Source organism: Thermodesulforhabdus norvegica (assembly GCF_900114975.1).
Lineage (GTDB): Bacteria > Desulfobacterota > Syntrophobacteria > Syntrophobacterales > Thermodesulforhabdaceae > Thermodesulforhabdus > Thermodesulforhabdus norvegica.
Genome location: NZ_FOUU01000010.1, coordinates 1 through 57671, shown reverse-complemented (window position 1 = coordinate 57671; position 57671 = coordinate 1). Strand labels below are relative to the sequence as shown.

50 protein-coding genes and 1 tRNA gene (1 of these 51 running past the window's edge) are annotated in these 57671 nt (G+C 50.4%); 23 read left to right on the top strand and 28 right to left on the bottom strand.

Translation table 11 applies throughout. The annotated features are described in order from the left end of the window. From pnp to BM091_RS11730, 11 genes are all read left to right on the top strand, one after another. Nucleotides 1–1845: the 3' portion of a polyribonucleotide nucleotidyltransferase gene (gene pnp, locus BM091_RS11780; protein ID WP_093396010.1), read on the top strand. 255 nt of this gene lie to the left of the window's left edge; 1845 of the gene's 2100 nt are visible here — the last part of the coding sequence; its start codon lies beyond the left edge, outside the window; it ends in the stop codon at nucleotides 1843–1845. Nucleotides 1846–1911: 66 nt separating this feature from the next. After that, complete coding sequence (locus tag BM091_RS11775) at nucleotides 1912–3165, top strand: M16 family metallopeptidase (protein WP_143083145.1); 1254 nt, start codon at nucleotides 1912–1914, stop codon at nucleotides 3163–3165. 18 nt (nucleotides 3166–3183) lie between these two features. After that, nucleotides 3184–3966: an MBL fold metallo-hydrolase gene (locus BM091_RS11770; protein WP_093396007.1), complete on the top strand. Its 783-nt coding sequence runs from the start codon at nucleotides 3184–3186 to the stop codon at nucleotides 3964–3966. 14 nt (nucleotides 3967–3980) lie between these two features. After that, nucleotides 3981–4919: a universal stress protein gene (locus BM091_RS11765; protein ID WP_093396006.1), complete on the top strand. Its 939-nt coding sequence runs from the start codon at nucleotides 3981–3983 to the stop codon at nucleotides 4917–4919. A gap of 16 nt (nucleotides 4920–4935) precedes the next feature. Next, the gene (gene larC, locus BM091_RS11760) at nucleotides 4936–6141 is read left to right on the top strand and encodes a nickel pincer cofactor biosynthesis protein LarC (RefSeq protein WP_093396004.1); all 1206 of its coding nucleotides are present in this window, start codon (nucleotides 4936–4938) and stop codon (nucleotides 6139–6141) included. Beyond that, complete coding sequence (locus BM091_RS11755; RefSeq protein ID WP_093396003.1) at nucleotides 6138–7397, top strand: nicotinamide-nucleotide amidohydrolase family protein; 1260 nt, start codon at nucleotides 6138–6140, stop codon at nucleotides 7395–7397. Before larC ends, BM091_RS11755 begins: the two co-directional genes overlap by 4 nt. Further along, nucleotides 7376–7963, top strand: coding sequence for an RNA 2',3'-cyclic phosphodiesterase (gene thpR / locus BM091_RS11750; protein WP_093396001.1), 588 nt, complete (start codon nucleotides 7376–7378; stop codon nucleotides 7961–7963). Before BM091_RS11755 ends, thpR begins: the two co-directional genes overlap by 22 nt. A gap of 39 nt (nucleotides 7964–8002) precedes the next feature. Further along, nucleotides 8003–9058, top strand: a complete 1056-nt coding sequence (gene recA, locus BM091_RS11745; RefSeq protein WP_093396000.1) for a recombinase RecA — start codon at nucleotides 8003–8005, stop codon at nucleotides 9056–9058. 27 nt (nucleotides 9059–9085) lie between these two features. Beyond that, nucleotides 9086–11758, top strand: a complete 2673-nt coding sequence (alaS, locus tag BM091_RS11740; RefSeq protein WP_093395998.1) for an alanine--tRNA ligase — start codon at nucleotides 9086–9088, stop codon at nucleotides 11756–11758. Nucleotides 11759–11776: 18 nt separating this feature from the next. Beyond that, a complete protein-coding gene (locus BM091_RS11735) occupies nucleotides 11777–13102 on the top strand; it encodes an HDOD domain-containing protein (protein WP_093395997.1) in 1326 nt (441 codons plus the stop codon). After that, the gene (locus tag BM091_RS11730) at nucleotides 13099–13743 is read left to right on the top strand and encodes an HAD family hydrolase (protein WP_093395996.1); all 645 of its coding nucleotides are present in this window, start codon (nucleotides 13099–13101) and stop codon (nucleotides 13741–13743) included. Before BM091_RS11735 ends, BM091_RS11730 begins: the two co-directional genes overlap by 4 nt. On the opposite strand, the gene mnmL is transcribed toward BM091_RS11730, so the two are convergent. After that, nucleotides 13704–14672, bottom strand: coding sequence for a tRNA modification radical SAM protein MnmL/YtqA (gene mnmL / locus BM091_RS11725; protein WP_093395994.1), 969 nt, complete (start codon nucleotides 14670–14672; stop codon nucleotides 13704–13706). The genes BM091_RS11730 and mnmL overlap by 40 nt on opposite strands. Before the next feature lie 119 nt (nucleotides 14673–14791). Here mnmL and BM091_RS11720 point away from each other — a divergent pair. Next, nucleotides 14792–14880 (top strand) — tRNA-Leu (locus BM091_RS11720). Nucleotides 14881–15082: 202 nt separating this feature from the next. Beyond that, a complete protein-coding gene (locus tag BM091_RS11715; RefSeq protein WP_093395993.1) occupies nucleotides 15083–16273 on the top strand; it encodes a tyrosine-type recombinase/integrase in 1191 nt (396 codons plus the stop codon). Nucleotides 16274–16344: 71 nt separating this feature from the next. On the opposite strand, the gene BM091_RS11710 is transcribed toward BM091_RS11715, so the two are convergent. The 3 genes from BM091_RS11710 to BM091_RS11700 are packed head-to-tail and all read right to left on the bottom strand — an operon-like array spanning nucleotide 16345 to nucleotide 19895. Continuing rightward, the gene (locus tag BM091_RS11710; protein WP_093395991.1) at nucleotides 16345–16863 is read right to left on the bottom strand and encodes a TubC N-terminal docking domain-related protein; all 519 of its coding nucleotides are present in this window, start codon (nucleotides 16861–16863) and stop codon (nucleotides 16345–16347) included. A gap of 2 nt (nucleotides 16864–16865) precedes the next feature. After that, the gene (locus BM091_RS11705) at nucleotides 16866–19652 is read right to left on the bottom strand and encodes a hypothetical protein (RefSeq protein ID WP_093395990.1); all 2787 of its coding nucleotides are present in this window, start codon (nucleotides 19650–19652) and stop codon (nucleotides 16866–16868) included. A gap of 51 nt (nucleotides 19653–19703) precedes the next feature. After that, the gene (locus BM091_RS11700) at nucleotides 19704–19895 is read right to left on the bottom strand and encodes a helix-turn-helix transcriptional regulator (RefSeq protein ID WP_093395988.1); all 192 of its coding nucleotides are present in this window, start codon (nucleotides 19893–19895) and stop codon (nucleotides 19704–19706) included. A 132-nt stretch (nucleotides 19896–20027) separates the two neighbouring features. Between BM091_RS11700 and BM091_RS11695 the strand changes: the two genes are divergently transcribed. From BM091_RS11695 to BM091_RS11650, 10 genes are all read left to right on the top strand, one after another. Continuing rightward, entirely contained in the window at nucleotides 20028–21116 is a 1089-nt protein-coding gene (locus BM091_RS11695; protein ID WP_093395987.1) for a hypothetical protein, read from the top strand. A gap of 400 nt (nucleotides 21117–21516) precedes the next feature. Then, complete coding sequence (locus BM091_RS11690; protein WP_093395985.1) at nucleotides 21517–23052, top strand: sigma-54 interaction domain-containing protein; 1536 nt, start codon at nucleotides 21517–21519, stop codon at nucleotides 23050–23052. A gap of 247 nt (nucleotides 23053–23299) precedes the next feature. Beyond that, nucleotides 23300–24430, top strand: a complete 1131-nt coding sequence (locus BM091_RS11685; protein ID WP_093395984.1) for a class II glutamine amidotransferase domain-containing protein — start codon at nucleotides 23300–23302, stop codon at nucleotides 24428–24430. Continuing rightward, nucleotides 24394–26028, top strand: a complete 1635-nt coding sequence (locus BM091_RS11680; protein ID WP_093395982.1) for a glutamate synthase-related protein — start codon at nucleotides 24394–24396, stop codon at nucleotides 26026–26028. Before BM091_RS11685 ends, BM091_RS11680 begins: the two co-directional genes overlap by 37 nt. A gap of 9 nt (nucleotides 26029–26037) precedes the next feature. Continuing rightward, nucleotides 26038–28425, top strand: a complete 2388-nt coding sequence (locus tag BM091_RS11675) for an FAD-dependent oxidoreductase (protein ID WP_093395981.1) — start codon at nucleotides 26038–26040, stop codon at nucleotides 28423–28425. Between the two features lie 279 nt (nucleotides 28426–28704). After that, nucleotides 28705–30117, top strand: a complete 1413-nt coding sequence (gene glnA / locus BM091_RS11670) for a type I glutamate--ammonia ligase (protein WP_093395979.1) — start codon at nucleotides 28705–28707, stop codon at nucleotides 30115–30117. Nucleotides 30118–30228: 111 nt separating this feature from the next. Further along, nucleotides 30229–30567 (top strand): P-II family nitrogen regulator, encoded by a 339-nt coding sequence (locus BM091_RS11665; protein ID WP_093395977.1) that lies wholly within the window; start codon nucleotides 30229–30231, stop codon nucleotides 30565–30567. 50 nt (nucleotides 30568–30617) lie between these two features. Beyond that, nucleotides 30618–31916 carry an ammonium transporter gene (locus tag BM091_RS11660; RefSeq protein ID WP_093395976.1) on the top strand — a complete coding sequence of 433 codons (1299 nt, stop codon included), beginning with the start codon at nucleotides 30618–30620 and terminating at the stop codon, nucleotides 31914–31916. A gap of 315 nt (nucleotides 31917–32231) precedes the next feature. Further along, nucleotides 32232–33218, top strand: a complete 987-nt coding sequence (locus tag BM091_RS11655; protein WP_093395974.1) for a TGS domain-containing protein — start codon at nucleotides 32232–32234, stop codon at nucleotides 33216–33218. 18 nt (nucleotides 33219–33236) lie between these two features. Further along, nucleotides 33237–35309 (top strand): molybdopterin-containing oxidoreductase family protein, encoded by a 2073-nt coding sequence (locus BM091_RS11650; RefSeq protein WP_093395973.1) that lies wholly within the window; start codon nucleotides 33237–33239, stop codon nucleotides 35307–35309. Between the two features lie 66 nt (nucleotides 35310–35375). On the opposite strand, the gene BM091_RS11645 is transcribed toward BM091_RS11650, so the two are convergent. The 24 genes from BM091_RS11645 to BM091_RS11540 all read right to left on the bottom strand — a co-directional run. Further along, nucleotides 35376–35588, bottom strand: a complete 213-nt coding sequence (locus BM091_RS11645; protein ID WP_093395971.1) for a cold-shock protein — start codon at nucleotides 35586–35588, stop codon at nucleotides 35376–35378. 22 nt (nucleotides 35589–35610) lie between these two features. Beyond that, nucleotides 35611–35769, bottom strand: a complete 159-nt coding sequence (locus BM091_RS14005; protein WP_177193642.1) for a hypothetical protein — start codon at nucleotides 35767–35769, stop codon at nucleotides 35611–35613. Nucleotides 35770–35862: 93 nt separating this feature from the next. Next, the gene (gene secG, locus BM091_RS11640) at nucleotides 35863–36270 is read right to left on the bottom strand and encodes a preprotein translocase subunit SecG (protein WP_093395970.1); all 408 of its coding nucleotides are present in this window, start codon (nucleotides 36268–36270) and stop codon (nucleotides 35863–35865) included. Nucleotides 36271–36277: 7 nt separating this feature from the next. After that, a complete protein-coding gene (gene tpiA / locus BM091_RS14345; protein ID WP_093395968.1) occupies nucleotides 36278–37045 on the bottom strand; it encodes a triose-phosphate isomerase in 768 nt (255 codons plus the stop codon). Nucleotides 37046–37103: 58 nt separating this feature from the next. Beyond that, nucleotides 37104–38291, bottom strand: coding sequence for a phosphoglycerate kinase (locus BM091_RS14340; protein ID WP_093395967.1), 1188 nt, complete (start codon nucleotides 38289–38291; stop codon nucleotides 37104–37106). A 29-nt stretch (nucleotides 38292–38320) separates the two neighbouring features. Next, nucleotides 38321–39331, bottom strand: a complete 1011-nt coding sequence (gene gap / locus BM091_RS11625) for a type I glyceraldehyde-3-phosphate dehydrogenase (protein WP_093395965.1) — start codon at nucleotides 39329–39331, stop codon at nucleotides 38321–38323. 30 nt (nucleotides 39332–39361) lie between these two features. Continuing rightward, complete coding sequence (locus tag BM091_RS11620) at nucleotides 39362–40684, bottom strand: type I glyceraldehyde-3-phosphate dehydrogenase (protein WP_093395964.1); 1323 nt, start codon at nucleotides 40682–40684, stop codon at nucleotides 39362–39364. Between the two features lie 15 nt (nucleotides 40685–40699). After that, nucleotides 40700–44980, bottom strand: a complete 4281-nt coding sequence (locus tag BM091_RS11615) for a PEP/pyruvate-binding domain-containing protein (RefSeq protein ID WP_093395962.1) — start codon at nucleotides 44978–44980, stop codon at nucleotides 40700–40702. A 140-nt stretch (nucleotides 44981–45120) separates the two neighbouring features. Further along, on the bottom strand, nucleotides 45121–45579 hold the full coding sequence (gene rimI / locus BM091_RS11610; RefSeq protein WP_177193641.1) for a ribosomal protein S18-alanine N-acetyltransferase: 459 nt from the start codon (nucleotides 45577–45579) through the stop codon (nucleotides 45121–45123). Beyond that, the gene (locus tag BM091_RS11605) at nucleotides 45569–46024 is read right to left on the bottom strand and encodes a PTS sugar transporter subunit IIA (RefSeq protein ID WP_177193640.1); all 456 of its coding nucleotides are present in this window, start codon (nucleotides 46022–46024) and stop codon (nucleotides 45569–45571) included. The genes rimI and BM091_RS11605 overlap by 11 nt, the downstream gene beginning before the upstream one ends. Continuing rightward, on the bottom strand, nucleotides 46017–46952 hold the full coding sequence (gene rapZ / locus BM091_RS11600) for an RNase adapter RapZ (RefSeq protein ID WP_093395958.1): 936 nt from the start codon (nucleotides 46950–46952) through the stop codon (nucleotides 46017–46019). The genes BM091_RS11605 and rapZ overlap by 8 nt, the downstream gene beginning before the upstream one ends. 3 nt (nucleotides 46953–46955) lie before the next feature. Then, the gene (locus BM091_RS11595; RefSeq protein ID WP_093395956.1) at nucleotides 46956–47417 is read right to left on the bottom strand and encodes a PTS sugar transporter subunit IIA; all 462 of its coding nucleotides are present in this window, start codon (nucleotides 47415–47417) and stop codon (nucleotides 46956–46958) included. A 20-nt stretch (nucleotides 47418–47437) separates the two neighbouring features. Then, the gene (gene hpf, locus BM091_RS11590) at nucleotides 47438–47980 is read right to left on the bottom strand and encodes a ribosome hibernation-promoting factor, HPF/YfiA family (RefSeq protein WP_093395955.1); all 543 of its coding nucleotides are present in this window, start codon (nucleotides 47978–47980) and stop codon (nucleotides 47438–47440) included. 14 nt (nucleotides 47981–47994) lie between these two features. Beyond that, nucleotides 47995–49443: an RNA polymerase factor sigma-54 gene (rpoN, locus tag BM091_RS11585; protein ID WP_093395953.1), complete on the bottom strand. Its 1449-nt coding sequence runs from the start codon at nucleotides 49441–49443 to the stop codon at nucleotides 47995–47997. Between the two features lie 9 nt (nucleotides 49444–49452). Next, entirely contained in the window at nucleotides 49453–50178 is a 726-nt protein-coding gene (lptB, locus tag BM091_RS11580; protein ID WP_093395952.1) for an LPS export ABC transporter ATP-binding protein, read from the bottom strand. A gap of 3 nt (nucleotides 50179–50181) precedes the next feature. Further along, nucleotides 50182–50757 carry an LptA/OstA family protein gene (locus tag BM091_RS11575; RefSeq protein WP_177193639.1) on the bottom strand — a complete coding sequence of 192 codons (576 nt, stop codon included), beginning with the start codon at nucleotides 50755–50757 and terminating at the stop codon, nucleotides 50182–50184. Continuing rightward, complete coding sequence (lptC, locus tag BM091_RS11570; RefSeq protein WP_093396070.1) at nucleotides 50745–51320, bottom strand: LPS export ABC transporter periplasmic protein LptC; 576 nt, start codon at nucleotides 51318–51320, stop codon at nucleotides 50745–50747. The genes BM091_RS11575 and lptC overlap by 13 nt, the downstream gene beginning before the upstream one ends. Then, nucleotides 51317–51913 carry a KdsC family phosphatase gene (locus BM091_RS11565; protein WP_093395949.1) on the bottom strand — a complete coding sequence of 199 codons (597 nt, stop codon included), beginning with the start codon at nucleotides 51911–51913 and terminating at the stop codon, nucleotides 51317–51319. Before BM091_RS11565 ends, lptC begins: the two co-directional genes overlap by 4 nt. Beyond that, nucleotides 51914–52741, bottom strand: coding sequence for a 3-deoxy-8-phosphooctulonate synthase (gene kdsA, locus BM091_RS11560; protein WP_093395947.1), 828 nt, complete (start codon nucleotides 52739–52741; stop codon nucleotides 51914–51916). It abuts the gene before it with no gap. Between the two features lie 42 nt (nucleotides 52742–52783). Next, nucleotides 52784–54424, bottom strand: a complete 1641-nt coding sequence (locus tag BM091_RS11555) for a CTP synthase (protein ID WP_093395946.1) — start codon at nucleotides 54422–54424, stop codon at nucleotides 52784–52786. Next, on the bottom strand, nucleotides 54411–54557 hold the full coding sequence (locus tag BM091_RS14000; protein ID WP_177193638.1) for a hypothetical protein: 147 nt from the start codon (nucleotides 54555–54557) through the stop codon (nucleotides 54411–54413). The genes BM091_RS11555 and BM091_RS14000 overlap by 14 nt, the downstream gene beginning before the upstream one ends. A 46-nt stretch (nucleotides 54558–54603) precedes the next feature. Then, complete coding sequence (locus tag BM091_RS11550; protein ID WP_093395944.1) at nucleotides 54604–55653, bottom strand: hypothetical protein; 1050 nt, start codon at nucleotides 55651–55653, stop codon at nucleotides 54604–54606. Next, the gene (locus tag BM091_RS11545) at nucleotides 55650–56738 is read right to left on the bottom strand and encodes a patatin-like phospholipase family protein (RefSeq protein WP_093395943.1); all 1089 of its coding nucleotides are present in this window, start codon (nucleotides 56736–56738) and stop codon (nucleotides 55650–55652) included. Before BM091_RS11545 ends, BM091_RS11550 begins: the two co-directional genes overlap by 4 nt. A 90-nt stretch (nucleotides 56739–56828) precedes the next feature. Further along, a partial coding sequence (locus BM091_RS11540; RefSeq protein ID WP_218148894.1) for an aldehyde ferredoxin oxidoreductase C-terminal domain-containing protein occupies nucleotides 56829–57671 on the bottom strand: 843 nt, incomplete at its 5' end.

Here is a 57671-nt window from a genome sequence, read left to right as displayed (position 1 = left end):
AAAGAGACTCTGACATCCCGGCTGATAGACCGTCCTATACGCCCGCTTTTTCCGAAGAAGTATAACCATGAAATCCAGGTGATTGCCACGGTTCTTTCGGTGGATCAGGAGAACGAACCCGATGTGCTTGCCATAACCGGTGCATCTGCGGCTCTCCACATTTCGCCTGTTCCCTTTCAGGGTCCCGTTGCGGCTGTGCGTGTGGGGAGGGTTGGGGGTGAGTTTATCATCAATCCCAGTGCTGCTCAGCTGGAACAGAGCGATATGAACGTCGTTGTTGCTGGGACCCGAGACGCCATCGTCATGGTTGAAGGAGGCGCTCTTTTCGTGCCCGAAGAAGATCTTCTGGAAGCTCTGGAGGTAGCCCATCGTGAAATCCGTCCGATTATAGAGGCTCAGGAGGAACTGCGCCGTCTTGTTGGCAGGGATAAGGAGGTGTGGGAAGCTCCGCCCATAGATGAGGCCCTTGTTAATGCAGTTCGTGAAAGAGCCCGGGACAGGCTCAGGGAAGCTGTCACGATTGCAGATAAGGTCGCCAGAAAGAACCGCAAAAAGGAGATTCTTGAAGAGCTTGTTGCCGAGCTTTCGGAGCAATTCCCGGGACAGGAAGCGGAGATAGCTGAGGTTTTCGGTGATCTCGAGCGCGAAGTCGTCCGAAAGATGATGCTTACAGAAAGGCGACGTATTGACGGACGCCGCTTTGATGAAATCCGGCCGATCGACATATCCGTTGGATTCCTTCCAAGAACCCATGGGTCTGCTTTGTTCAGACGGGGTGAAACCCAGGTTCTTGCTGTGACAACCTTGGGTTCTTCTGCAGATGAACAGAAGATCGAGGCTCTTACGGGCGAGACCTTCAAGTCTTTCATGCTTCATTATAATTTTCCACCCTACTGCGTCGGTGAGGTTAAGCCTCTGAGAGGTCCGAGCCGAAGAGAGATAGGACATGGGGCTCTTGCCGAGAGAGCCGTAAAGCCCATTTTGCCCGACTGCGAAACCTTTCCCTATACAATTCGTGTGGTGTCCGAGGTTCTGGAGTCCAACGGCTCAAGCTCCATGGCTACGGTTTGCGGCGCCACCCTGTCGCTGATGGATGCAGGCGTTCCGGTTAAAGACATGGTGGCCGGCATCGCTATGGGGCTTGTGAAGGAGGGCGACGAGGTCATAGTTTTGACCGACATCATCGGTGACGAGGATCATCTGGGAGACATGGACTTCAAAGTGACCGGTAACGAAAAGGGTGTAACGGCTCTCCAGATGGACATAAAGATTACGGGGATAAGCCGGGAGATCATGAGAAAGGCTCTTCAGCAGGCACGGGACGCAAGGCTTATCATCCTTGAAAAGATGAGGTCGGTGCTTTCTTCTCCAAGGCCTGCTCTTTCTCCCTATGCGCCGAGGATTAAGGTGATCTGCATTCCGCCTGAAAAAATCAGGGACGTTATCGGCCCTGGTGGTAAGGTAATTAAACAGATTATCGCCGAGACGAACACCAAGATAGACATTGAAGAAAACGGCAGGGTCATTATCATGGGCTCCACCGAAGAAGCCTGTGAAAAGGCAGCCGAGAAGATCAAGGAAGTAACGATGGAACCGGAGTTGGGGCAGATCTATCTGGCAAGAATCACCAGGGTAACGGACTTCGGTGCCTTTGCTGAAATAAGACCAAATCTCGAAGGGCTTATTCACATTTCTCAACTGGACAACAAGCGGGTAAAAAAGGTCAGTGACGTCGTGAAGGAAGGGGATGAGGTCCTCGTCAAGGTAATAGAAATCGACAAGGACGGTAGAGTCAAACTAAGCCGCAAAGCAGTTCTCGAGAAAACGCAACCGGCCCGCAAGTAGGAAGAGCGCTTTTTGAAGAGGCAGCCTCAGGGCTGCCTTAATTCCATTTCGCAAAAAGAGAGCTTTATGGTTCAGAAGACACGGTTGGAAAACGGCATAAGGGTTCTTTCTCAGCACTGTCCCAATACCCACGTTGTATCTGTTGGAATATGGATTGACAGTGGTTCCAGAGATGAACTTCCTTCCATGGAAGGGATTACTCACTTTCTGGAGCATATGTTTTTTAAGGGGACGGAAAGAAGAACGACCAGGGATATTGCCGTGGAGCTTGATATCCTGGGCGGTATGTCCAATGCCTTCACTACCAAGGAAAACCTTTGTTTTTACGGCAAAGTTCTGGATAAAAATCTCCCCAGGTTGATGGACATATTCTGCGATATTCTGCTTCATGCCAGGATGGACGAAAGGGAGCTCGAAAAAGAGCGGTTCGTCATTCTTCAGGAAATCAGCATGGTGGAGGATACACCGGAAGACTACGTTCACACCGTGGCCTGCGAGAAGTTCTGGAAAGGCCACCCGTTGGGTCATCCCATTTGCGGCTACAGAGAAACCGTACAGCGTTTCAGGCGAGAGGACATACTTAAATTCAAAGATCAGATTATTCATCCCGAACAGGTTGTGGTATCCGCCGCAGGAAGCGTAAGGCATGATGAACTGGTCGAGATGGTAAACGATGGACTGGGACGCCTTAGAGCGAACGGACGAGGCCGTCCTCCGAGGACTTCTCCTGAACCGGTCGTTTTCCGCGATTACATCAGAAAAGATCTCGAGCAAACCCATATATGCCTTCTCATGCCGGGTGTATCCCTCCATGATGAAGAGCGTTTCGCCGTGTATATTCTTAATATCGTGCTGGGTAACAGCATGAGCAGCCGGCTTTTCCAGGAGGTAAGGGAAAAAAGAGGGCTGGCTTATAATATCTACTCATTTCTCCATTGCTGTGAGGATACCGGGGTGTTTGGGGTCTATGCGGCCGTGGCTCCCGAAAAGCTGGCAGAGTGCTTCAAGGTGATCTGGAACGAAATGGAAGAACTGATAGCCGGTGGGGTAAGTGAGACCGAGATTTCCGGCGCAAAGGACTGCGCCGTGGGCGGCATGTATCTCAACCTCGACAGTACCGACGCTCTGATGAACAGAATCGCCCGTAACGAGTTTCTTTACGGACATGAGGTCGCTCCCGACGAGATTGAAAAAAAGATCTACGGCGTTTCCTCTGAAAACCTGGGTAAATGGTTTGCCCGGGTCTTTCCCGATAGGGTGTCAATCCTTGTCGTGGGCCCCTCTGATAAACAACAGGTGGATTTGGTTATGAAGGTCTGAAACAATTGCGAGTTTGCAATGGCCGACTTAAGGATACAGATACTTGCCAGTGGGTCCAAGGGTAATGCCCTTCTGGTATGGACGGATAACACGTGCATCATGGTAGATGCAGGACTTTCGGGAAAAGCTATAACGGAAAAAATGAAATTCTCGCCCGTTGATCCGGGGGATGTTGATGCAATTCTGGTTTCCCACGAACACATAGACCATGTAAGAGGCATTGGTGTGTTGAGCCGAAGGTACAATATGCCGGTGTATCTTTCCGAAGGGACCTTGACGTCCCTTCCCAAAAGCGTTGGAGAAATAAAAAACTATCGCATCTTCAGACGGGGAAGAAAGTTCACCGTTGGGGATATTTCCGTACAGCCTTTTTCACTGTCTCATGATGCCGAGGAACCGGTGGGCTTTGTTCTGTCAGGTGATGGAAAAAAGATCGCCCTTTGCACCGATCTCGGGATGGTTACCGAGCTGGTAAAGGTACATCTCAGGTACTGTAATCTGATTGTCGTTGAGGCAAATCACGAAGTGGATCTGCTGATGAACGGGCCTTATCCGTGGGAATTAAAACAGCGCATACGAAGCCGTCTGGGACATCTTTCCAACGAAGAGAGTATCGCCCTCTGTCGGGAAGTCTATCATTGCGATCTTCACGCCGTATGTTTTGCTCATCTCAGTGAAATCAATAACTCACCTGAACGGGTTCGAAGTCATATCAACGGGCTGAGGGAAGATGGGAGGTGGAAGGAGGTCCGTTTATTTATTGCGGATCAGTATGAGCCAACAGGTGTGATTACAATTTAGCAGGAAGGAGAAAAATGGTTGATTATCTGCCCAAGACAATCCTCGTACCCCTGGATGAAGATGAAGCCTATACGGGGTGTGTTGAGTTCGTTCATGCCCTTTATCCGGAAAAGGATAGGTTAACCCTGATTCTTCACTACATTGAGCCTCCCCTGGCTCCGGTCTACAAGGGCACGCCATCAAGTCCCGCGATGCGGGAGAAGAAAAAGAATCTTCTGGCCGAAAGGCGAGAAAAGACCAAGGCAATTCTCGACAGGGCCAGACGGAGGCTTGTGGAACTGGGGTTTTCTGAAGAGCTTGTCCAGGAGCATGTGCAGGAGCGAGAGCTAAGCGTTGCCCATCATGCGTGCAGATTGGCGGATATGAAAAAGGTGGATGCGGTGGTAGTACCCAAGAAAATAACCAGCAAGCTCGAGGGCTTTCTCAAGGGTAATCCCACTCCGGACTTTCTGCATCACTGCCTGGTTAGCCCTATATGGTTCGTTGAAGGAAGACCCTCCACGGAAAGGGCTGTCCTTGCCGTGGGGCCGGAGAATACTTCACTTCGTGCCGTAGATCATGCAGGTTTTATGCTTGCCGAAACCAAAACGCTGGTGGATCTCGTTCACGTTAGCAGCCGGGTGTCGGGGGTAATATCGTCGGGGGTTGAAACGAAGAGTGCCGACTATCTCAGATGGGAGTCCTCTTCCCAGAACAGGGAAGCCAGGACCTTTATGGACGAATCCGTGAGGATCTTGATAAATGCGGGGTTTACTCCTGACAGGATCCGACTCGTCGTTCATCCCGGTAAAAACGTGGCCGATTCTCTGCTGGATTACTGCAGGGTGGTAAAGGCCGGCATCGTCGTGCTGGGTCATTCCAAGCCGGGCGGAACCTGGGGGTTTCTAAAGAGTAGCATTACCGAAAAGCTCATTTCGTCGGCCATGAACCTGAGCGTCTGGGTCAATCAGTGATTTACGGGGTATTGCGGTGGAAAAGCGGTCTGACTTCAACGGGCGCACGGGTTATCTTGATTGTTTTTCCGGCGTGAGCGGAGATATGCTGCTGGGTGCCGTAGTGGATGCGGGGGTTGAGGCCTCTGAACTTTTTGCACGGGTTGAAGAGGTCACGGGCCCGGAGGTTTTCGACTGGCGCGTTACCCGTGAGAAACGAGGGTATCTCTGGGGTACCAGGGTGATTGTTGAAGCCCGAAGCAGGGCCTTCAGGTCCTACGGCCACATTCGTGAATTTGTCGAAAAAAGCCTGCTGGAAGAAAAGCATAAAAGGGTCGTCCTGGCCGTTTTTGAAAAGCTGGCCGCTGCTGAAGCGAAAATCCATAACCTGAACATAGAGGATGTGCATTTTCATGAGCTCGGCTCCGTCGATACCGTGGTGGATGTTATCGGAACCGTTTTGGGAATGGATCTTCTGGGTATAACCTCCCTTTACGCCTCTCCGCTTCCTATGGGACGGGGGTTCATAAGCTCTCATCATGGGTTGTTACCCGGCCCTGCTCCTGCAACGCTTGAGGTTCTAAAGGGTGTGCCTGTATATGGAACGGTCAAGGAGAGAGAGCTCGTGACACCCACAGGGGCGAGCCTTTTGGCGGTTCTGTGCCGCGGTTTTGGCGAGATACCTCCGATGAGAATAGATCGAATTGGCTACGGAGTTGGAACTCATGAAGACGATCACCCCCCGAATCTTCTGAGACTCCTCGTTGGTATTGAGACGGCCGAACGACTCTGCGAGACTCTGGTTGTGGGGGAGACCAACATCGACGACATGAATCCGGAGTTTTTCTCCCATCTTTACGAACAGCTCTTCACCGAAGGCGCCCAGGATGTGTGGATAGTACCTTCCTATATGAAGAAAAACCGACCCGGCTGGGTGCTTTCCGTACTCTGCAGTGAAGCGCTTCTGGAGCGCATTCAGTCCGTCATATTCAGGGAAACCACCTCGTCGGGTATGAGATGGCAGAGTGTTAGGAGATTTTCGCTGAAGCGAGACTCCTCCGTGCTGGAGACGCCTTACGGATCACTGAGGATCAAGGTGTTTGAGGTGATGCCCGGCTTAAAAAAGGCCTATCCTGAATACGCCGATTGTGTGGATCTGGCATCCAGGGCGGGAGTTAGCGTGAGAGAAATATACGAATATGCAATGTCACAGGTGCAGGGAGTACTGGAAGAAGACCTATGAAGCCGGTTAAGGGTTCTCTGGTAGTCATTGGCGATGAAGTTCTTTACGGTCACGTTCAGGATGCCCACGTTAAAACCGTTGGACGCCTTTTACTGAAAAAGGGTTTTACAATTCAGGAGGTTCGCATTCTGGGCGATGATCCTGATCTTCTGGCAGAAGCTCTTGCCGAGCTTATTCGGAAGACGGATTTTGTCGTCACAACAGGCGGCTTGGGACCCACGACCGACGATGTGACCTGCGAAGCTCTCTGCAGGGCCTTCGGTCTGAAGCGTATCCCCGACGAAGAGTACAAAAAACACTTTCAGAGACATCTCAGGCAGTTCGGGATTCCGTGGAAGGATGCTTTCGAGAAGATGACCCATCTCCCCGAGGGTGCGGTCAAGCTGGCACTTGACAGACCGATGGCAGGATTTGCCATTGAGGTCAGAGGGAAGCCACTTTATTGCCTTCCGGGTGTTCCCCATGAGGTCGAGTATTTGATCGGGAAAGAGGTGCTGCCTGAGCTGGAAAAGATCTTTACGGCAAGACGCTGTGTGGTCCGGAGGGTTATCAGAGTTCAGGGGATGTACGAGTGGGAAATTGCGGAAAGGCTCGCGGATGCCGAAAAAACAGATCCCGGCTTTGAATCTGTCAGGATAGGATACCTTCCCAGACCGGAAGGCGAAACCTGGGTAACCATAACGCTACAGGCCGAGGACTTTGCAAAAGCAGAAAACGAAATTAAAAGGGTCGTCGGCTATGTCATCGACAGGATTGGAGCAGGCTTCGTGAGTGGAACGGATGATGATTCCCTGGAAAAGGTCGTCGGTGAACTGCTGAGAAAGAAGGGAATGAAGCTGGCCGTAGCAGAGTCGTGTACCGGAGGTTTGTTGGCCGAAAGGATTGTGTCCGTTCCCGGTGCTTCTGACTACTTTGATCGTGGTTTCGTCGTGTACAGTAACGAAGCCAAAGAGGAACTGCTCGGTGTGCCTGCAGAAACTCTAAAGCTTTACGGTGCGGTAAGCGAGCGGACGGCTGTGGAGATGGTTAAAGGGGCGTTGAAGCGCTCTAGGGCGGACATTGCCGTTGGTATTACCGGAATTGCAGGGCCCGGAGGTGGAAGTTCCACAAAGCCCGTAGGAACCGTTTACATAGGATACGGCACGAGGGGAAAAATTAAGGCCGAAAGGTTTTTATTCCACGGAGATCGAGAACTTATTCAAAGGAGAACGGCACACGAAGCTTTGAGGCTCCTATGGCAGGAACTGAAAGAGTGATTCGAGCCTTTGTGGCAATAGACCTTCCCGATAGGGTTAAGGAGCACCTGAGCGAATTGATGAAGTCGCTGGTAAGGGATGTGCCCGACGGGGTTAAATGGGTAAATGCTTACGGGGTACACATAACCCTTAAATTCCTGGGAGATGTCAGAGAGACGCAGATTCCGGATCTGGAAAAAGTAATCCGCGAAGTAGCTGGAAAGTACGGTAGTTTTTCGTTATTTCTCAAGGGATGTGGAGCTTTTCCTTCAATCAAAAAGGCGAGAGTGATCTGGGTGGGCGTTGACGGAGATGTTGGACTGCTGGGCGATTTTAAAAAAGAGCTGGATAACTATCTGGAACCTCTTGGTTTTCCCGAAGAAGACAGAGAGTTCAGGCCTCACGTGACTCTTGGTCGTGTTCGCAGGCCTTCCGGTAATCCTTCGCTTGCGAAAAGCATTGCGTCCCGGATGGCTTTTAAAACCGATTTTTTTACGGTGGAAGACGTGGTACTCTATCAAAGCATCCTGAAACCCGATGGAGCCGAGTACAGACCGATTGCCAGGATAAGATTGGGAGGAGTTTAAATAAATACTGGGCTAATAAGACCGGAGGTATAAGTTGTCATGACGAACGGAACGGATGAGCGTCGCAGGGTGATTGAAGCGGCGCTGTCGCAGATTGAAAAGCAGTACGGAAAGGGGGCCATCATGAGGCTTGGTGAGAAGGCTCATGAGGTGGCCCATCCCGTTATACCCACCGGGGCAATATCGCTCGATCTGGCTTTGGGAATTGGAGGCGTTCCCCGGGGTAGAATTATCGAGATTTACGGGCCCGAATCCTCGGGGAAAACTACACTGGCTCTCCATATAATAGCCGAAGCTCAGAAACAAAGCGGTGTGGCCGCTTTTATCGACGCAGAACACGCTCTGGATGTGACCTACGCCAGGCGACTGGGGGTCAACGTAGAGGATCTGCTCATAAGCCAGCCGGATTACGGTGAACAGGCTCTTGAGATTGCCGAAATCCTGGTGAGGAGTAACGCCATCGATGTAATTGTAATAGATTCGGTGGCCGCACTGGTGCCCAAAGCTGAGATCGACGGCGAAATGGGTGACGCTCACGTAGGACTCCAGGCCCGGCTCATGAGCCAGGCGTTGAGGAAGCTCGTGGCCGCCATTAACAAGTCGAAAACCTGCGTGATCTTTATAAACCAGATCCGGTCGAGAATCGGGGTCATGTTTGGACCGACGGAGACGACCACCGGCGGTAATGCCCTGAAGTTTTACGCAACTATACGCTTAGAGATAAAGCGGGTTGGCGCCATAAAGGAAGGTACGGAAACCATAGGCAACCGCGTAAGGGTTAAGGTCGTTAAGAACAAAATTGCACCGCCCTTCAGAGAAACCGAGTTTGACATCATATTCCAGGAGGGCATTTCCCGTGAGGGAGATGTGCTCGATCTTGCGGCGGAACTCGGTGTGGTCAGCAAATCGGGTGCCTGGTACTCTTATGGAGATGTGCGTCTCGGACAGGGGCGTGAAAATGCCAGAAAGTTTCTTAAAGAACACCCCGAAGTTCTGTCCGAGCTTGAGGCTCGTGTTAGGGAGATAAAGCAGTTGCCTTTTCGAAAACCCTTGAGCCCTGAAGAAGAAGTAGGGGCCGTTGACGAAATCGCATGAGATTTAACGGGGGATGGAGGTAAGTTCATGAAGAAAGCCGGGGAAATCAGATCCGAGTTTTTGCAGTTTTTCAGGGATAGAGGCCATACAATCGTGAAGAGTTCTTCTCTAATCCCCCGGGATGATCCTACCCTTCTTTTCACCAACGCCGGCATGGTTCAGTTTAAACGGTGTTTCCTTGGAGAGGAGAAGCGGCCTTATGTGAGGGCGGCTTCCAGTCAGAAGTGCATGAGAGCCGGTGGTAAACACAACGACCTTGAAAATGTGGGCTACACTGCAAGGCATCACACCTTTTTTGAAATGCTCGGAAACTTTTCTTTTGGCGATTATTTCAAAAAAGAAGCCATAGAATTTGCCTGGGAGTTTCTCGTCAATTATCTGAAACTGCCGCAGGACAAACTTTACGCTACAGTCCATGAGGGCGATGCGGGGATGAATCTCGGCCCCGATGATGAAGCTCGGGAACTCTGGGCGCGGTATCTTCCGGAAGACAGAATTCTTGCCTTTCCCACAAAAGACAATTTCTGGGCTATGGGAGATACGGGACCCTGTGGCCCCTGTTCGGAAATTATCATCGACCAGGGTCCGGAGTTCGGCTGCGGTTCTGCCGATTGTAAGCCGGGCTGTGACTGCGATCGTTATCTGGAGTTATGGAACCTGGTCTTCATGCAATTCGATCGTAAACCCGATGGAACACTGGTACCCCTGCCGCGACCCAGCATTGATACGGGTATGGGGCTTGAGCGTATAGCGGCCGTGGTACAGGGCGTCCCGTCCAACTACGATATAGACCTGTTTAAACCGATAATGGAGAAGATCGAGGAGCTGAGCGGGCATCGGTACGGCGCCGACAAAACAAAAGATGTCTCCATTAAAGTAATAGCCGATCACAGCCGTGCTGCCGCCTTTCTGGTCGGGGATGGAGTGCTTCCGTCCAACGAAGGACGGGGTTATGTCCTCAGGCGGGTTATCAGACGGGCGCTGCGACATGGTCGATTTTTGGGGCTTGATCGGCCCTTTCTCCATGAAGTTGCTCTGGCTGTTATGGAGAGCATGAAGGACGCCTACCCGGAGTTGATTGAGAACCGCAGGTATATTACCGAAGTGATAAAGTACGAGGAAGAGCGCTTCAATGAAACTCTGGATTTTGGACTAAGGCTTCTGAATCAGGAAATAGAAAGACTGAAGGATACGGGTCAATCGACCATACCGGGAGAGCTCGTGTTCAAGCTTTACGATACTTACGGCTTCCCCACGGATATTGTGACCGATATGGCCCGCAGTATCGGCTTTTCGGTGGATCTCGAAGGTTATGAGAGCCTTATGAAGGAACAGCGGGAGCGCTCGAGGCTTCACTGGAAAGGAAGCGGCGAAGCCGCCGTCGAAGGGGTTTATAAGGAAATCGGCCGGGAAGTCGCCACCGTCGAATTTGTGGGATACGAAACCCTGGAGACCGAAGGCAGAATTCTCGCCATTATCGCCGGAAATAAACGGTTGAATGCAGCGTCACGGGGTGACAGGGTTGAAATAGTCACCGATAGGACTTCTTTTTACGGTGAATCGGGTGGTCAGGTGGGAGACAGAGGCCTGATAGAGGGACCGAAAGGGGCTGTCACCGTCGTTGATACTAAAAAACTCCCGGGCGATCTGATCCTGCATGTCGGTGAGGTTACGGAAGGAAGTATAGAGGTTGGGGAAAGTGTAAGGCTTGTTGTGGATGCGGAAGCGCGGGCTGACACGGCACGACATCATACTGCCACCCACCTTCTGCATGCCACTCTTAGAAAGGTACTTGGAGAACACGTCAAACAGTCGGGATCACTTGTTGCTCCGGATCGCCTGCGCTTCGATTTTACGCACTTCAGGGCTCTTACGCCCGAAGAACTGGAAACCGTTGAAAATCTCGTAAACGAAGAGATCAGGAAAAACCGATCCGTCTGCATAACTCAGATGTCCTACGATGAAGCCGTAAGAACAGGTGCCGTGGCTCTCTTCGAAGAGAAATACGGAGATGTTGTCAGGGTTGTTGAGGTTCCGGGTTTAAGTAAAGAGCTCTGTGGAGGAACCCATGTCAGGGCAACCTCCGATATCGGGGCCTTCTTTATTCTGAACGAATCGGGCATAGCAGGAGGCGTCAGGCGTATTGAGGCCGTGGCGGGCAGAGCTGCCGTAAGATGGGTCCAGAACCAGCGGCGCATGCTCAGAGAACTTGCAGACATACTGCGTGTGCCGATGGAAAACGTTAAAGACAGGGTTGAAAAGCTTCTCGAGCGGGAAAAACAACTGGAGAAGGAAATAGAAAGACTGAAGTACGAGATCACGGCTGCCGCTTCCAGAGATGTGCTGGCATCGCCTGAAGCAATGGGTGATGTTCGGGTTATTGTATCGGAAGCGGACGTGGATGATCACGCTGCCATGAGAGAAGTTTACGATCGGTTTAAAGAGCGATACAGGGATAAAGCAGTTCTGGTTCTCGGTGGAAGGACAGAAGATAAGGCCTTGCTGCTGGTGGGCGTTTCCAGGGATCTTACCGGGCGAATTCATGCAGGGGACTTAATAAGAGAGCTGGCTTCGGTCGTCGGAGGCCGTGGAGGTGGCCGACCTGACATGGCACAGGCTGGGGGACCTAACCCTGAGAAACTGGGAGAAGCCCTTGAAAAAGCCCGCGAAATACTTCGACGGGTCCTGACGACCGCATAGGAAAAAGGTGGTCCTGTCATGTCTGTGCGGATCGTGGATTCCGGCACCTTCTACATAGGCAAGAGGCAGATTCTTACACTGGAAGCCATTCTGGGAACCTGTGTCGGTCTGGCGCTCATCGACCGAAAAAACGATATTGCGGGATTGTATCATATACTGTTGCCCGAACCGCCCGACCCCGGAACGGATTTTCAGCGAGAAGCTTATGCTTCCACAGGACTGCCGGTATTTTTAAGTGAAATGGTGCGGCGAGGAGCGGACCCGGCACGCCTGGAAGCCCACATTGCCGGTGGAGCTCTTGTAGGGCCCGTGTCTGAAGAAGACTTTATCATGAACATCGGGGGTGAAACCTTCGATGTTGTCGAGTCCTTTCTCAGGGAGAATAACATTCCCATCGTTTACTTAGAAACGGGGGGATTTTTTGCCTGTCGGATCCAGCTGGACATGCGCAATTTCTCCGTAAGGGTTGACCCTTTTGAATCGCCCGAAGGCTTTAACATAGAGCGATTTCCCAGGCCAACCCGTGAAGACCTCATCGGAACCGTAAGCCAGCTTAAACCCATCCCTCAGGTGGCTTTGAAAATCCTTGATATGGTGAAAAGGGGAGACTACAGTTTTGCCGAGATCTCCGAAGAAGTTCGAAAAGATCAGGTTATAGCAGCAAAGATTCTGGCTTTTTGTCAATCTCCGATGTTTCGACTGCCCCACGGGATTCAGTCGATTGATAGAGCCCTTGTCGTGTTGGGTGAACGAAGACTTCTTCAGGCGGTGCTAATGGCCTATTGTGAAGATGTTTTCCGCTGTGCAACAGGCGGCTACAGCATGTGTCGTGGCGGTCTTTTTAACCACGCCGTTACCACTGCACACATAGCTCAGGCTCTGGCCAGATCCTTTAACCTCCCGGAAGATCAGGCATATACGGCCGGCCTTCTTCATGACATAGGGAAAATAGTGCTGGATCATTATATCCATCCCGTTGCGCCCTACTTCTACAGAAAGGTTCTCAATGAGGGAAGATCTCTTGTGGAAATTGAAAAGAGCGTTTTCGGAGTAACCCATATTGATACGGGTGAAATTCTCTGCAGGGAGTGGGAATTGCCCGATGCGGTTTACAGGGCCGTTAGAGGTCATGAGTTATCCGAATTCGATGAAGCCGGTAACATGCTGATCCGCATAATAAAAATGGCCAATTTTCTTTCGGGGACTTTCCTGCCCGGTCAATCTCTTTCGGCCGTTGGTGCTGCTGACGCTGCGGGGATTGTCAGGGGAGTACCTCTGGGCAAAGGCCAGCTTCTTGAAGTGCTGGGAGCCGCTTCGGAAGTTTCCAGAGCTGTAAAATCATGAGAGGCGGGGTCTTTTCATCTGTTAAAGTGGTCGTTTTTGATTGCGATGGAGTTCTGTTCGACTCCCGTGAGGCGAACATTCGGTACTACAACTATATACTTGAAAGATTTGGGTACCCTCCCGTTTCGCCCGAACAGGTTGAATACGTACACACTCACTCCGTCAAAGAATCTATATTCTACCTCATTAAAGATCCTGATAAAGCCGGTCAGGCTCTGGAATATGCCCGTCGGGTCGATTTTTCGCTTTTCTTTCCTTATATGGATCTGCACGATGGAGCGAAAGCCTGCCTGAAAGCTTTGAAGACTTACCGATACGGACTTGCGGTTGCCACGAATAGAACGGCTTCAACTCGTGGAGTACTTGCTCATTTTGGAATAGACTGTTTTTTTGACTACATAATCTGTGCGGCCGACGTGAAGAATCCCAAGCCACATCCTGAAATGCTCGAAAGGATCCTGTCGTACTTTAAGGTGCCTGCTGATGCCGTTATCTATGTTGGAGACTCCGCCGTTGATCAGGAATGTGCAAGAAAGGCCGGGGTACTCTTCGTATCTTTTAAAAATCCCGACTTGGACGCTGATGTTCATGTGGGGGGATTTCAGGATTTACTGTTCCTGCTGACCCCGGTAAGCGCCTGACTTATGGATGCGAAAGATTTTTTAAACCATGAGCCCTGTTTAAGATTGTTCGTCTCCATGTAATCCACAAGCATTGCAATGTTTTTCTGTTTCTCCAGGGTCCACGAAGGTGCAACCAGTTCGTTTCTATGGGGATCCCCGGTTACTCTCTGGATAACCACATGGGGCGGAAGGCATGCCAGGAATCTCGCCGCTATGCGAACGTAATCTTCGCGTTCGAGGCATTTATACTGTCCCTTGAGGTACATCTGTTCAAGGACGGTATCTTTGATCACGTAGAGCACATGAATCTTGATGGCCTGAATGTCCAGACCCGCCAAAAACTTCGCCGTCTCCAGCATGTCTTCTTCGGTTTCACCGGGGAGACCGAGTATAACATGAACACATACGGGTATGTTCAGTCGCCGTGTTGCGTCCACAGCCTTTACGAAGGTTGCAACATCGTGGCCTCTGTTTATTATTTTGAGAGTCCTATCGTGGGCAGACTGAAGGCCGTATTCGAGACATAGATAGGTTCTTTTTTGCAGGAAAGCCAAATAGTCCAGGATTTCTTCGTTTACGCAGTCAGGTCGTGTCCCGATGGTGATTCCCACGACGTCCTTAACGCTCAGGGCTTCTTCGTAAAGAGATTTCAACCTGGGCAAAGGAGCATAGGTATTGGAAAAGGATTGGAAATAGGCCAGAAATTTTTCGGCCTTAAATCTCTTCCGGAGGTATTCCATTGAGTTGTCTATCTGCTCTCTTATTGATAGTGCCCGTTCGTGAGCTCCCGTGCCCGACCCTCTGGCGTTGCAATAAATGCACCCCCCTGTTCCAGCTGTACCGTCCCTGTTGGGACAGGTCAGGCCGGCATCCAGAGAAATCTTATGAACTCTGCATCCGAATTTCTCGGTCAAAAATTGTTTGTATTCCCGGTAAGGTTTTCTCATGAAATCCTTTAACCTCGCTAAAAAATAGCACCAGGCGTAAAAACTTTAACATCGGCAAAAGTTTTTTTGAAGCTTGAGTTTCGGCGTTCCATTGTGATAGGTATTAAAAAAACAATGCCGCCTGGGTGGCGGAATAGGCAGACGCATGGGACTTAAAATCCCATGGGGCTTTGTCCCCGTGCGGGTTCGATTCCCGCCCCAGGCACCACCCGTTGGTTTAGTAAAATCCAGCATCTTCCAATAAAGTAAACAAAATCAACGGTTTAGGCCATATTTCAAGTCTAATATTGTCTAATGAGATTTACTGATATACAACTATTCTGACGGTAGAATTGACGGTAGAAGTCGGTAGGAGCTGGCCGGTAGCTGACCGGCTGTGGTTTGTTACCGTCATAACCGGGTAAGTTGCCATGATTATTAAAGATACTCACCTGAGAAATGCAAAACCGAAGGACAGACCTTATAAAATCCACGACGGTAGCGGTCTTGGGCTCTACTGCCTTGTAATGCCTAACGGTTCCAGGTTGTGGCGTATAGATTACCGGTACGATGGTAAAAGAAAGACGCTATCGCTGGGGAAATACCCCGAAGTCAGCCTCGAAGAAGCCAGAAAGCAGGCCCTGGAATGCCGCAAGATGGTCAAAAACGGGATTGATCCATCGGAAGCGCGCAGGACGGAGAAAAACCGGAACACATCCACGTTCACGGCGGTTGCGGAAGAATGGTATCAGATCAGGAGGGTATCCTGGAGCGCAAAACATGCTCAGAAGATCAGGGGGCATCTGGAAAATCATATCTATCCCTGTTTTGGCGGTAAATACATAGGGGACATCACGCCCGAAGAAGTTCTGTCCTGTGTTAAAAAAATACAGGCAGAAGGTAAGAATGAAACGGCCCATAAAGTTCTTCAAACCATCAGCCAGATTTGTCGTTATGCAATTGCGAACGGTAAACTGAATTTCGATCCATGTTATCCGCTAAAGGGGATACTGCCGCCATTGCGTTACAATCACCGCCCCGCCCCGACAACCCCGGAAGACCTTGCCCGAATCCTCAGGCTAATCTGGGCCTATCCTAACCCCGTTGTTGGAAGCGCTCTTAAGGTGCTGGCGTACACCTTCCAGCGTCCTGGAGAAGTTAGAACCATGAAGTGGGACGACATAGATTTTGATGCCCTGGAATGGCGGTTTACGGTGTCCAAAACGAGAACACAACACATCGTCCCCTTAAGCCGGCAGGTGGTCGCTATTTTAAAAAAGCTTGAACCGTTAACGCGACCGGATAGCCCTTTTGTGTTCGCGTCGTACAAAACGCCCCGGCGTCCCATATCCGATATGGCAACAAATGCAGCCCTTAAAGCGCTGGGTATAGACACCAGGACGGAAATCACCTCTCACGGTTTCCGTGCGGCGGCAAGGACACTCCTGCATGAAAGGCTTGGTTTTCCTCCTGACGTAATCGAACACCAACTGGCCCATAAAGTGCCCGATAGGCTGGGGACCGCTTACAATCGAACACGGTTTCTGGAACAGCGCAAGCTAATGATGCAGGAATGGGCTGATTACTTGGACAGTATCAGAACGACAACCGCAGATGCTTGACCCCGCCTCCGGGGGTCCTTCTCGCAGGGGGCGGTGCTTTTACGGCCCGGTTCGGCGCAGTTTTCGAGCACTTAACGAGCAGGAAAGTTGGTTGCCAGTTGTCTTTCCCCGATGGATCCGTTCTTCTTGTGCATGGCCACGTTCCACAAGGGGCAGCTGGCCAGCGATTCGGGCTTTGTGAGGATCGTAAATCGGATCTTGTGCGCCCCGCAATACGCCGCGGTGTAATCCCACCTCTTGAGGCGTTTGATATGCCGGCACCCGCGGCAGGTAGGGGGGATAAAGCGTGCATTTACGATAGGTTCCTCCTCTTCTTGCTTGCGTACTACTGTGGAAGTACCTGCCGGGGCAGAGCTTTTCTGCGGGCCCGGGACAGCAGGTGCGCTTTCAGCCCCGGCGGGAAGGTCCGGGGCAGGCTCGTAATCATCAGCCTTACCATCTAGAAGGTAGGCGATTACTTCCGCCTTGTGCTTACGCAGGAAGTCAACGGCCTCGTTGGCGATAGTTTTTGGGGCGGAATACTTCAGCCTCTCCCCGTCCAGCCACACCTTTAGTCCTTCTTCCATCAACCCCCTGAGCAAATCCCGCATCTTCAAACCTCTCCGTAAACAATTTCATCGTCCGTGGAGTTCTCCTTCCCCAAGGGTAGGGGGAAAATATCGTCCGAACCGTCCAGATCGTCCAAGTCCGCATCACGCCTGGCTTTTTCTTCGGACGGTTTTCGGACGATTTCGGACGGTAAGCATTTCGTATCGTCCAGGGTATCGTCCGACGAAAATGCTAGATTTTTCAAGCTATTGACCGATGCGGACGATTCGGACGATATTTTAGCTACTCTTTGGAGGCGGACATAGCGGCGACGATGAGCCGAGCTGTCGCGTCCGGTTTCAAGGATTATTCCACTATCAGATAAGTTTGATGTTATTTCTTTCAATCTTCTACTTAAAGAATTTGCGCTTTTCGGCCAGGCCTTGCTACGTGTGTTGATCTTTTCTTTTTCGGCCATCTTTTCCAGGCATTCGAGAAGCTCCGCGGGCGTTCCTTCCCATTCTGGGGTTTCTTCAAGCAGAGCGATTATTGCCGCCGCTACAGGATGCGATAACAAAATTCGCTCCGAAACCGCTCCGATGTTCTGCCAGTATGCCCGCAGAAAAGTTTCTGCCCCAACGTCCAACGCTTCTGCAACAGCAGCGCCCCAGGCTGCGAAATCGGCCATGCGGGGCAGTTCGCCAAAACTCAGCGTTGGCTTTATTCGCATAGCGGCACTTAGGGCATCCAGCATGCTCCCGAACAGGCGTGGTCGGATTTCTTCAAAATGCCGCAAGAGATCCTGTTCCTGCCGCCGTTTTGTGTTTTCGATGCGCTCCAGTTCAATGGTCAGGAAACGATCTTGCAGATCAGTACCGCCCGCAAGAAGATGGATGCCGTTCACACCAACCGCTCTCTTAAAGCGAAAGATCCGCTCCTCGTCGTCCGTGTATAGTGCTCGCACCGTGAGCCCCGCTCCCGTTGCCGCCCTGCAGAGCATATCACCTTGCGTCCCTGTCACCCCCGATATGTTGTCGAAAAAAGGTGCGTAGTTATGCGCAAGCTGAATTGCTAACTCCCGTTCATCGCTACGGATAACCAATAGAGGCTCAATTGCGGGATCGATAAGCGCCCTCAGTATCTTTAGTAAAGTTGTTTTTCCGGCCCCTTTTTCCCCGTAAACATCCAAAATCGGTTTAGGGATCTCGGGCACTATGGCAGCAACCACATACACAAGCAGCAGGATTTGTTCGTTTTCAGTGCGGACGTTTACCATGTCCAGTAATTCCCGTAGGTCTCCGCCCCGCTCCGGCATTACCTGCTCGCCCGTATTCTGGTAGCGCCGGAAGAGGATGGGAGGCCTTTTCACAACTTCCCACCCTTCTGTTGTGATCCTTACTACTCGCCATTCAGAATCACCCAGGTCGTACCAGAAAGCTCCCTTGTGTTCTGCAGTTCTTAGGTGAAGCTTGTACTTTAGTCCCCCGAAAACGGCGTTGGCTTCAAGCACGTTGAGCGCTTGATTTATTGAGTCGGTGTTTGGCGCTTTCCCGGTTATTTCAAAAAATTGCCCCGTAAGCCATCGTTTGAACCGCCTACTTCGTATCGGCCAGATTTCTTGGTGGTCACCAACGGGGAAAGCCGCAAACGGCTCGTGTTCTTCATCGTGGAACAGGGTAGCTTTCAAACCCAGGTGCACCAACACATCGGCTTGACTGGGCTTCGTTTTGCTTTCGCCCTCAGGCCTGGATGAATTTTCTTTCGACGAACGGTTCGTGTGCCGCGAGCGTGGCGAAATTACCTCTTTACTACCCGGCTCCAGTAACCGGCGAAGTGCTTGCCAGTCATTTCCGGAACACGAGTTATGAAAACAACCGAAGGCCAGGGCGCCGTTTTGAAATTCGATAATTCTAGCTGTGCGTTTGTGTTCAGGATTAAAAGGACAAGTTTCGAGTTCATATAGCGTCCCGTCCTGCCACGCCTTCGTTTTACTCACCCTCAGACCGTGGCGGGTAATGAAGTCCTGTAGGTCGAACATCCCGCCCATTTGAACAGTCAGACGTGGTTCAGTCTGGGGACGGGGCACGAGGGCGGCCAGCTCCTGTAGTTTTTCCAGAGGTGTGATGTCTATTCTTTCCGGAACAGTAAGAAAACAACTGCGCCTGTGCGGTCTCTCCGGGATGTTGTCGCCTTTGACGTTAACTGTACCGATTAGGCGAACCAACCGTGCCGCGTTGAAAACGCTGGTGTCAATGGCCACTTTCTCATCGCCAAATTTCAGGGAAAGCGCTCTCAGGCAATTTGAGATTAGTTCTTTGCTCTCGGCGTCGTTTGGAAGGTCTACACGATAAAGCAGATAAAATCCATTTCCGCTATCGGCAACAACAGGTGCAGGCCATCCCAGCTCACCAAGCCACCTGGAGACTTCCACCATCCGCTGCTTAGCGCTTTTCTTTTCCTCATCGGTTGCCGATACCCCTGCGGGGCGAGAAGGGTCGATGTCGATTAGAAACCACCGGCGTCGGATCACGTCATTGTCGGTGGTGGTAGCGTCGGGGTTTGTGATTAAACGATTTGCGGCCCTCGCTAAAAGCCCCGGGTGGACGGGGTTTAGAACAGTATAGATATTTACCTTTCCGTCGTAAGGGGTTATGGCGGCGCAAAGCCTCTTGGGGTCATTAAAATAGCCCGCGATTACTCTGGCCCGTGGTGCACCTAGGATACGCACCTCGACCACTTCCCCGGGCTGGTAAAGCAGCTCCAGGGTCTGTTTTAAAAGGTGCGAAAGGTTGCCCAGGGATTTTTCACCACCGGAAGTCTTGAATTTTTCCACGGCTGTGATAGTTTTCATATAGCACCCTCCGTTATATCAAGCCTCTCGCTCGGGCCCGCATCCGGCGGGCTATTTTTGCGCCTGTATTTTGCGTCGCCTGTTGATCCACTCTTCGACCTCTTCGACACTCCACACAACCCGTCGTTGTCCGATCTTGATAGGCCGGGGGAACTTTTGTGTCCGTATTAGATAATAAACGGTACTTTTGGGTATGCCGTATCTGGCGCTTAAATCACCGATCCGGATGTATCTCTCCATCATATCCCCTCCTGGATGTTTTTAAACGTAGTTGTTTTTTTCTTGTAAAACAGGACGAAAGGCGGTACAAGTACTGAGCAACCGTGGTTGACACATTTTTACCCGGGCTGTTACACGGATACGAAGGGGATGGATATGTTAGCTGTGATAGCCGTTGAAAGCACCGCCCCGGCCTTTAACTCTGTTCTTGAAAACGTTGCAGAACTGGCAGACAGAAGAAGAAGCACGTGGGGAAGGAAGTTTCTTAGAGCTGCCGTGATTTTAAGCAATTACCCGTGCAGAATTACCTTCTTTGGCCCCATGAAAGAAGATTACAAGCCATTTGTGGTGGAAAGTCCTGCAAAAAAAAGTGGGTCTATTGATATGCTTGCCTTTCCTCATGTTCTTTCCCGTGAAGGGGTTGTTGGGCTTTCTTTTGACGCTCTTTTGCCGGTTACAGCATCACAGGATTACACGATGTGGGGAATAATTTTTGAGGTGATGAGGCGCTGCAGGGAGATTGAACCTCAAACATACCTTGTTACCAGATGGGTTTCCGACCTGCTGGAGAAAACCGAAACCGAATTGCTGGAAAAATGCGGTGAAGATTTTGCCGTGGGCCTTAGCGCATGGTTCTTCAAAAGAAAACAACCCATAAGCCGGCGTTACTTCTGCCATTTCCCCCCGTTTCCTCCGCATATCCCGGGAAGTCTGGAATTTACAATCTTCGGATCCGACCAGCTTAAGACGGCTACCAGAGTTAAACGCCTTATCGAAGACGCAGAAACGGGGTTTGAGTATGACGAAAGAGGCCGGCTGGTTAATGACCTGATAGAGAATGGAATGATCCTGGGGAAAACAGACAGACATACACTTCTGTTTTATGCCCCCACCAGGCCATACGAGGAAATAGCTGAGTACATATCAAAAAAGCTTGAAGATCGCCCATGCCTGATTTGTGGCTCACCTGTTAGGACAAGGGTACGCAGGGTCAGGATTTGCGGGCTGAAACCATGCCAGGGGCGCTTTGACAGGCTTAAACAAAAAGCCCGTGAGCTATACGACCAGGGGATAACCGGATATACGGACCTTTGCCGTGCCCTTCATGAAAGCCATATAAAAGGACAGGAATATTTGAAGCAAAAAGGCAGGGTTAACGAGACCTGGCAGGCTTACGACCTGAAAAGATTGATCAAGTTTACCGTGCTCACCGTTATTTCCGAAAGGAAGAAAGAACAGGAATAAAACCGCGACAACGAACAATAATGACGGTATCTGTGACGGTATAAAACATGACGGTATGCCCGCAATTGCTTGCGTTGTCGGCTTTCTCTTGCCACCAACGATTCCCGCCCCAGGCACCAATCCATGATGTACAAAGTTCAACACATCCCAGCTAAGCAAGTAAAATCAGGGCTTCAGGGCACGCGAAAAGGCAACAACGACCAACAGTGTCCATTGAAATTCAGCCCTCCTGACGGTATTTTTGACCGGACGCTACGTTCAGGGAAAGCACGCAGGTTTTCCAGCCTTTTTCGTATCATTATGATTGTACACTTTTGTTCGCCGGGTACCTTGTGGGTTGCCTCTTGTGATGGTATAAGTTTTAAGTCCGTGTGGAAACTCGGAAAAGGGGAAAGGCGTTATGGGAGAGGAGGTAAGGATTGAATATACTTACGATGAACTTGTGGCACTGCACGAAATTGCACGGATCCTTTCCGACTCGACGGACATTCGCGACCAGTTGAGGAAGGTTCTGGATGTTTTGAGCGGTCGGCTTGGTATGCAGAGAGGAATGATTTCCGTACTGGATATGACCACGGGTGAGGTGTGGCTGGATGTAGCTCAGGGGATGTCTATTCCCCCTGGTGCCGTTACCTATCGACTGGGTGAAGGAATTACCGGCAGGGTAGCCCAAACGGGACGCCCCATAGCCGTGGCAAACCTGAGTAATGAGATTCATTTTCTCGACCGGACGGGTGCAAGGAAGAGCCTTAACAGGTCGGAGCTATCTTTTCTTTGCGTGCCTGTAAAGTTCAGGGGTAGGGTTGTGGGGGTTTTATCGGTGGACAAACTTGCTCAGAATGTTGTCAACCTGGACCGGGAAGTTGCTCTGTTGTCGTCGGTGGCGGAGCTTCTGGGAAAGGTGGTCTACTATAGGGCCGTGGAGGAGGAGAACCTGAGGCTCAGAAAGGTTGTGGCCGATGCTCGGCGGCCGAAAACCGATATAGTAGGGAAGTCAAAGGGGATAGAGGAGGTACTTCGCCTGATCGATCAGGTTGCCGATTCCAATATGACGGTTCTGATCTACGGAGAAACTGGGACTGGAAAAGAGCTTGTTGCCAGGGCAATTCATGAAAACAGCAAGAGGGCATCGGGGCCTCTTGTCAGGGTCAACTGCGCTGCAATTCCTGACACTCTTCTCGAAAGTGAACTCTTTGGACACGAAAAGGGAGCATTTACGGGGGCCATGACCCGCAGACGCGGTCGCTTCGAGGAGGCGCATAAGGGAACGATCTTTCTTGATGAGGTTGGAGAACTGTCGCCCACGGCTCAGGCTAAACTGCTCAGGGTTCTCCAGGAAAAGGAGTTTGAACCTCTGGGTTCCTCCAGAGTCGTGAGAGTCGATGTGAGGGTTATTGCAGCTACGAACAAAAACCTTGAGGAGGCCGTGGAACAGGGGAAATTTCGGGCAGATCTCTATTTCAGGTTAAATGCCTTTCCTATATACATTCCTCCCCTTCGAGAGCGAGGAGCAGACATATTGCTTCTGGCAGATCATTTTGTTTGCAAATATGCAAAGGAGTTTGGAAAACCCGTGAGAAGAATTTCCACTTCTGCCATAGAAATGCTGATGTCTTATCACTGGCCGGGTAATGTTCGAGAACTTGAAAACTGCATCGAGAGGGCCGTCCTGCTGGCCGAAGGAGATACCATTGACGCCGTGCATCTACCCCCATCCCTCCAGATGAAGAAAAAGAGTGAAAACGAACCGGTTCGTGGTAAACTCGAAACCCTCGTGGGAACCTACGAAAGAGATCTTATAGTGGATGCTCTCAAAGAAACACGAGGCAACATTTCAGAGGCCGCCCGAATACTGGGAACAACAAGGCGCATAATACACTATAAAGCCAAAAAGTACGGCATAGACCTGGGGAAATTACGTGGGACGGGTGCATAGATATCTGAATGGTGTACACAATTGTACACGTCTTACCACCGAATATTATCAATATCTTATCCCGAATCATGCCCCTTTCTATGGCCTGATTATTCCGATAATGTACAAAGTTGTTCATGTTTTGGCGAAGAATCACGCCTGTAAAAGGCTTTCAGGAAAGAGGGCATTTTTTTTGCTTAACAAAAAAGTTTACCCGTAAAGGCTAAGGAGTGGCCAAAACTTTCCATACCGGGAGGAGAATTATCATATGTGTCGGTTGTTTGCCATTACAAGTGAGTTGCCCTGTTCTCCCATGACGGCCATTACGGCCCTCGATGTTATGAAGGAGGGTCATGATGGCTCGGGAGTGGGGTTATTCATGACCGATCTGGCAGGTCCGTGGGAGGAGTTTAAGGGAGCGCCTATTTTGTCCGGTATTTTTACCAACAAGGGCCTAAAACAGCTCGATCATTATATGATGGAGCTGGGCTTTACCACCAAGTACAAGTTGTCCATAAAGCTACCCAAAGCTCCTCCGCCGGGTGTACCAAAAAGAGACGTCTATTTGATTCGCGCTTATGACTACCCCGAATCATGGGAAGGACTGAGCCAGGAGGAAGTAAATCATCGGCTTATGATGATCAGACTTCAATTGAGGCAGATGGGTCTGGATACCGGTGACATGGTGGTTTTCAGTTTCTGGCCTGACGTTATTATGATCAAGGAAATCGGTGATCCCATGACCGTGGCCGAATACCTGGGGCTTGATCGGAAAGAGCTCCGGGCCCGCGTGATTATGGCTCAGGGTCGGCAGAACACCAACTACGCCATCAATCTTTATGCATGCCATCCCTTCTTCATCCAGGGCATAGCCACGATGACCAACGGCGAAAACACGGCCTTCGTGCCCATTCGTGAGTTCCTGGAATCCAGAGGATTTCCCGGTTATATCGGCTATCAGTCTGATTCGGAAGTGTTCACCCATATTCTCCACTACATGTACTACAAGCTGGGTTTTGGAATAGAGATGTACAAACATCTTATAACGCCTCTTCAGGACCGGGATCTGGAATGTCATCCCAACGGTTCATTCCTGAGGCATATAAAACACACCTGCAGAAGGCTTACAATCGACGGCCCTAATTGCGTAATTGGGGTACTTCCCGACAAAACGATGTTTATGGTCCAGGACCGAAAAAAGCTCAGACCCGGTGTTGTCGGAGGAAAACCGGGGATGTGGGCGTTTTCCTCAGAAATCTGCGGGCTTGATGCCGCCATACCCGATCGGGATAAGAGCAAGGACTTTCAGCCCATGTATCTGGATACGGCGGTTGTCGGTTCGGACCGTAAGGAGGTTAAGATATGGCGACAAACGGAACCATTACCCCTTCAACTTTGAGCAAAAAGGACCTGCCCTGGCAGGTTCTCTGGGATAAGGAGCGTTGTGCTCTTTGCGGAAGATGCACTGCGGCCTGCCCGGTTCATGCCATTGAACTGGGCGTGTTCAGGAAAAGAATTATTCAGCCTGCTCTGGGTAAGGATACCCAACCGGGTAACGTATATCAGGTGTACTACGGCATAAGGCAGAAAACGGATCCGGCATATGCCTGTGTGGGATGTGCTACCTGCACACTCGTTTGTCCCAATGAGTGCATTTTCCCGGTGAGAAGCGATGAGATAGACAAGCTCAGGTTTCACATCAACCAGGGAGGACAGCCAAGGCGCAGGGGTGGTAGAAGAAACGTGCCGGAAGGGATACTGGATCGAATAAAGTTCGTGCGCATATCCATGCTTACGGACCCGGCGCTAGATGCAGGGCGTCATGAGTTTGAATTGAGAACCCTTCTGGGACGAATCCTGCCGCCCGAAGAGGGATTGAGGTTGCTAAGGGAAGAAGGGTGGATGCCCCCGGTGAGAGAAATATATCCTCTGATTATAGGCAGTATGTCCTTCGGTGCGCTTTCTCCCACAATGTGGGAAGGGCTTCAAATGGGGGTTGCATACCTCAACGAGGAGCTCGGTATGCCCGTTCGGATTTGCACCGGGGAAGGGGGAGTTCCTCCGAGGCTTTTGCGCTCCAGATTCATAAAGTACGTCATAATTCAGATTGCAAGCGGTTACTTTGGCTGGGACGAGATAATCCATGCAATTCCGGAGATGAAGGAGGATCCCTGCGCCATCGAAATCAAGTACGGGCAGGGTGCCAAGCCGGGTGATGGCGGGTTGCTTATGTGGTACAAGGTCAACAAGCTTATTGCCGCAATCCGGGGTGTTCCCCCCGGTGTCAGCCTCCCCAGCCCTCCGACCCACCAAACCCTTTACTCCATTGAGGAAGCAGTAGCAAAAATGATCCAGTCCCTTTACATGGCCTGGGGATTCAGGGTTCCCGTTTATCCAAAGATCTCAGGAACCACGACGGCTCTGGCGGTTCTAAACAACCTCACACGAAACCCCTATGCAGCCGGTCTGGCAATTGACGGTGAAGACGGGGGAACGGGAGCGGCTTACAACGTGTCGATGGATCACATGGGCCATCCCATTGCGAGCAACATAAGAGAATGCTACCTGAATCTGGTTAAACTGGGAAAGCAGAACGAGATTCCGCTCTTTGCCGCAGGTGGCGTGGGGAAACGGGGCAATCTTGCTGCGAATGCAGCGGCCCTTATCATGCTGGGAGCCAGTGGTGTACAGATAGGCAAATACATCATGCAGGCTGCCGCCGGTTGCGTCGGTTCGGAATCAGACCGTTGCAATATATGCAACATAGGGCTGTGTCCCAAGGGGATCACTTCTCAGGATCCGCGTCTCTACAGGCGGCTTGATCCTGAAAAGGTAGCTGAAAGGGTTGTCGATGTCTTCGTTAGTTTCGATACCGAACTCAAGAAAATAGTGGCCCCTCTGGGCAGATCCACATCACTTCCCATCGGAATGTCCGACGCCATCGGTATAGACGATTATCATGCCGCCGAACGGCTACAGATTAAATATGTCGTGTGAGGTGATAAGATGGGACAAAAAACAGGTGTTCAGCCTTTGCTTAAACACATAAGAATTGACGGGATAGAAAACGGTCGTCGGGTGGATTCCCGGGTTCTCGAGGAGAGAATCCAGCAGGCCGTCGCCGATGGATACCGTTTTCTGGAAGTACACGCATTCGGTCAGCATGGGATCGGTGGACGCCTATGGCGGGCAGGTGACGAGCACGTTCTCGTTCAGGTTTACGGCCCGGTGGGTCAGAGACTCGGCTGCATGGGGTTTCCCAACACGACGATTGAGGTAATGGGGCCTGTTTCAGATGATGTCGGCTGGTTGAATGCGGGTGCGGAGATTATCGTACACGGCAATGCCGCCAACGGTGCCGGAAACGCCATGGCTCAGGGCAAGATTTACATTGCCGGAAACATCGGAGCCCGTGGCATGACCATGACCAAACACAATCCCCGTTTCGACCCTCCCGAACTGTGGGTGCTGGGCTCCGTTGGGGACTACTTCGCCGAATTTATGGCGGGAGGAATTGCCGTTATCTGTGGTTATGAGGCTCAAAATCCCGACAATGTTATCGGCTACAGGCCCTGTGTCGGAATGGTGGGGGGTCGCATCTACTTTCGAGGACCTCATAAAGGGTACAGCGAACCCGACGTGAAACTGGTGCCCATCGGCGACGAGGATTGGCAGTGGCTGGAGAAAAACCTGAGGGTTTTTCTCGAAAAGATCGACAGGTTGGAGCTGTTTCCGGAGCTTTCGAAGCGAGAGCAATGGCAGCTTCTGGTGGCGCGCTCCCCTATGGAGAAAACCACCCGGAAGAGACGATCCATGAGGGAATTCCGGGTTCAGGTCTGGAATAAGGAGCTTGGTCCTGGAGGGCTTGTGGGTGATCTTATAGAGTTCGACACAAGCCCGATACCCGTGATAACGACGGGTATCTTGAGACGTTATGTGCCGGTATGGGAGAATCGCAAGTATGCTCCACCCTGCTACGACGCATGCCCTACGGGAATTCCCGTTCATCAAAGATGGCAGCTTATAAGAGAAGGGAGAATTGATGAAGCCGTCGACCTTGCCCTGACTTATACCCCCTTTCCTGCAGCCGTTTGCGGCTATCTCTGCCCCAACCTCTGTATGCAGGCATGTACGCGACAATCCAGAGGATTACCCCCTGTTGATGTGAGCCTGCTCGGAAAAGCCAGTATTAAGGCCGACGTGAAAGACATTCCTCCCGTTACCGGAAAAAAGATTGCCGTAGTCGGTGGAGGGCCTGCGGGTCTGTCGGTAGCCTGGCAGCTCAGGATGAAAGGCCACGATGTGACCGTTTATGACATGAAGAAGGAGTTGGGCGGTAAGATTACGGAGGTAATTCCTAGAAATCGCATACCCGATGAGGTTATCAGGGCGGAGCTGGAGAGGGCTCGCAGGGTTCTGCCTCACGTTCATCTCCAGCAAAAGCTCACCAGAGACGATCTGGAGCGTATGCGATCCGATTACGACTTCATCGTAATTGCAACGGGCGCTCAAAAACCGCGCATTCTGCCGGTACCGGGAAAAGAAAGGTTGATTCCGGCTCTGGAGTTTCTGAGGAAGAGTAAGGTGGGGGAAGCCACCGTGGGTAAGCGGGTTGTGATCATAGGAGCAGGAAACGTAGGGTGTGATGCGGCCACTGAAGCCCACAGGCTCGGTGCCGAGGAGATAACCCTTCTTGACATTCAGGAACCTGCCTCTTTCGGGAAAGAGCGCAGAGAAGCGGAGGCGGTAGGGGCGAAGTTCAGATGGCCTGTGTTCACGAAGGCTATAAGAGAAGACGGAGTAGAGCTGACCACAGGCGAAGTTATACCGGCGGACACGGTCATCGTTTCAATAGGTGATCAACCCGATCTTGATTTCCTGCCTGAAAGCGTTGAAACGGAACGGGGATTCGTAAAGGTGAATGAGTTCTATCAGACCTCGGATCCTCAAATATTTGCCGTGGGTGATGTGGTAAGAATAGGCCTGATAACGGAAGCAATAGGGGCCGGTCGAGTAGCTGCCGAAGCGATAGATGCAATATCGAAGGGCGAAGACCCCGTGAAGGCCCGTCACCGTGTAAAGCCTGCTCTTCCTGTTGTGGATAAGCATCGTGTGAAGGTGGAATATTTTGAAGCCCGTCGGATTCCCTTCGGCTCCGTCGATGAATGTGCACAGGAATGTGCATCCTGCGGGCAATGCCGTGATTGTGGTATATGCATTACGGTGTGTCCTCAGGGCGCTATATCCCGCAGGGAGAAGGAAAACGGCGATTTTGAGATGGTTGTAGATGAAGAAAAGTGCATCGGTTGCGGTTTCTGCGCCGGGGCCTGTCCTTGTGGTGTCTGGAATCTGGTAGAAAACGAACCCTACGAAGTGCTCGCCTCAAGAAAGTAAAATCATACGAAGGGGAACGGAGATCTGGTAAGATATTTCCGTTCCCTCTTCCGTTGTTGAGACTTCCCGTATAAAAAGCTGTGACAAAATTGTACAAATTGTTCAACTTCGTTCAGCATGCAGGCCTGCCGTCTTTTCCTGCTTCTGAGGGGGCTTGTATGTGTTTTAAGGGATTGATTGGCGGACGGCGGTGAGGATAAAAGTGGCATCCATATTGCTCTTTTTTTGAAAACGTTGGGATTGAACTAAAGTGGCAATTTTTTGGAAGGAGGAGTTGTAATGACACCGAAGGAAGTTTTGGAGTTTGCCCGGGAGAAAAACGTTAAGATGGTTGATTTCAAGTTTCTGGATTTTCCCGGAATGTGGCAGCACTTTTCGGTGCCCATCAGCGAGTTAAGTGAGTCGAGCTTTGAAGAGGGTTTTGGTTTTGACGGGTCGAGCATAAGGGGCTGGCAGCCGATTCATGCCAGCGATATGCTGGTCATACCCGACCCGGATACCGCCGTGATAGACCCCTTTATGCAGGTTCCAACTCTAAGCCTGATATGCAATGTCGTTGATCCTATAACCAAGGAAAAGTACTCACGGGATCCAAGGTACATTGCCCAGAAGGCCGAGGAATATCTGAAATTTACAGGCATAGGCGATGTCGCCTACTTTGGGCCAGAAGCGGAATTTTTCATTTTTGACGACGTCAGGTATGGAGATGCAAGCCATTACGCCTATTATTTTCTCGATTCCAGAGAAGGTATCTGGAATTCCGGTAGAGAAGAGTGCCCCAACCTGGGTTATAAGCTGCGTCATAAGGAAGGTTACTTTCCCGTACCGCCTTCGGACACTTTTCAGGACATCAGAACCGAAATGGTGCTGGTAATGGAGCAGGTGGGTATTCAGGTAGAGTGCCAGCATCATGAGGTTGCGACGGCAGGGCAGGCCGAGATCGATATGAGGTTCGCCCCGCTGGTCAAAATGGGTGATCAGCTTATGTGGTTTAAATACATAATCAAAAACGTAGCCCGACGACACGGCAAAACCGTTACCTTTATGCCAAAACCGCTTTACGGTGACAACGGTTCCGGAATGCATACCCATACGAGTATCTGGAAGGACGGGAAGCCTCTTTTTGCAGGAGACAAATACGCCGGGCTCAGCGACATCGCCCTATGGGCAATCGGCGGTATTCTTAAACATGCCCGGGCAATTTGTGCCTTCACCAATCCGACTACCAACTCCTACAAGAGGCTGGTGCCGGGTTACGAGGCGCCTGTAAACCTCGCCTACTCCAGCAGAAACAGAAGTGCCGCTATCCGCATTCCTATGTACTCGCCGTCTCCTAAAGCCAAACGCATAGAATTTCGCACTCCAGATCCGTCATGCAACGGCTACCTTGCCTTCAGTGCAATTCTGATGGCAATGATTGACGGGATTGAGAATCGAATCGATCCCGGCGAACCTCTTGACAAGGACATTTATGCTCTCAGCCCTGAAGAACTCAAGGACGTGCCTTCCACTCCCGGCTCTCTCGACGAAGCGCTCAAGGCACTGGAAGAAGATCATGAGTTCCTGATGAAGGGAGGAGTCTTCACGGAGGATGTTATTGAGGAATGGATCAGTTATAAGAGAACTCGGGAGGTGGACCCGGTCAGGCTGAGACCCCATCCTCATGAGTTCTATCTTTACTTCGACGTGTAGTCCGGGACGAGCCGTTCTCGGTAACTAAAATAAAAATGCCCGGGGTTCCCGCCTAAACTCCCCCGGGCGACCAAAAGAAGGTGCGCGCTCAATGGAAAACAGGAGTATCACATGTTTAAGATTGAGGCAATAATTAGACCTCACAAATTATCGGATGTTAAGGATGCCCTTCTTGCCACGGGGGTTCAGGGGCTGACGGTCACAGAGGTTAAAGGTTTCGGAAGGCAGAGGGGAAGGACGGAAATCTATCGTGGTGCGGAATACGACGTGAGTTTTATTCCGAAGATCATGATAACCCTTGTCGTTCAGGATGATCAGGTTGAGGAAGTCGTTGATACGATAATACGCAGTGCCAGCACCGGTAAAGTGGGGGACGGCAAGATTTTCTTGTATCCCGTGGCGGAAGTCATAAGGATCAGGACAAGGGAATCAGGGCCTGCCGCTTTATAAAACCCGTTTATTGCTCAGTCTGAAAATAAAGGCAAGGGAAGGGGACTGCCATGGATCTTTTCCGTCTTTATAAAGCCTGTAAGAAGAGGCCTGCCTTAACTCCGTGGGTTATCTTACCGATAGTAATTCCATCCCTGGCCTCCGGGGCCGAGCAACCCGATACGGGAGATACGGCCTGGGTTCTTATGTCGTCGGCTCTTGTGATGTTCATGATACCCGGTCTTGCCTTTTTCTATTCCGGCATGGTCCGGAGTAAAAACGTTCTCAGCTCCATAATGCATTCGATGGTATCCATGGGCATCATCGGAGTCCAGTGGATGGTTATTGGTTACAGCCTCGCCTTTGGTGAAGGAAACTCTCTGATCGGGGGTTTTTCTCATGTGTTTTTAAAAGGTATAAGTACCGGGTCGATCATCGGAACTATCCCGTCCTTTGTGTTCGTGTGGTTCCAGGGGATGTTTGCAATTCTCACACCGGCTCTTATAAGCGGTGCCGTGGCGGAGAGGATAAAGTTCAGTTCATACTGCGTGTTTCTACTTCTGTGGGCTACCCTGGTCTATGATCCCGTGGCACACTGGGTTTGGGGTGGGGGATGGCTCCAGAAGATGGAAGCCCTGGATTTTGCCGGTGGTACCGTTGTTCATCTGACTTCCGGGGTTTCCGCCCTCGCGATTGTTGCGGTTTTACGAAACAGGATAGGCTTCCCAAGAGAGGCCTTCCTTCCTCATAACCTCACCCTTACGGTTCTTGGCTGTGCCTTGCTCTGGTTTGGTTGGCTGGGATTTAATGCCGGAAGCGCTCTGGGGGCCAATGGAACTGCAGGCCTTGCGTTGTGCACCACCATGACGGCTTCCTGTGGGGCAGCTCTTTCCTGGATAATTATGGAGTGGATGCTTTTAAAGAAGCCCAGCGCCCTGGGATTCAGTTCCGGAGCAATTGCAGGACTGGTGGCCATTACCCCGGCCGCAGGGTTCGTAACTCCCTTCTGGGCGCTGATAATCGGGCTTGCGGCGGGAGTGGTGTGTTATTACGGAGTGAGATTGAAATATGCACTGAGACTGGATGATTCTCTGGATGTCGTCGGTATCCACGGGATTGGAGGCATGTTCGGCGCTCTTGCTACGGGAGCCTTTGCAGGTGTTGGAGCAACGGGACTCATTCACGGCAATGTTCGTCAGATGGCGGTGCAGATCCTGGCGGCCGTTTCAGTGGCCCTTTATTGCTATGTGATGACCTATTTGCTTGCCAGGGTAGTGGATTTCGTCATGGGCCTCAGAGTTTCTGAAGAAGCGGAGATCAATGGGCTGGATAAGGAGCTTCATGGAGAGTCGGGATACCACTTCTTTTAAAGCGGTAAACCCGGGCGATAACATGGACCCCGGGTTTACCGGACTAAATCCTGTCCACTCTGCAGGATCCCAGGGTAATTTCTAGGGAATCGTCAAGCTGGTCCTTTAGTTCTGCCGGTGTAAAAACGGAGCCGCAATCCTTGCAGCGCAGGAAGACGGCCCGTCAGGTTTTTACCAGGTAAAGAGCTTTGCCGCATTTGGGACAAGTCATTTCATTCTCCTTTTAAAACAAGCCTTGATGCCCATCGTTGACAAACTCCGGAGATTCCTTTTAGTGTTTTTTCACAAAATAAATCAAGAGTGAGGTGGTCAGAAATGCCTGCAAATCTTCCGCCTCATTATTTCGAAGCGGAAAAAAGATATAGAGAAGCAAAGACTCCGGAGGAAAAAATCCGTGCCCTTGAAGAAATGCTCACCATTATGCCAAAGCACAAGGGCACGGACAAACTGCGCGCGGCTCTTACAAGCAAGATTGCCAAGTTCAAGGCCCAGGCTCAACAGAAGAAGTCAGCCTCTCGCAGGGATGTTTCCTATGTCATCGAAAAGGAAGGGGCTTTGCAGGTCGCTCTCGTCGGCCCACCGAATACGGGTAAATCGTCGATTCTTTCCGTTCTTACAAAGGCTCAGCCGGAAATTGCCGATTTTCCCCACACAACCTGGAAGCCTCTGCCGGGTATGGCCCAGTTCGAAAATATTCAGTTCCAGCTCATCGATACTCCACCGATAAATCCGGATTATGTGGATCCCTGGATGTCCGACCTGATGAGGCGTGCGGACATTCTGGCAATTGTCGTGGACATCAAGGATGATCCCTTTCTTCACTACGAAGAAACGGTCTCCGTACTGAAGAGCCTCAGGATTTATCCGCAGGGTTTTCCCATCCCCGATGATTTGAAGAAAAGACCCTTCGTAAAGAAATGTTGTGTTGTGGTGAACAAAGTCGATACACCAAAGGATTATGAAGACTTTGAGGTGTTTTTGGAACTCGCACAGGTGGCTCTACCCTGTATTCCTTTTTCGACAAGGCATAATCAGTACGGTGAGCTTTTTTTGAGGAAGATTTATGAACTGGGTGACATAATTCGGGTTTATACCAAAGCGCCCGGTAAAGAGCCCGATTTAAGCCAGCCTTTTGTGCTTCCTAAGGATAGTACTCTGGAGGAGCTTGCCGGAAAGATACACAAGGATTTTCTGGAGAAACTCAAGTACGCCAAAATATGGGGTAAGGCCGTATTCGACGGTCAGATGGTTCAGAAAGACTATGTTCTTCAGGACGGGGACATCGTAGAGCTTCACATTTGATCTAAGGAGATTCGGGAAATGACTCTGCGGCTTTTGAAAACCCACTGTGGGCGAATGGATCATGGCGGTTGTCCGATCATGTTAGAGATTGACGACAGTGGCATAAGGAGGGTGCATCCTGATCCCGGTGGATGGACCGGAAAGCCTTATCTCTGTGCTAAAGCCTTCGGTGCCGTTGAAAAACTGAACCATCCGGCGCGGCTGACTTATCCCATCATCAGGACGGGAAAAAGAGGGGAAAACAGGTGGAGAAGGGCAAGCTGGGATGAGGCCCTTGGTTTGATTGCGGAAAATCTCGATCGGGTCAGGGAAAAGCACGGCGCAAGGGCTGTTGCTTTCTGTCAGGGGATGCCCAAGGGGCTTGAGCATTTCGTACTCATTCGTCTGGCCAATCTTTTCGGCTCGCCAAATGTGGTAGCCGTACAGGATGTGTGTCATGCTCCCCGGGAAGTTACGGGTCTTCATACCTGCGGTTTTTATCCCGTAGCCGACTTTCGTCACCATTCAGAAGTAATACTTCTGTGGGGAAGCAACCCCGTTGCAACTAACGAAGAAGGCCTCATGGGAACTCTCCTGCTGGATCGTCTTGCTGCGGGAACGAAACTCATCGTTGTGGATCCGATGAAGACCAGGCTGGCAAAGCGTGCAGAGCTTTATCTACCCGTAAAACCCGGTCGGGATGCCTTACTTGCCCTTGCCATGCTTAATGTAATAGTTTCTGAGAGGCTCTACGATGAAGAGTTTGTCTCCCGATGGACCCACGGTTTTGAAGAACTGGCAACCCACGTTGAAAAGTTCTCACCCCATTCCGTGGCACCTCTTGTTGGTGTTGATTCGGATCTTATAGAAAATGCTGCCCGATTGTATGCATCGGCCAAACCGGCTGCCGTCGCCTGGGGTAATGCCATAGAACAGACTCCGAATAATTTTAATGCCTGCCGTGCTCTGATCTGCCTTATGGCAATTTGCGGCAACCTCGATGTTCCCGGCGGAAATGTTGAAGCCCTGGACCCGCCGGTAGCCCGCCTGGGTGATTTCGTCAAAGCGAAAAAAATTCCGGATAAGCCCAGACAGATGGTTCATGCCCATTTCGGCACAATTCCACGGCTTATGACCGTACCTCCCGCTTTCTTCCGAAAGGCAGTGTGCGAAGAGATTCCCTATCCCATAAAGGCAGCTTACATGCAGTGCACCAATCCGCTTTTGACCTGGGCGGATGGTCCCAGAACCCTCGAAGCCATTATGAAGCTGGACTTCCTCGCCGTATCCGATATTTACCTGACCCCAACGGCCCTCTACGCAGATGTTGTCCTGCCGGCGGCAACGCAGTTTGAGTTTAACGACATAGGACATTACGGCCTCGGGCACGGTTTCATCCTGGCCCGGCCCAGGGCAGTTGATCCTCCCGGTGAGTGCTGGCCGGATATAAAGATCCTTAACGAACTGGGCAGAAGGCTAACCCCCTCTGAATATTGGTACGACGACCATGAAGCTCTCCTCGATGAGGTATTGAAACCCTCCGGGCTCGATTATAACGAGTTTGTGCAGAAAGGAATCCTGAGAGGAGAAGAAAAGTTCCGGAAATATCTTGATAAGGGTTTCCGAACTCCGACCGGTAAGGTGGAACTCCTGCTTTCCAGGGCAGATGAACTGGGTCTTCCTGCTCTTCCGGTTTATGATGATGTGGGAACCGAAACGGAAGCCTTCCCCCTTTTACTTACCTGTCGGAAGGATCCCTTCTATCTTCATTCTTCTTATCGATGGGTCGAGGTTTTGAGAAAGCACAGTCCCGAACCCTTTGCTTTTATCAACCCGGAGACTGCTAAAAAATACGGAATATCTTCGGGTGATCCCATGTATATAGAAACTGCAAAGGGATCTGTTGTTCAAAAGGCCAGATATCATTCCGGGGTTCGTGAAGACGTCGTTGTTGCGGCTTACGGGTGGTGGTTCCCGGAAGATGGGCCCGAAAAAGGTTACAGGTGGACAGAAGCAAACCTTAACTGGATTACCGATTGTAGCCGACCAGGGAAGGAATTCGGAACGCCGCTCTTAAGAGGCATTCCCTGCAGGATTCGACCCGTTGATTGAGTTCATAAAAAAACCCGGGACGAAAGTCCCGGGTCCTTAGTTTCGGTTAGCGATTTTTAGAGCGGCTTATCTTATGCCGTTCAGCTTTTTGACCCGAACGGCCTGAGGCCCCTTTGAACTTTGCTCGATCTCAAAGCTTACGAGATCTCCGTCGTGGAGCGTCCTGAAACCTCTACCTTCGATGGCGGTGTAATGTACGAAAACATCGCCCTGAGTCTCGGTCTCGATAAAACCATAACCTTTCTTCTCGTTAAACCACTTAACCCTTCCTTCAGACATCCTACTCGTACCTCCTGAAAAATTAAAGATCATCTAACCTGGCGGAAAGAAAGCCTTCCGGAAAATCCGATTGCCTGACCGGACCCGAACTTCTATCTTCCCAGCCGTCCATAAAAAAACGGGCGCGAACGCTCACGCCCGCTTCTTCTCTTTTTATTTTCCGTTCAAAATCTAAATTCACAAAACTTCCTTCACTTAACAATCAAACAACGCTTTCAACTATACATGATCGACTGCAAAAGGCAAGCTTTTTATTCGAAAAATTTTAGACAACCTACCTGACCTTTTGACCGTTCTCATCAGCACTTTCCGTCGTAGCCTGATCGGTCGTTGAAGCAGGCACACCGGAAGAAGGTTCTTCGGTCTTCGTGACCGGAACGGGAACGGGTTTGGCCTCGGGCACCTTCGGCAGTGACTCTTCGGCAACGGGTTTGTCCATTATTGATTTGGATATGGGCCTTCCCGAATAATAGGTCAGAACCAGACAGTTAATCATGAAGAGTATGGCCACGACGGCCGTGATTTTCCCCATTACCGTTGTGGCACCACTGGCACCGAAAAGTGTTCGCGATGCACCACCGAAAGCCGCACCGATTTCTGCTCCCCGGCCTGTTTGCAAAAGCACTATAGCAATTAACATAATGCAGATAATGATGTGAAAGACCACGAACAATGCATGCATATCCCGATCACCCTTTTTGCTGATATTCTATTATCCGCCTGAAAGATTCAACCTCCAGGCTTGCTCCACCCACCAGAAGGCCGTCAACGTCCTCTTCCTTCATCAGGTCGTCAACGTTGGACGGCTTGACGGAGCCTCCATACAATATTCTCACGGAATGCGCAATATCTTTTCCGTAACTACCGGAAAGCTTCTCTCTGATAAAGGAGTGAACCTCCTGAGCCTGTTCGGGCGTGGCCGTACGGCCTGTTCCTATAGCCCAGACCGGTTCGTATGCGATAACGACAGAACGGCCGTCCAGGAGATCAACATCCTTCAGCCCTTTTTCCAGCTGGTCTGAAACGATTTCAAAGGTTTTCCCCGCCTCGCGTTCTTCCAGCATTTCCCCGACGCACAGTATGGGCACCAATCCCCATTTCACGGCTGCTCGCACTTTTTTGTTTATTACCTCGTCGTCTTCCTTGAAGATGTGGCGTCGTTCGGAGTGACCAACGATTACGTAACGGCACCCAACGTCCTTCAGCATGGGCACCGAAACCTCGCCGGTATAGGCACCTTTTTCTTCCCAGTGACAGTTTTGACCTCCCAGAAAAAAATCCTCTCGGGACAGTTCCTTTGAAACGGCTAAAAGCGCCGTGAAGGGAGGAGCAATCAGAACCTCTCTATCATCGAAGGTTCCCACGCTTTTCTGAAGTTCCCTTACAAACCCCACTGCTTCTGAAACGGTTTTATGCATCTTCCAGTTGGCGGCTATGAGATTCTTCCTTCTGACCATGGTGACGTGCTCCTCTTGCGAAAAAGGGGCAGCTACCGGCTGCCCCAGGGATTACCGTCTACTTGCCACACCTTTCCAGCGCTTCTACGCCCGGAAGTGCTTTACCTTCCAGAAGCTCAAGAAAGGCACCTCCTCCCGTCGATACGTATCCGACTTTGTCGTAAAGACCGAATTCGTTCAGGGCCGATACCGTGTCTCCGCCTCCCGCGACCGTGAGACCCTTGTGCTCCGCTATTGCCTTTGCTAGCTCCATCGTTCCTCTGGCGAAGGCCGGTTTTTCAAAAACCCCCATTGGACCGTTCCAGACCACCGTGGACGCCTTCTCGATGGCTTCACGGAAAAGCTCAACCGTACGAGGTCCTACATCGAAGATTGCCAGATTTTCCGGAATGTTATCCAGAGATACCTCCATAGCTTCGGCTTCGGCATCGATAGAAGGTGCAGCAACGGCATCAACAGGAAGGTGAACTTCGACACCCAATTCCTGCGCCCTTTTCAGGAATTCCCTTGCCGTTTCGATGTAGTCATCTTCGACCTGAGAGGCACCCACCGGCCTGCCAAGAGCCTTCATAAAAGTGTTTGCCATGGCACCGCCTATTATCATGATGTTGCATCGGGAAAGGAGGTTTTCGAGTACTCCTATCTTGGTGGATACCTTTGCTCCTCCGATGACAATGGCCACGGGGCGTTCTGGGGTTTCGAGCGCTCTGTGGTAGTAATCCAGTTCCTTATAGAGCTGGTAACCGGCGGCACATTCCGGAACGTACTCTATAATTGCGTGAACGGAGGCATGAGCCCTGTGGGATACCGCAAAGGCGTCGTTTACGTAAAGGTCCACGCCCTCTGCAAGGCTTCGGGCAAATTCCGGGTCGTTTTTCGTTTCCCCTTCGTGAAATCTGAGGTTTTCCAGAAGGGCAAGGTCGCCGTGCTTGAGTTTAGAAAGTGCCTCGTTGCGCTTTTCGCCCACGCAGTCTTCTACAAAGAGTACGGAATTTCCGAGAAGCCCTGACAGGTGATCCGCTACAGGCTTCAGAGACAGTTCGGGAACGACCTTACCTTTGGGTCTTCCCAGGTGAGATGCTACCAGAAGTTTGGCACCCGATTGGAGAATTCTTTCTATGGTAGGAAGGGTTGCCTTAATTCGCGTGTCGTCTGCAACCCTTCTGTTTTCATCCAGAGGCACGTTAAAGTCGGCTCTGAGAAATACAACCTTTTTTTCCAGGTTTACATCATCCAGGGTTTTCATTTCGCATCCTCCATCTTTCCGATGGACAACTACTCAAGATCCTTTCCCATGTGCAATGCCAGATCTATCATCCGGTTGGAATATCCGAATTCGTTATCGTACCAGCTCATGACCTTGACCAGTTTTCCGTCGATTACCCTCGTAAGAGCGGCGTCCACGATGGACGAGAAGGTGGAGTGATTGAAGTCGCAGGAAACCAGCTCCTCTTTTTCAACGTGCAGGATGCCCTTGAGTGGACCCTGGGAGGCTGCTTCCAGTGCCTGGTTTACCTCTTCGACACTCGTTTCCTTTTCCACCTCGCAGACGAAATCGACCAACGACACATTTGGTGTAGGCACACGGATTGCCAATCCGTCCAATCGCCCTTTGAGCTCGGGAATGACTTCGGCGACAGCAACTGCCGCACCCGTTGTTGTCGGGACCATGGAGAGAGCCGCCGCCCTGGCACGCCTTCGGTCTTTGTGCAGGGCATCCAGCAACCTTTGATCCATCGTGTAGGAATGTACCGTGGTCATCAATCCGTGGACGATCCCGAAGTGATCGTGAAGGACTCTTACGATCGGTGCAAGGCAATTGGTCGTGCAGGAAGCGTTCGAAACTATGTGGTGGTTTCTGGGATCGTACTCTTCGTGGTTTACACCCATAACGAAGGTGGCGTCCATTTTCTTGCCGGGAGCGCCTACGATGACTTTTTTTGCCCCGGCGTCAATGTGTTTCTGAGCAGAGTCTCTGTCCCTGAATCGGCCGCTCGTCTCAAGCACTATATCCACCCCCAGATCTTTCCAGGGAGCGTCGGCAGGGTTTGCCACCTGGCAACATCGATACTTTTTGCCGTCAACAACCAGATACTCTCCCTCTGCAGAAATTTCGTTGTGTATGGTTCCGTGTACCGAGTCGTACTTGAGCAGGTAGGCCAGTTCTTCAGGACTCCCAAGGTCGTTCAGAGCCACGACTTCAAGGGGTTCCTTTCGTTCCAGGTTTGCTCTAAAAATCATTCTTCCAATGCGACCGAAGCCGTTGATGGCAACGCGGACGGCCATGGTGGACCTCCTATGGTTTAGGGTTTAGGCTTAATCAAGGCTTTTGGCGATACTCACAGTAAGATCGCCAAGCATATTGGTGTAGCTTCCGAGTTCGTTGTCATACCATCCGTAAATTACGGCCTGAGTCACGGGAATCTGCAAAACGCTGTGGCCTGCATCCTGAAGAGAGAGGAGAGCCTTTTTGAGGGACTCGGCACTTACACTTTCTCCGCTTGAGTTGATAGGTGCCGACGCAATGGCCTTCACGACCTGTTGCAGGTCAAACCTTACCGCAGCGGTTCTTGTGTGAGTTTCATGAGCCTCTATAATTGCGGCGGCTCTCGGTACCCCGATTATGTCCGACGATACGTTCTGTTCCTCAGAATAGATCAGGTAACCTTCAGGATAATTCTTTGCGGCGTCTCTGTAGATGCTGTTTATTAATTCCCTGTTGACGGGATTGGAAAAGCTTTCGTCCTGTATGAGAACCACGAGAATGATCAGAGAGCCGGTCGTAATCGGAACTCTGACCGACTCGGCAATAAATCCAATGTTTTTCATTTCGGGAATGACCAGAGCCAGAGCTTTGGCGGCCCCTGTAGTGGTCAGGATTATGTTGTTGGCGACGGCGCGATTTTTGCGAAGATCCGTTGCACCCGCCTTGGGAAGACGGTCTAAAACAGGCTGGGAAGGCGTTTGCGCGTGAACGGTAGCCATGGATGCAGAGAGGATTCTCTGGGGACCGAAGTAGTCAAGTAGAGGCTTCATCATGTAGGCAAGACAGGTTGTTGTACAGGATGCCGCCGAAATTATAACGTGCTTTTTGGGGTCGTAGGCGGAGTCGTTTATACCCTTCACACAGGTAATAGAGTCTTCGGGAATCGATTTACTCTTATCCTTGATCTTGAAAGGAGCAGAAACGATTACCTTGCGTGCCCCCGCAGCCAGATGGCCTCTGACCGAACCCTTGGAGTCGTTTTCCGGCACCGTGGGATCCAGAAAAGCACCTGTGCAGTCAACAACCAGTTCCACCCCGTGATCTTTCCAGCCTATGTCAGCAGGATTGCGGTGTTGCCTTAGAATTTTGACTTTGACGCCGTTTACCCGCATCGTGCCTTCACGGTCGTTGATTTCTTCGATAACCCGATTGGCTCGACAACCGTAAAGAAAGGTGTGAAGAGCGCCGTAGGTGGAGTCCTTTTCTATAAAGTGAGCAATGTCTTCAAGGCCTGTACCCGCCTGTCTCCCTATGTTGACGACAAGTTCTGAAAAATATTGGCGTTCTGCATGGTGCCATAGTGTTAACTTTCCAATTCGTCCTAAACCGTTAATCCCAAGCTTCTGGGGTACGAACTTATCTTCACCACCCATATTGCCAGACCTCCCTTACTCGCTGGTTTCAACGTCCATCCACCTTGTTTCGTGGAACCCTTTGTAAATAGCTCCGCTTCTTCCGTCCAATCCCAGTATGTCGCCGGTTTTTATTTGATACCCGTTGATTTCGCATCTGCGCTGAGATTCCCATACGGTCATTTTGCTACATCCGACCACGCAGGTTTTACCGAGCCTGTGAGCGACTATGGCTGCATGAGACGTGGCACCTCCCTTTCCCGTAAGAATTCCGTCGGCAAGGGATATTTCCTTTATGTCGTCCGGTACAGTATCTGATCTTATGAGTATTATGTAATCGTTGGGGTAAGTTCTGCGAAGTTCTTCTATGGATTCGACATCGAAGGCAACTCGCCCGCAGAGTGCCCCTCCGCTGACCCCTATGCCGCTCGCAAGATAGCTGGCTTCGAGATCGGGGGTTGGAACGAAGACTCGATAGCGGCGGTGAATTCTTGGGGACATGTTCCGGCTCTGAAGAATGTACAGAGAATCTTCGCTGTCTCCCTGGAAGGTGAACTCTATTTCCTGAGGCCCCCAGTGCTGTTCGTAAACGAGCTTCTCGGCTATTTCCACAAGCCTTCTGTAAATGCGAGGAAAGAGCATTTCCAGAGAAGCTTCACGGGGCTCTACCTCTTTGAGCCTCTGTTTTTCGGAAATCGGCAGGGTTTTGACCAGTCCGCCCACGACATCTTCGCCCTGGTTTCCGAGGGTGAAATCGCCGTTGGGATCTATAATGTCCTCTGCCGTCCAGGGATCGTGAGTGAACATAACACCGGCACCCGAGCGGGTGTCCAGATTGCCGAAGATCATCGTCTGTACGGTCACGGCGGTACCCCAGTTGTCGGAGATGCCCATAATCTGCCTATAGGTTTTGGCCTTTGGCGAATACCAGGATTCGATGACCTGTCTTATGGACGTGAAAAGTTGCTCTCGAGGGTTATCTGTCAGATCCACGCCGTTTTTGCGAAGTTCGTCCCTGTATGCACGGGCTACTGTGCGGATCTGTTCAGGCGAGAATTCCCGCTTATAGGTAACGCCGCATTTCTTCTTGTAAAATCTCATTATTTCGTCAAAAGCATCACGGGGCATTCCGAAGGACATGCCCCAGGATTGTATAAATCTTCTGTAATTATCCCATGCGAACCAAGCCTGTCCCGTCTGATCTATAAGCCCTTCCACTATTTCCTCGTTTATGCCAACGTTAAGAAAGGTGGTCATCATTCCGGGCATGGACATAGCGGCACCGCTACGGACGGAGACGAGCAGTGTATTGGTCGGACATCCAAAACACCTGCCGGTTTCTTTCTCGAGCCTGTGCATAAAAGACATAACCCTGGCTTCAAAGTCCTTGCGTGATTCCGGGAACCGATCGACTACCCGTCTGCACCTGAAATATTCCGTCGTTATGATGAAGCCGGGAGGCACATTTATGCCTGCGGAGTGAAGCACCGCAAGGTTATAACCTTTGTTGCCCAGATGTATTAGATCAAAGGTCTGGGGTGTGGGGTCGTATATCCAGGAAATGGTTTTCTCGGGTTCGTAGCTCAGAAGCAGGTCGAGGTCTTCGCCCACAAAGGTGGCCTTCTGATGAGAGAGGGTCACGACGATATTGGTCACAAAATTATCAAAATACTGTAAGCCGAAAGTACGGGCCACCAGATCTCTCAGAAATGTCTCGGATATCATCTGGATTTTTTCTGCCGGATTGGCACATTCCACGATCCGGGCGAATTTGGGAAGGTACTCATCATCTTTCAATTTTTTTATTGCCAGATTCAGATTGGGCTCATGGATTACGTGGTAATAAGTGTGTATGATCTGGTTAATCGATTCCGAAAAGCCTCTGAATATATCCATAAACTGGGAATGGGTAAATCTTCTGATCTGTAAAGCCTTTTCGAAAAGTTCCTGATACCGTTGAAGCTGAACCGAATGTATTCCCTCCAGGTTCAGAGCCTTCAAAAACAGGGGGATGAATTTCACGATCCTTGAGAAGGTGGCCCTGGTGATGAAACTCAGATCTATTGACTGAATTATTTCTTCGAAAAGAAGGTTTGCAAGATTTTCCAGCCTGAAAGTGAGCCCCAGCGCGTCGAACTTCTTCTCGTGGTAAGAACCGTACATTGAGGGGATATCTACGGCTATATGCCGCTTCAGGTATATATTTTCCTGAATTTCCATTTTTGAAGGTTTCAGAATGATTTCCTGAAGCTTTCGAAGATAGTCGAGTATTGCTTCGAGTTTCTCTATTGGATCATTCCCATCCAGTGCTTTCAAAACTGCAGACGGGTCGGGAAGGCCCAGTTGAGCTCCTCTGTTCAGATGTTCCCTTATGTCTTTCGCCGAGAGTGCATACTTTTCCTTGAGGAGTTGATAAAAGCGGATCATCAGACCTGTTCGCTTCTTCTCTGCATCAGTTACATCGGATACGGAATTAAATACCGACTCTACTTTTTCCGACGACGCCTCCAGCAGATCCTCAACATCGTACAGAAGGTCGTTATCCTGAAGTGCCTTTAAAAGCCTGTGTGGTCCCTGAACGAAGGCGTGATCTGGATCGATTTGTTCATAAATGTGAGCGGGCAGAAAGGGCTTTATGTGTTCCTTGTTAAGCGTAATCCAGAAGCGGAAGATGTTTTCAATAAAGGGCACCGTAAGGTTGTTGCTTTCCACATGACTCTGCTTCCTGAGGAAGTGAATAAGAGGGTCTCCACGTCCGTAAATTTCATCAACTTCCGTTGATACGTTTCGAAGAAGCCCTTCGGCTCCGATCTCGTTAAAGTATACGGGGAAGAGCTTTGCCAGCTGTTTTACCAGGTTATAGACGGGTGCAATCGGTGCATGAAGTAATTCGCTTATGTCTCTCTGGAACAAATCGGTGTCTCTGATGCAGGTTCCGGTAAGTGAAAGATAGACGATCAGTGCAGAAAGCAGGTTTCTCATTTTTTGAGGATCCTGTTTTATCAGATCCAGCCACACTCTGATATTGAGAAGATGAGCTTCATTGACCTTGACCTGCCAGTAATCGCTCACGCCCTGTACCCGGGCCGTCTGGAATCCCATGGAAATCAATCGTTCTATGAAAGAATCGATAAGCTGTTTATTTCCGCTCTTTACTATTTCAAGTCCGATCGTATGAAGACACTGAAGGGTCGCCTTTGGATGGGCCGCAACCGCTTCCTCGAGTGCAGTCAGAAGCATGTCCACGCTTTCGTAAAGATCGTCGTTTTTCTGGTCTTTGAGCCATCGCGATAGTTCCTGGTTTATGCTTCTGAGAGTCTCCTCATGGATCGACTCAAGGCCCGGGGTCTGCAGGATCTTCAACCTCATAAGCATACTCAAGCGTCGCCCGAGACCATCATCGGAGTGCAGCTTAAGCATGTCGGGCAGTTTTGAGTAATACTTCACTATGTCCCGATGATCCGGAAGCTCCAGCAATTTTACAACCGCTTCTCTTGGGTTATCGATTTCTGCAATGGTCTCGAGTTGTGTCCTGTGTCTTGAAAAGCTTTTATGGCTGATGGGGCTGCAATGCTCGAGACTTCGAGCGAGGAACTCTTTTCCGACTCCATCGCAGGTTCTGGTTAGCCATTTGCACGGGTCTTCTACGGACAGCCACAAATCGTAAGTAGTCTTGAATATTCTGTTCATAAGAGAACGAAGCTCGACAAAAGAGGAATCCGAATGCCAGACCTTAAGGAGAGAATTGGCCAGTGACTTTACGGAATAATAGCTCCTGAGGAGGTATTCAAAATTTTCTTCGTCAAGATTCACAAGCTTTATAAGAAAATGCCTCAGAATTCCTTCGTGGATTTCGTCCAGTTGTTCTACGTGGAGATCCAAACTTGCAATTTCAGGAGCTTTGTCGGGTACGGGGCGGCCGAAGTCTGAACCGAAACGTTCGAGCATTTTAAGCCAGAAGGCCAGAAATCTGTCCATCGCATGGGCCTTTGTATCGGCCCTTAAAGAATTTACAAAAGAATCCCACAGCATGAGGGCAATGAGAAATACAATACGCCCTCTGAGGGGATGCTTTTCTATAAGGCTAATGTTTGAAACGGTATATCGCCATGCCTCATCGACAACCACCTGCCAGTTTGCGTATTTGTGGTGATATTCCTGGAGAAGTTCTTCCGCTTCGGCTTCCTTGCCTCTGAAGCCCGAAACCACTTCTTTCAGAATCATAAAAACGGGTTTTATTTTTACGGGTACACTCCGGGTAAGCTCCAGATGAATCTTAAGGGCCTGAGAATTAACCGGTTCTCTGGAAAGCTGCATAATTATAGCCCTCCGACATTATTTCAGGACAAGCTTATCAATCAAGTATAACTTCCTCAAAAGGACATATCACGTGAAATGATAATTCCCGAAAAAACTCCCCCTTGAAAAAATAAGCACACTTCTCGGTGCTGCAATAACTAAAGGGTAAGGGACATCAGAATTGCGTCTTCTTTGCCCGACGGCGTTGAGTAATAGCCGGGACGTCGCCCTCTTACACGGAAGCCAAGCTTCCGATAGAGATGAAGGGCAGAGAAGTTCGATTCACGAACCTCCAGATGCACGATCCTTGCCCCTCTTTCCCGGGCTTCCTCAAGGAGTTTCACCATAAGGCCTGTTCCGTAACCCCGATTCTGGAAAGAAGGAGCAATGCCGATGTTGTTTACGTGCAGTTCGCCATGGATAATATTACTACAAACATAACCTGCGATGGAGCCACGCACCGTTAGAGTGAAGCAGAGAGCCTGCGGTTGTCGCAATTCGGCAAGAAATAAGCTTTCCGTCCAGGGCTCATACTGTATTTCCTTTTCTATGGATACTATGGCCTTAATGTGTTCCGGAATCATTCTGATTATGCTGTATTTTTCCTCACTCTGCATCGGGAGGCAGTATTTCATTTGCCCGGGTTATATGGCTTCTACCGTAATCCTGAACTATGCGTGCCATGTCCTCCAGCGAACATCCGTGTTTTCGACAGCTATAAGCCTTTATCAGCATTGGCAGATTTACCCCGCATACGACGTCAACCGTATTGCCGGAAAAGGAGAGGGCTATGTTGGTGGGAGTTCCTCCGTAGATATCCGTCAGTATCAGGACTCCCCGACCGCTGTCGGCTTCTTTGATCATTCGGCTGAAAAGTTCCGTAATGTCTTCGGTTTTCATATCGGGGGTTATGGTGATTGCGTAGAATCCTTCCAGAGAACCCACAATAAGTTTTGCAGCTCTTAAAAGCTCCTTTGCCAGATCGCAGTGAGTTGCAACTATAACGCCGACTTTGCTGTCTTCGCTCGTTGCATTTGCCTGCCTGATCCCACCACTACTCATTGCCGGCATCTCTGTGAAAGGTTAGAGTGTAAAAACCCCGATTGCGAAACCATGACGAGAAATGCTCTGCCATGACCACGGATCTGTGCTTCCCGCCGGTGCAGCCGAAAGCTATCGTGAAATACCTCCTGCCTTCTTTCAGATAACGAGGCACGAGGAATTCCAGTAGCGACTCAACGAGCCTTATAAAGTCCTGTGTGTCATCATGACTGAACACCCAGGTTTGAACTTCGGGATTGCAACCTGTGAGGGGTCTGAGAGATTCTACAAAAAAGGGATTTGGCAAAAATCTTACGTCCAGAACCATGTCGGCATCATGGGGTACCCCGTACTTGAATCCGAAAGAAAGTACCTGTACCGTCATGGCTTCTTCTTCGCGGACCAGACGGTAGGTGGTGGTGATCATCTGTTTTAAGGCATGGACGGTCAGCTCTGATGTGTCAATCACCTTTGTGGCTCGGTCTCTTAAAGGTTTCAGGAGCTCCCTCTCTCTGTTTATCGCTTCCAGCAACGACCTTCGTATTCCTCCATGCTCGCCGGAATTTTCCGACCGATCTGTTTTGTAGCCGTCCCACAGTTCTAAAGGATGAATTCTTCTGGTCTGACTGTACCGCCTCTGGAGCACGTCAACGGATGCTTCGAAGAACAATATTTCCAGATTGTATCCCTTTTCCTGGATTTCTTTGAAAATTTTTTCGTAGGCCTTCAAAAAGGTCCGTTCTCTTATGTCTATACCCAGGGCCACTTTCCTGGTGTCGGGCATTTCACCCTCACACAGGTCTAACAGTGCAGGAAGAAGGGGAACCGGAAGGTTGTCTATGCAAAGATAACCGATATCTTCGAAAGCTTTGATGGCCGTGGATTTACCGGATCCGGATAAGCCGGTGACCACCACTATGTGATGAGAGCTTCTGGAAGACTTTCTCATTGTTCAAAAATCGGAATCGTAACGGCTCAATACCTCGGCTATTTCGTCTGCATTATGAGCCTCAAAAAGGGCATCACGAGCCGTAGGATTTTTGAGGATTTCCGCCATCTTTGCCAGAACCTTTATGTTAGCCGTTGAATTGTTTTCGGGGGCAACCATGGCGAAAAAAAGATGAACGGGTTTGCCGTCAGATGCACCGAAATCAACGCCCTTTGTGGATTTTGCGAAGCACAGTACCGGCCTCCTGATATTTTTGCACCTGCCGTGAGGAATGGCGATACCTCTACCGACTCCCGTCGACCCCAGGTTTTCTCGCTCAAGCAATATCCGAAAAATTTCGTCCTGACTCAGGGACGATGTATGAGGCGCCAGCAGTTCGCTCAACTTTTTCAGAGCCGCAATCTTATCGGGTGGTTCGAAGTCGGTAAGTATTGCCCGCCTGGGCAGTAAGTCCATAAGTCTCATGACTTTTTCTTTACACGCTCCTAAGTTTCTATTAGCCCGTAGTTGCCGTCCTCACGCCTGTAAATCACGTTAATCCTTCCCGTATCCTGATTGGTGAAAACCAAAAAACCGCGATCCGATTTGTTCAGCTGAAGAATTGCTTCATCCAGATCGATGGGTTTAGGATCAAAAGGTTCGGTGAATACCACATATTCGTCCTCGTCCGCTTCTCCCATCGTACCTTCTACGGAGCTCCTGTTTCTATTGGCGATGATGTTTCTTTCCTGAGCCGACAGCTTCCTCCGCCTCATCTTGTCGAGTTGTTTCTTGATCTGGCTTTCTACGGTATCGGCCAGCAGATCAATAGCGCTGTACAGGTCTTCCGTTTCTTCTGACGCGTTTATGCGGATACCGTTCGAAGATATGCTGATTTCGGCAATATACCGATACTTTTCCGCTTTCAATACAACGCGCGCCTCTATCGGCTCCAACAGGTATCGTTTCACCCGACCGATTTTGGTTTCCACGTAAGATTTTACATCCTCAGAAGGCTCAATGTTCCGAAAAGTAAAATCAATCTGCATGCTTCGTCCTCCAGCTAAAAAACAGGTTTTTTCCTCTTATGAGAAGGCAGTATCCCCAGCATCTCTCTATACTTTGCAACGGTCCTTCTGGCAATCCGTATTCCTTCCTGCTTCAGTATCTTTGCGATCTCCTGATCGCTGAAGGGCTTTTGAGGATTTTCGTTTTTGATTATCGCCCGAATTTTTTCTTTGACGCTTTCAGATGCTATTTCATCACCGCCAGTTTTGCGGATTGAGCTGTTAAAGAAGTACTTGAGTTCGAAGATTCCATGAGGCGTTTGCATGTATTTGTTTGTCGTCACCCGGCTTATAGTGGACTCGTGCATACCCACTTCAACTGCAATATCACGGAGCACCATCGGCTTTAGATATTCAACACCCTTTTCGAAGAATTCCCTCTGGAGTTTTACTATACTTTCGGCTACCCGCAAAAGGGTTCGCTGACGCTGATGAATGCTTTTTATCAACCAGCTCGCCGAGCTCAACTTCTTCTGGATATATTCTCTGACCTCAGGAGTCATCCGTTCTGGATGCTTGAGAAATTCTCGATAGTAGGGGCTGATTCTCAATCTGGGTAATCCCTCTTCGTTCAGCATAACAACGAAATCATTGTCAACCTTTACAACGTAAACATCGGGGCTTATGAATTGAGGTTCCAGTGAGGCGTAAGCTCTACCCGGTCGTGGATCCAGAGAAAGTATCAGCTCCAGAGCATCCTTAAATTCTTCTGAGGAGATGCCCAGTTTTTTTATTAGCCCCTGGTAGTTCTTGTTTTCCAGGTAGTGGATGTGATCCTTAATTATGGAAATGACGAGCTCGTTGTCGGGGAAAAGGTTTCTCGCCTGAATGAGCAGACATTCTCTTAGGTCCCTCGCGGCAACACCGGGAGGGTCAAAATCCTGTATCCTGTAGAGCACCCTCTCGACCTTATCGACGGAGGTATCACAAAGGGTTGCGATCTCTTCAACCGTGGCATCCAGGTAACCGTGGGAGTCTATGTTACCTATGATTGCTTCGCCGATTTTTACTTCCTCCTCGGAAAAATCGGAGAGGTGCAGCTGCCACATAAGGTGGTCGGTAAGGGATGTCGGGCGAGAAAGACGCTGTTCAAAAGACGGTAATTCGTCACCTTCCTCTTTTTCATAAAGAACGGGGGTTCCGGAGTTATATTCTTCCAGGAAGGACTCCCAATCAAAATCTTCTCTTAGATTTTCGGATACTTCAACTTCACTCGTTCTCTCCGAGAGCTCAGGTGCCGGCTCTTCGGCTCCGGATTCGCTTCCGTCGGTGATATCTTCTTCAACCGGAACTTCTTCCAGTACCGGATTTTCCATCATCTCCTGCTGTATGGTCTCCAGCAGTTCCATCCGGGAAAGCTGCAGAAGCTTTATGGCCTGTTGCAACTGAGGCGTTATAACCAGTTGGGTCGTTACCTTTAGCTGTTGTTTAAGCTCCAGAGCCATAATCTTCCTTCAGTTCAGTCTGAACTCTTCTCCCAGATAGACCTGCTTTGCTCTTTCACTGGAGACTATTTCTTCAGGAGACCCTTCTTCAATTATCCTTCCATTGTGAATTATATACGCCCTGTCGCAAACACTCAATGTTTCCCTTACATTGTGATCCGTTATAACCACCCCGATATTCCGATCCTTCAAACTCCGTATAACTTTTTGTAGATCCTGAACGGCTATCGGATCAATCCCGGCAAAGGGCTCATCAAGGAGTATAAATCTGGGTTCTGTAACGAGAGCGCGGCATATTTCAACCCGGCGCCGTTCTCCTCCCGAAAGCCTGTCGGCCCGGGTATAGGCGACGTGGCTTATACCGAACTCCTCAAGAATGCTTCTTGCCCTTTGAAAAGCCTTTTTCCTTTCGAATCCCTTCATCTCCAGCACGGCAGTAATGTTTTCTGCAGCGGTAAGCTTCCTAAATACGGACGATTCCTGGGGCAGATAGGTGATTCCCTTTTGGGCCCTTATGTGCATCGGCAGTCCCAGGATATCTTCACCGTTCAGGAGCACGGCCCCTTCGTCAGGCCGAATCAGGCCAACGATGCAGTAAAAGGTCGTGGATTTGCCGGCTCCATTAGGCCCCAACAACCCCACCACCGTGCCTTCCGTCACGGAAAAACTCACATCGTCCACCACCCGACGCTGACCGTAGGTCTTTACGATATTTCGGACGGTGAGCATGGACATCGTCTATTGCCCCGTCTCCTGCTTTATTGGTTCCGATGACGGATGAAGGATTACCTCAACGGGTTTTTCTCGACCTCCTTCAACGATGCTTTTGCCTGTTGCCAGGTCAAGAGTTATGAGTTGTCCTGTGAGCCTGTCCTGACCCTGAGCTACAACGGGGCTACCGGTAAGGACTATTCGCTTTCTGTCCACGTAATAGATTGCCTTTTCTGAAGTGGCTACCCGGTTTCCCTGAACCACCCTCACGTCGCCTTCGGCTTCAATCCGGTCGATTTTTTTCATAACGGCTTCTTCTTTGACCGGGCCCCCCGTTCTGAAGGAACTCGAAAAATCCGCCTCTTTACTGCCGAAAACCGTCAGCCTGCGGCAGGTAATCACGATGTCTTCCCGCTCCACCGTTACATGTCCTTCAAAGGTAATGGTTCTGGATTTTTCGTCCAGAACCATACGATCACTTACGATTCGAAGCGGTGAGGCTGACTGCACAACCTTTTCTGCCGTACCTTTTTGAACAAAAATTTCGATCATAAGAACGGCAAGGATTAATGAAAATTTTCGTCCAGCTCTTATGGTTGCCACTTTACGACCACTCCATTTCGCCCGAAAGCTTTGCCGGTTTTTAGATCGTATTCCCATTCAGACACTTTCCCGAGGAAACCCGGGCCCGAGAGCTCCGCCGGAGTTTCTGAAAAGATCCGTCTCCTGCTGTGAGAGTAGTAAATTCTTTCTGTATGCACCTTATACCCATTCGGTAACAGAAAGTTTACATTACCGTTGATTTCTATGTCTTTAACGCCCGCATAGATCAGGCCACGGTTTCCGCGCATTTCAAGAACAGAGCCGTCATCCAGATAAAACAGAAGTTGTACCTTTTCCAGTTCCGTCAGGTCTCTGGTTTTAAAGTAGGTTGCGACCTGAGCTCTGAGAGTCCACTTAACCTTTCCGCCGTCAACCTCCGTGTACTCCATGTTTTCTATGCGGGCGCTTCCTTCCTGCTCGGGAGCCCCGGTTTCGGGAATTGATCCTCTGTTCTCGGGCTTCCTGCCCGATACGAAGAGAAACAGCGACAATATTAGACCACCGATTATGAATCCCCATAGGATTTTAAAAAGTGAACGAGGCTTGGGGGCAGGCCGTGTCATTGTGTCCTGAAATCTCCGGGATCTCCAAAATATCTTTCCGTGACTGTCGACCAGAAGTTCTTGGTTTTTAACAGAATCTCGCAGACTTCTCTACAGGCACCGTTTCCTCCACTTTTGCGGGTTATGTGGTGTGCGTAAGGAAAAACGTGGATGTTGGCGTTGGGAACCGTGACCGCCCAGCCCACCCTCTTCATAACCGGTATGTCTATCAAGTCATCACCCATGTATCCCACTTCTTGCTCTTTAAGCCCTGTTCTGGCGAGAATTTGCTCCAGTGCTTCCAGCTTTATTTTCGCATTCTGGTACACGTGCTTAATGCCGATTTCTTCGGCCCGGCGCTCTACGGTCCTGCAGTACCTTCCGGTGATAAGTCCAACCTCTATACCCGCCCTTATGAGAAGCTTCATACCGTGTCCGTCCTGAACGTCAAACATTTTCATTTCAACTCCGTTGTCGAGGTATATGATTTTCCCGTCCGTCAGAACACCGTCCACGTCGAAAAGCATGAGCCGTATTCGTTTTATTCTATCTATCTGGCCGATGTTCAGGCCGTAGTTGGAAACGAGCTCTTGAAGATAATCCCTTGGAGTCATCTACTGCTCTCCTGTAGTTACTGCATGGTATATGGCCTTGAGGTTCTTTAAAAGTCCTTCCAGACGGTTTAGATACCAGGAATTGGGACCGTCACAGAGCGCTTCGTCGGGTTTGGGGTGGACCTCGAGAAAAACTCCGTCTGCACCTGCGGCTACGGCAGCACGGGCTATAACGGGTACAAAATCCCGTTCTCCTCCCGAACAGCTCCCCAATCCCCCCGGTCTCTGAACACTGTGCGTCGCATCAATGACAACGGGAAACCCCAATGCTTTCATTATGGTGATCGACCGCATATCAACTACCAGGTTGTTGTAACCAAAGCATGAGCCTCTTTCTGTGAGGATTATCTTTTCGTTTTCCCGGGAGCGAATCTTTTCAATCACGTTTTTCATATCCCAGGGGGCCAGAAACTGGCCTTTCTTGACGTTGATTATCCTGCCCGTTGAGGCGGCGGCGGTTATGAGATCGGTCTGACGGCACAAAAAGGCAGGGATCTGGAGTACATCCACGACAGAAGCCGCTGCTCTGGCTTCTTCAGGGGAATGAACGTCCGTCAGCGTAAAGACCTTCAGTTCTGCTTTCAGCCTTTCAAGCCATGCCAGCCCCTTTTGCAGCCCTGGTCCCCGGAAAGACCTGATAGATGTACGATTTGCCTTATCGTAGGAGCTCTTAAAGACAAAGGTAAGCCCCAGGCGATCGCACAGGTTTTTGATGTATGATGCCGTCTCGTACATTAGTTCGTAGCTTTCCATTACACAGGGCCCTGCAATAACGAAAGGACCGATCTGCCTGCTCGAAAGGTTTCGCCATAACGCGTTGCTTTTCATACCGCCCCTTATTAAGGCAGGATTTTATGCAAATCTTTCCTATCAGTCCTTACTGCCGTATTCAATGGCCTTGCGTACGAAAGCCTTGAAAAGAGGGTGTGCCTCCATGGGACGGGATTTGAATTCAGGGTGGAATTGACACCCCAGAAACCACGGATGATCAGGAATCTCCACAATCTCTACCAGGTTTTTATCAGGCGAGAGGCCCGTGAACCTCATACCGTACTTGGCGAGCCTTTCTCTATAGTCGTTGTTAAACTCGAAACGGTGTCGGTGCCTTTCCCAGATTTCGATCTCACCGTAAGCTTCAAAAGCTTTGCTGTCTTTTTCAAGAATGCACGGATATGCCCCCAGCCTCATGGTCCCCCCAAGATCGCTCTGCTCACTTCTCCTTATGGTCTTCTGACTCTTATAGTCAAACCATTCTCTCATCAAATATATGACGGGGTGAGGGGTATGGGGATTGAATTCCTGGCTGTGAGCGTGATCAAGCCCGGCGACATTTCGAGCAAACTCCACTACGGCCAGTTGCATACCAAGACAGATCCCAAAGAAGGGAATATTGCGTTCCCGGGCTATTTTTATGGCCTTGATCTTTCCTTCTATGCCACGGTGCCCAAAACCTCCGGGAACGAGAATTCCGTGGCATCCCTCAAGCATGGCCTCTCCACCTTCTTTCTCCACTTCTTCGGAATCTATGTAAACGGGTTCAACCTTCGCATCCTGTATCCATCCGGCATGAAGCAATGCCTCGTGAAGACTTTTGTACGATTCTTTCAGGTTAACGTACTTGCCGACGATGGCAATTCTGACCTGCCGGCTTGCCTCTCGTGCTCTCCTTACCAGGTTCTCCCATTCATCAAGCACCGGTGCCCGCGTCCAGATGTTAAGGAGCTGTACGATCTTGTCGTCTAAGCCTTCTTTGTGGAGCATCAGAGGAACTTCGTAGATGCAGTCCACATCCTGAGCCGTAATCACGGCGTCGGGTTCAACATTACAGAAGTGCGCAATCTTTGCCTTAATCTCCGGGCTTAAGGGCTTTTCGGATCGACATAGTAAAATGTCGGGCTGTATGCCTATGCTTCTCAGTTCTTTAACGCTGTGCTGCGTCGGCTTGGTTTTCAGCTCTCCTGAGTTTTTAAGGTAAGGAACCAATGTGACATGGACGTAAATGGAATTTTCCCGACCCACATCGTTCCGGAATTGCCTGATTGCTTCCAGAAAGGGAAGGCTCTCTATATCCCCAACGGTTCCCCCGATTTCCACTATCACTATGTCTTCATCATTTACCACGCTTTGTATTGCCTGTTTAATTTCGTCGGTTATGTGAGGTATCACCTGAACCGTGGCTCCGAGATAGTCACCGCGGCGTTCTTTTTTGATGACGGAGTAATATATACTGCCTGAGGTGTAGTTGTTCTTCTTCGACATTCGTGCTCTGGTGAACCTTTCATAATGACCGAGATCGAGGTCGGTCTCGGCTCCGTCATCGGTTACGTAAACCTCACCGTGCTGAAAGGGATTCATGGTTCCCGGATCGACGTTTATGTATGGGTCCAGTTTCTGTAAAGTAACCCTTAACCCGCGGCTTTCCATAAGTGCCCCAATGGAAGCAGCCGCAAGCCCCTTTCCAAGGGACGATAAAACTCCGCCGGTTATGAAAATAAATTTAGGCCGTCTCAACTTCCCACCTTCCCCAGGTTTTGTTTGTTATTTCATAAACTCCCTCAACCATCTTATCAGAAAGAAGAAAATTGCTAAAGTCTCGCCTGCCATTTCCGGGCCAGGCTATAAGCGGTATCCGGGCTAACTTCAAACCGGCCTCCGGTAAGGCTCGAAAAGTTGCCGCCAGAAAAGAGTTTTCAGTTTAAAAGGGCCCGTACAAATCCCGCCAGTTCCTCCGGAGGATAAAAGGCAATTTCGTTACCCAGGAGTCTCTGGAAGTAAAAGTCGTCTGTCCGATGATGAGGTACCATGTTCTGGCGGGTTATGATCCTGGCGAAACAACCGTCCCCTTCTTCAGTGTCCTCAAGGGGTCCTCCGTAGCAGGCCATGTTGAAGGTGGAAAACCCCAGATTGTGATATGCCTTGAGCACCGTGGAGAGAGCTTTTGCAAAGTTGCCGATATCCTTTTCCGTCCATTCCAGGAGATTAGCTCTATGAGGGAAGACAATCTGGATTTCGTTGGGACCAATGGGTGAGTAAGCCGCAATTATGTGAGCCGAGTCGTCAAAACAGGTTATGTATCTCACCCCGGCTTTTCTTTCTTCCTCTATCAGTACCTTCCAGAAGGACCTTCCGTGCTCTTCATAGAATTTTCTTGAGGCTTTAATAACCCTTTCGTGGTGAGTTGACGGAACCCCCGCGCCCAAGACCTGGAGATGTGGGTGTATCACGCTGGCTCCGGCGGGAGGAAGATAATTAGCGTTAACGGTAAAGTACGATGGGTCTTTTGTTTTGCCCCACACGGTTTTTATAAAAGAAAATGAGACATCCAGGGCATCGCGAAGCAGGTCCTCCGAGAACTCGTCCAGGTTTCTGTAGTGAGCATGACCCACCATGACCACCGCATGATAGGATGCAAGAGGGAAGAGGTTGGGAAACAGCACGCATTCGTTTTTCACCATTCTGCCCCCGGGCAGAAGAGTGTCGGGGTACTTCGGGGTCATTGTTTCCCATTTACCATCGCATAGAAAGCATGTCGATCTGGTCGCTTCTGCACGTTCCCGGGTGTAATTAAAATCCGTATCGGGGAAAAGAAATTCTTTTTTACCACGGATTGCCTCGTTAACAATGCTGACATGTCCCAGAAGGGGATCTTTTCTGAATTCTATCTCCTGCCTGATGAGTTTGCCTCCTGCAAGAGGACTGTGAAATTCGGCGGTTTGACGAATCGACTCAAAGCGTATCATCGGCTTCCCTCCTTGAGTCCGTAAAGCCTGACCATATCTCGTATTTTCCCGGAAGAAACGGCTTCAGCAAATTCTTCGGCCATTCTCCTTCCCAATTCTACGGCTTTTTTCCACCGTCTTTTGCGTTCCAGTGGATTATTTGAAAAGGTATAGAAATCCTGCCGGTCCGGAATCTTCCGGTCAGGAAGCATGGAAAAGAAAGTGTTAGAAGGTCGCACCAGAACAATGTTTTCGAGGGTGCGAGGGTCAGGGGAGCGATGTCTCAAGGTTTTGTCAAACCAACCGGGAGTAACGGTACCGGAGTAATGCGGGAACAGTGCCAGCTCACCGTCCTTTAGCCTTAATGGAGGAAGTATGTGATAGTCGATCAGTCCGCCATCTCGATAGGTTCCCGGGGGTGCACCCGGTATGCTCCTCACGCCTTCCATTACGAGAGGAATTGAAGCCGAGGCCATTAAGGCATCCGGTAGGTTTCCGGGTGTAAGCTCCACGAGCCTGATCGGTATGTGATCGGTAGTCCCTTCCAGGGGAGGGCGATCTCTTGGGTCGGAGAAATAAACCCTGTCCATAAAAAATCTCAGGTAAGATCTACTCAGCCTATTTGCGGTGTACATTAAAAAGGTCGATAAAAGTAAGGGCAGTCGATTTTCCGAAGCTCCGATTTTCATTCTCACCGTAGCGATGTTTAACCTGATGAAAGGGTGACCGAGCACTTCCTCTTCTGTTCCCTCCGGCATGAAAGATCTGAGTATGGTTCTTGCAACCTGAGTTACTTCCCGGGGTGAAGGTTTGGAAGAATAGCGTTGATTCATGTACGATTCAAAGAGATTATCTATTGCCCTGGAAGGTTCCTTACAGGTCATCGCTGCAAGTCGCCAGGCACCTATTGAAGATCCGAAGAAATGCACAGGATGACGGACTCCCGGAAGCAGTTCGGAACTTATCCATCTATCCAGATGGTACAATACCAGCCATTTAGGCCCACCGGCTGCCCCGAGTATGACACGAATCCTCTCTGCCCTTAACCCCTCCTCTCTGACAATCCCATAAGCCCTGCGCCCTGCTTCGATTTCAAAATAGCTCATCTCGAAGTTCCCCCTCCTGCTCTTTATAACAAAAAAGAACACCTTTCCTCTAAGGGAAAGGTGTTCTTTTGCTACAGATCAACGGATTTATTAAAATTCAAAAACCTTATCCAGTTCCTCGTCTGGTACCTGGAAGGTTAAGTTGTGGGGTGGGAGTGGTTCGACTTTGAAGAATCTGGGCAGGCGGTCGTGTTCTTTCGTAAAGCCTGCCTTTGTGTTGAATTCCCGCTCCATTCTGAGGATCTTTTTGCCGTATTCCATGAAGTCATCGGCGGTCCAGTTCCAGCCGTAGAAGGCGTTTATCATGTCCAGCATGGCCTGAAAGGTCTCGGGCTGATCCAGGGTGGCGAAGGCTATAAAGAGGCACATCCCCGTGGAGTCAATGGCCGCCGTTGCAATCTGGAGGTTTCGGGATATTTCAACCTGACCCTCGGGCTTGAGAGGATCCACAAAGCCCCCCACCTTGAGGATGTTCTGGGCAATGGCGTAACCTGCGGTGTGATCGGCTCCCATGGTGCTCGTTGCGTAGGTCACGCCGATTCCGTGCGCCGCCCTGGGATCATAAGCCGGAAGAGCCTGACCCTTTACCACGGGAACCCTCTCCACCCCAAAGGCCTTGCCCGTTACGGCCGCCCCGTTTCCAAGGATTCTTCCCAGATAGGTCCCCTTTCCCACCTCGTGAAGAAGATTTATCGCTCCCTGGGCATCTCCGAAGGGGATTATACCCGCTTCCATGGCAACCCCTATGGTTGCTCCCATTTCTATGGTGTCCAGGCCGTAGTTATCGCAGAGAAAGTCTATCATGGCTATGGCATCCAGATCGTCTATGCCGCAGTTTGCTCCGTTGGCCCAGACCGTTTCGTACTCGGGCTGCTTGGTGAGATAGTGGCCGTCCTTGTCGTGAAAGATGCCCGAGCATCGAATGACACAGCC

Excerpts from the sequence above, each read along its gene's own strand:
- recA (WP_093396000.1), top strand. The coding sequence starts at position 8,003 with ATGACGAACGGAACGGATGAGCGTCGCAGGGTGATTGAAGCGGCGCTG.
- BM091_RS11645 (WP_093395971.1), bottom strand. The coding sequence starts at position 35,588 with ATGTCTGAAGGAAGGGTTAAGTGGTTTAACGAGAAGAAAGGTTATGGT.
- BM091_RS11710 (WP_093395991.1), bottom strand. The coding sequence starts at position 16,863 with ATGCGGGATTTGCTCAGGGGGTTGATGGAAGAAGGACTAAAGGTGTGG.
- BM091_RS11565 (WP_093395949.1), bottom strand. The coding sequence starts at position 51,913 with ATGACTCCAAGGGATTATCTTCAAGAGCTCGTTTCCAACTACGGCCTG.
- BM091_RS11545 (WP_093395943.1), bottom strand. The coding sequence starts at position 56,738 with ATGAGCTATTTTGAAATCGAAGCAGGGCGCAGGGCTTATGGGATTGTC.
- mnmL (WP_093395994.1), bottom strand. The coding sequence starts at position 14,672 with ATGAGAAAACCTTACCGGGAATACAAACAATTTTTGACCGAGAAATTC.
- BM091_RS14340 (WP_093395967.1), bottom strand. The coding sequence starts at position 38,291 with ATGAAAACCCTGGATGATGTAAACCTGGAAAAAAAGGTTGTATTTCTC.
- BM091_RS11660 (WP_093395976.1), top strand. The coding sequence starts at position 30,618 with ATGGATCTTTTCCGTCTTTATAAAGCCTGTAAGAAGAGGCCTGCCTTA.
- BM091_RS11705 (WP_093395990.1), bottom strand. The coding sequence starts at position 19,652 with ATGAAAACTATCACAGCCGTGGAAAAATTCAAGACTTCCGGTGGTGAA.
- BM091_RS11620 (WP_093395964.1), bottom strand. The coding sequence starts at position 40,684 with ATGGGTGGTGAAGATAAGTTCGTACCCCAGAAGCTTGGGATTAACGGT.
- glnA (WP_093395979.1), top strand. The coding sequence starts at position 28,705 with ATGACACCGAAGGAAGTTTTGGAGTTTGCCCGGGAGAAAAACGTTAAG.
- BM091_RS11665 (WP_093395977.1), top strand. The coding sequence starts at position 30,229 with ATGTTTAAGATTGAGGCAATAATTAGACCTCACAAATTATCGGATGTT.
- rpoN (WP_093395953.1), bottom strand. The coding sequence starts at position 49,443 with ATGGCTCTGGAGCTTAAACAACAGCTAAAGGTAACGACCCAACTGGTT.
- BM091_RS11715 (WP_093395993.1), top strand. The coding sequence starts at position 15,083 with ATGATTATTAAAGATACTCACCTGAGAAATGCAAAACCGAAGGACAGA.
- alaS (WP_093395998.1), top strand. The coding sequence starts at position 9,086 with ATGAAGAAAGCCGGGGAAATCAGATCCGAGTTTTTGCAGTTTTTCAGG.
- BM091_RS11775 (WP_143083145.1), top strand. The coding sequence starts at position 1,912 with ATGGTTCAGAAGACACGGTTGGAAAACGGCATAAGGGTTCTTTCTCAG.
- rimI (WP_177193641.1), bottom strand. The coding sequence starts at position 45,579 with ATGCAGAGTGAGGAAAAATACAGCATAATCAGAATGATTCCGGAACAC.
- lptC (WP_093396070.1), bottom strand. The coding sequence starts at position 51,320 with ATGACACGGCCTGCCCCCAAGCCTCGTTCACTTTTTAAAATCCTATGG.
- BM091_RS11770 (WP_093396007.1), top strand. The coding sequence starts at position 3,184 with ATGGCCGACTTAAGGATACAGATACTTGCCAGTGGGTCCAAGGGTAAT.
- BM091_RS11695 (WP_093395987.1), top strand. The coding sequence starts at position 20,028 with ATGTTAGCTGTGATAGCCGTTGAAAGCACCGCCCCGGCCTTTAACTCT.
- BM091_RS11690 (WP_093395985.1), top strand. The coding sequence starts at position 21,517 with ATGGGAGAGGAGGTAAGGATTGAATATACTTACGATGAACTTGTGGCA.
- gap (WP_093395965.1), bottom strand. The coding sequence starts at position 39,331 with ATGGCCGTCCGCGTTGCCATCAACGGCTTCGGTCGCATTGGAAGAATG.
- BM091_RS11595 (WP_093395956.1), bottom strand. The coding sequence starts at position 47,417 with ATGAGACTTATGGACTTACTGCCCAGGCGGGCAATACTTACCGACTTC.
- secG (WP_093395970.1), bottom strand. The coding sequence starts at position 36,270 with ATGCATGCATTGTTCGTGGTCTTTCACATCATTATCTGCATTATGTTA.
- BM091_RS11550 (WP_093395944.1), bottom strand. The coding sequence starts at position 55,653 with ATGATACGCTTTGAGTCGATTCGTCAAACCGCCGAATTTCACAGTCCT.
- BM091_RS11735 (WP_093395997.1), top strand. The coding sequence starts at position 11,777 with ATGTCTGTGCGGATCGTGGATTCCGGCACCTTCTACATAGGCAAGAGG.
- BM091_RS11675 (WP_093395981.1), top strand. The coding sequence starts at position 26,038 with ATGGGACAAAAAACAGGTGTTCAGCCTTTGCTTAAACACATAAGAATT.
- BM091_RS11680 (WP_093395982.1), top strand. The coding sequence starts at position 24,394 with ATGGCGACAAACGGAACCATTACCCCTTCAACTTTGAGCAAAAAGGAC.
- BM091_RS11615 (WP_093395962.1), bottom strand. The coding sequence starts at position 44,980 with ATGCAGCTTTCCAGAGAACCGGTTAATTCTCAGGCCCTTAAGATTCAT.
- kdsA (WP_093395947.1), bottom strand. The coding sequence starts at position 52,741 with ATGAAAAGCAACGCGTTATGGCGAAACCTTTCGAGCAGGCAGATCGGT.
- lptB (WP_093395952.1), bottom strand. The coding sequence starts at position 50,178 with ATGTCCATGCTCACCGTCCGAAATATCGTAAAGACCTACGGTCAGCGT.
- thpR (WP_093396001.1), top strand. The coding sequence starts at position 7,376 with ATGGCAGGAACTGAAAGAGTGATTCGAGCCTTTGTGGCAATAGACCTT.
- BM091_RS11700 (WP_093395988.1), bottom strand. The coding sequence starts at position 19,895 with ATGATGGAGAGATACATCCGGATCGGTGATTTAAGCGCCAGATACGGC.
- BM091_RS11730 (WP_093395996.1), top strand. The coding sequence starts at position 13,099 with ATGAGAGGCGGGGTCTTTTCATCTGTTAAAGTGGTCGTTTTTGATTGC.
- BM091_RS11605 (WP_177193640.1), bottom strand. The coding sequence starts at position 46,024 with ATGAGTAGTGGTGGGATCAGGCAGGCAAATGCAACGAGCGAAGACAGC.
- rapZ (WP_093395958.1), bottom strand. The coding sequence starts at position 46,952 with ATGAGAAAGTCTTCCAGAAGCTCTCATCACATAGTGGTGGTCACCGGC.
- BM091_RS11755 (WP_093396003.1), top strand. The coding sequence starts at position 6,138 with ATGAAGCCGGTTAAGGGTTCTCTGGTAGTCATTGGCGATGAAGTTCTT.
- BM091_RS11655 (WP_093395974.1), top strand. The coding sequence starts at position 32,232 with ATGCCTGCAAATCTTCCGCCTCATTATTTCGAAGCGGAAAAAAGATAT.
- BM091_RS11685 (WP_093395984.1), top strand. The coding sequence starts at position 23,300 with ATGTGTCGGTTGTTTGCCATTACAAGTGAGTTGCCCTGTTCTCCCATG.
- tpiA (WP_093395968.1), bottom strand. The coding sequence starts at position 37,045 with ATGGTCAGAAGGAAGAATCTCATAGCCGCCAACTGGAAGATGCATAAA.
- hpf (WP_093395955.1), bottom strand. The coding sequence starts at position 47,980 with ATGCAGATTGATTTTACTTTTCGGAACATTGAGCCTTCTGAGGATGTA.
- BM091_RS11765 (WP_093396006.1), top strand. The coding sequence starts at position 3,981 with ATGGTTGATTATCTGCCCAAGACAATCCTCGTACCCCTGGATGAAGAT.
- BM091_RS11650 (WP_093395973.1), top strand. The coding sequence starts at position 33,237 with ATGACTCTGCGGCTTTTGAAAACCCACTGTGGGCGAATGGATCATGGC.